The organism is Neoluteolibacter marinus (assembly GCF_014904755.1).
In the GTDB taxonomy this organism is placed as follows: Bacteria; Verrucomicrobiota; Verrucomicrobiia; order Verrucomicrobiales; family Akkermansiaceae; genus Haloferula; species Haloferula marina.
The window spans coordinates 1-57,671 of record NZ_JACZFQ010000101.1 but is presented as its reverse complement, the minus strand read 5'-3'; the positions used below and the strand labels follow the sequence as shown (position 1 = coordinate 57,671).

Annotated in this window: 47 protein-coding genes and 1 riboswitch (1 of these 48 running past the window's edge); of the genes, 15 read left to right on the top strand and 32 right to left on the bottom strand. The window is 65.7% G+C overall.

The window, feature by feature from the left end; all coding sequences use genetic code 11:
• The 3 genes from IG178_RS20010 to IG178_RS20000 form a co-directional block, all read right to left on the bottom strand.
• Positions 1-1,091, bottom strand: partial view of a UDP-glucose dehydrogenase family protein gene (locus tag IG178_RS20010; RefSeq protein ID WP_193214360.1) — the 5' portion only. 217 nt of this gene lie to the left of the window's left edge; the window shows 1,091 of its 1,308 coding nt (coding positions 1-1,091); the start codon lies at positions 1,089-1,091; the stop codon falls past the left edge of the window.
• A gap of 82 nt (positions 1,092-1,173) precedes the next feature.
• A complete protein-coding gene (locus tag IG178_RS20005; protein WP_193214359.1) occupies positions 1,174-1,950 on the bottom strand; it encodes a TSUP family transporter in 777 nt (258 codons plus the stop codon).
• 171 nt (positions 1,951-2,121) lie between these two features.
• A complete protein-coding gene (locus tag IG178_RS20000; RefSeq protein ID WP_193214358.1) occupies positions 2,122-4,932 on the bottom strand; it encodes a hypothetical protein in 2,811 nt (936 codons plus the stop codon).
• Positions 4,933-5,066: 134 nt separating this feature from the next.
• Here IG178_RS20000 and thrS point away from each other — a divergent pair, with 134 nt between their 5' ends.
• The 3 genes from thrS (at position 5,067) to IG178_RS19985 (ending at position 8,648) form a co-directional block, all read left to right on the top strand.
• Entirely contained in the window at positions 5,067-6,941 is a 1,875-nt protein-coding gene (gene thrS / locus IG178_RS19995; RefSeq protein ID WP_193214357.1) for a threonine--tRNA ligase, read from the top strand.
• A gap of 371 nt (positions 6,942-7,312) precedes the next feature.
• Positions 7,313-7,969 (top strand): translation initiation factor IF-3, encoded by a 657-nt coding sequence (gene infC / locus IG178_RS19990; protein ID WP_193214356.1) that lies wholly within the window; start codon positions 7,313-7,315, stop codon positions 7,967-7,969.
• Between the two features lie 4 nt (positions 7,970-7,973).
• Positions 7,974-8,648 carry an HAD hydrolase-like protein gene (locus IG178_RS19985; RefSeq protein WP_193214355.1) on the top strand — a complete coding sequence of 225 codons (675 nt, stop codon included), beginning with the start codon at positions 7,974-7,976 and terminating at the stop codon, positions 8,646-8,648.
• Here the strand turns inward: IG178_RS19985 and IG178_RS19980 are convergent.
• From IG178_RS19980 to IG178_RS19965, 4 genes are all read right to left on the bottom strand, one after another.
• Positions 8,605-9,333, bottom strand: coding sequence for a carboxylesterase family protein (locus IG178_RS19980; RefSeq protein WP_193214354.1), 729 nt, complete (start codon positions 9,331-9,333; stop codon positions 8,605-8,607). The genes IG178_RS19985 and IG178_RS19980 overlap by 44 nt on opposite strands.
• A gap of 65 nt (positions 9,334-9,398) precedes the next feature.
• Complete coding sequence (locus IG178_RS19975; protein ID WP_193214353.1) at positions 9,399-10,985, bottom strand: NAD(P)/FAD-dependent oxidoreductase; 1,587 nt, start codon at positions 10,983-10,985, stop codon at positions 9,399-9,401.
• Positions 10,986-11,064: 79 nt separating this feature from the next.
• Positions 11,065-12,366 (bottom strand): DUF1552 domain-containing protein, encoded by a 1,302-nt coding sequence (locus IG178_RS19970; protein ID WP_193214352.1) that lies wholly within the window; start codon positions 12,364-12,366, stop codon positions 11,065-11,067.
• Positions 12,367-12,383: 17 nt separating this feature from the next.
• Positions 12,384-14,684: a DUF1592 domain-containing protein gene (locus IG178_RS19965; protein WP_193214351.1), complete on the bottom strand. Its 2,301-nt coding sequence runs from the start codon at positions 14,682-14,684 to the stop codon at positions 12,384-12,386.
• 245 nt (positions 14,685-14,929) lie between these two features.
• Here IG178_RS19965 and IG178_RS19960 point away from each other — a divergent pair, with 245 nt between their 5' ends.
• Positions 14,930-15,781 (top strand): hypothetical protein, encoded by an 852-nt coding sequence (locus tag IG178_RS19960; protein WP_193214350.1) that lies wholly within the window; start codon positions 14,930-14,932, stop codon positions 15,779-15,781.
• A gap of 1 nt (position 15,782) precedes the next feature.
• On the opposite strand, the gene hflX is transcribed toward IG178_RS19960, so the two are convergent.
• The gene (hflX, locus tag IG178_RS19955; protein ID WP_193214349.1) at positions 15,783-17,069 is read right to left on the bottom strand and encodes a GTPase HflX; all 1,287 of its coding nucleotides are present in this window, start codon (positions 17,067-17,069) and stop codon (positions 15,783-15,785) included.
• Positions 17,070-17,144: 75 nt separating this feature from the next.
• Here hflX and IG178_RS19950 point away from each other — a divergent pair, with 75 nt between their 5' ends.
• Both IG178_RS19950 and IG178_RS19945 read left to right on the top strand, forming a co-directional pair.
• Positions 17,145-18,086 (top strand): hypothetical protein, encoded by a 942-nt coding sequence (locus tag IG178_RS19950; RefSeq protein WP_193214348.1) that lies wholly within the window; start codon positions 17,145-17,147, stop codon positions 18,084-18,086.
• A 15-nt stretch (positions 18,087-18,101) separates the two neighbouring features.
• Positions 18,102-19,040: a hypothetical protein gene (locus tag IG178_RS19945; protein ID WP_193214347.1), complete on the top strand. Its 939-nt coding sequence runs from the start codon at positions 18,102-18,104 to the stop codon at positions 19,038-19,040.
• A gap of 158 nt (positions 19,041-19,198) precedes the next feature.
• Here the strand turns inward: IG178_RS19945 and IG178_RS19940 are convergent, their stop codons facing one another.
• The 6 genes from IG178_RS19940 to IG178_RS19915 form a co-directional block, all read right to left on the bottom strand.
• A complete protein-coding gene (locus tag IG178_RS19940) occupies positions 19,199-19,537 on the bottom strand; it encodes a hypothetical protein (protein WP_193214346.1) in 339 nt (112 codons plus the stop codon).
• On the bottom strand, positions 19,521-19,934 hold the full coding sequence (locus IG178_RS19935) for a hypothetical protein (protein ID WP_193214345.1): 414 nt from the start codon (positions 19,932-19,934) through the stop codon (positions 19,521-19,523). The genes IG178_RS19940 and IG178_RS19935 overlap by 17 nt, the downstream gene beginning before the upstream one ends.
• A 352-nt stretch (positions 19,935-20,286) precedes the next feature.
• Positions 20,287-22,116, bottom strand: coding sequence for a TonB-dependent receptor plug domain-containing protein (locus IG178_RS19930; protein ID WP_193214344.1), 1,830 nt, complete (start codon positions 22,114-22,116; stop codon positions 20,287-20,289).
• Between the two features lie 52 nt (positions 22,117-22,168).
• Positions 22,169-22,270: riboswitch (adenosylcobalamin-variant (AdoCbl-variant) riboswitch) on the bottom strand.
• 118 nt (positions 22,271-22,388) lie between these two features.
• Positions 22,389-22,907, bottom strand: coding sequence for a hypothetical protein (locus tag IG178_RS19925; protein ID WP_193214343.1), 519 nt, complete (start codon positions 22,905-22,907; stop codon positions 22,389-22,391).
• Between the two features lie 13 nt (positions 22,908-22,920).
• On the bottom strand, positions 22,921-24,486 hold the full coding sequence (locus IG178_RS19920) for a DUF1501 domain-containing protein (protein WP_193214342.1): 1,566 nt from the start codon (positions 24,484-24,486) through the stop codon (positions 22,921-22,923).
• A 12-nt stretch (positions 24,487-24,498) separates the two neighbouring features.
• Entirely contained in the window at positions 24,499-27,729 is a 3,231-nt protein-coding gene (locus IG178_RS19915; RefSeq protein ID WP_193214341.1) for a DUF1800 family protein, read from the bottom strand.
• Positions 27,730-28,257: 528 nt separating this feature from the next.
• Between IG178_RS19915 and IG178_RS19910 the strand changes: the two genes are divergently transcribed.
• Positions 28,258-29,019 (top strand): spermidine synthase, encoded by a 762-nt coding sequence (locus IG178_RS19910; protein ID WP_193214340.1) that lies wholly within the window; start codon positions 28,258-28,260, stop codon positions 29,017-29,019.
• A 32-nt stretch (positions 29,020-29,051) separates the two neighbouring features.
• Positions 29,052-29,711, top strand: coding sequence for a hypothetical protein (locus IG178_RS19905; RefSeq protein WP_193214339.1), 660 nt, complete (start codon positions 29,052-29,054; stop codon positions 29,709-29,711).
• A gap of 7 nt (positions 29,712-29,718) precedes the next feature.
• On the opposite strand, the gene IG178_RS19900 is transcribed toward IG178_RS19905, so the two are convergent.
• From IG178_RS19900 to proC, 5 genes are all read right to left on the bottom strand, one after another.
• Positions 29,719-30,645, bottom strand: a complete 927-nt coding sequence (locus IG178_RS19900; protein WP_193214338.1) for a TIM barrel protein — start codon at positions 30,643-30,645, stop codon at positions 29,719-29,721.
• Between the two features lie 546 nt (positions 30,646-31,191).
• Entirely contained in the window at positions 31,192-31,881 is a 690-nt protein-coding gene (rsmI, locus tag IG178_RS19895; RefSeq protein ID WP_193214337.1) for a 16S rRNA (cytidine(1402)-2'-O)-methyltransferase, read from the bottom strand.
• Between the two features lie 4 nt (positions 31,882-31,885).
• Positions 31,886-32,389, bottom strand: coding sequence for an LPS assembly lipoprotein LptE (gene lptE / locus IG178_RS19890; protein ID WP_193214336.1), 504 nt, complete (start codon positions 32,387-32,389; stop codon positions 31,886-31,888).
• A gap of 12 nt (positions 32,390-32,401) precedes the next feature.
• Entirely contained in the window at positions 32,402-33,340 is a 939-nt protein-coding gene (locus IG178_RS19885; RefSeq protein ID WP_193214335.1) for a tetratricopeptide repeat protein, read from the bottom strand.
• A 58-nt stretch (positions 33,341-33,398) separates the two neighbouring features.
• Positions 33,399-34,187: a pyrroline-5-carboxylate reductase gene (gene proC, locus IG178_RS19880; RefSeq protein ID WP_193214334.1), complete on the bottom strand. Its 789-nt coding sequence runs from the start codon at positions 34,185-34,187 to the stop codon at positions 33,399-33,401.
• 84 nt (positions 34,188-34,271) lie between these two features.
• Here proC and IG178_RS19875 point away from each other — a divergent pair, with 84 nt between their 5' ends.
• Entirely contained in the window at positions 34,272-35,930 is a 1,659-nt protein-coding gene (locus IG178_RS19875) for a tetratricopeptide repeat protein (RefSeq protein ID WP_193214333.1), read from the top strand.
• Here IG178_RS19875 and IG178_RS19870 read toward each other — a convergent pair whose 3' ends face one another.
• Both IG178_RS19870 and IG178_RS19865 read right to left on the bottom strand, forming a co-directional pair.
• Positions 35,931-37,160 (bottom strand): 4-hydroxy-3-methylbut-2-enyl diphosphate reductase, encoded by a 1,230-nt coding sequence (locus IG178_RS19870; RefSeq protein WP_193214332.1) that lies wholly within the window; start codon positions 37,158-37,160, stop codon positions 35,931-35,933.
• 38 nt (positions 37,161-37,198) lie between these two features.
• Complete coding sequence (locus IG178_RS19865; protein WP_193214331.1) at positions 37,199-37,885, bottom strand: YwaF family protein; 687 nt, start codon at positions 37,883-37,885, stop codon at positions 37,199-37,201.
• A 150-nt stretch (positions 37,886-38,035) separates the two neighbouring features.
• Here IG178_RS19865 and IG178_RS19860 point away from each other — a divergent pair, with 150 nt between their 5' ends.
• Together IG178_RS19860 and IG178_RS19855 are read left to right on the top strand one after the other, a co-directional pair.
• On the top strand, positions 38,036-41,791 hold the full coding sequence (locus IG178_RS19860; RefSeq protein WP_193214330.1) for a PVC-type heme-binding CxxCH protein: 3,756 nt from the start codon (positions 38,036-38,038) through the stop codon (positions 41,789-41,791).
• An 18-nt stretch (positions 41,792-41,809) separates the two neighbouring features.
• Positions 41,810-42,571 carry a ThuA domain-containing protein gene (locus tag IG178_RS19855; protein WP_193214329.1) on the top strand — a complete coding sequence of 254 codons (762 nt, stop codon included), beginning with the start codon at positions 41,810-41,812 and terminating at the stop codon, positions 42,569-42,571.
• Positions 42,572-42,648: 77 nt separating this feature from the next.
• Here the strand turns inward: IG178_RS19855 and IG178_RS19850 are convergent, their stop codons facing one another.
• The 5 genes from IG178_RS19850 to IG178_RS19830 all read right to left on the bottom strand — a co-directional run bounded on the left by IG178_RS19850 (position 42,649) and on the right by IG178_RS19830 (position 48,887).
• A complete protein-coding gene (locus IG178_RS19850; protein ID WP_193214328.1) occupies positions 42,649-43,458 on the bottom strand; it encodes a ThuA domain-containing protein in 810 nt (269 codons plus the stop codon).
• Between the two features lie 79 nt (positions 43,459-43,537).
• On the bottom strand, positions 43,538-44,467 hold the full coding sequence (locus IG178_RS19845; protein ID WP_193214327.1) for a hypothetical protein: 930 nt from the start codon (positions 44,465-44,467) through the stop codon (positions 43,538-43,540).
• 124 nt (positions 44,468-44,591) lie between these two features.
• The gene (locus tag IG178_RS19840; RefSeq protein WP_226895618.1) at positions 44,592-46,625 is read right to left on the bottom strand and encodes an autotransporter outer membrane beta-barrel domain-containing protein; all 2,034 of its coding nucleotides are present in this window, start codon (positions 46,623-46,625) and stop codon (positions 44,592-44,594) included.
• A gap of 130 nt (positions 46,626-46,755) precedes the next feature.
• Positions 46,756-47,508, bottom strand: coding sequence for a LytR/AlgR family response regulator transcription factor (locus IG178_RS19835; protein ID WP_193214325.1), 753 nt, complete (start codon positions 47,506-47,508; stop codon positions 46,756-46,758).
• Complete coding sequence (locus IG178_RS19830; RefSeq protein ID WP_193214324.1) at positions 47,505-48,887, bottom strand: sensor histidine kinase; 1,383 nt, start codon at positions 48,885-48,887, stop codon at positions 47,505-47,507. The genes IG178_RS19835 and IG178_RS19830 overlap by 4 nt, the downstream gene beginning before the upstream one ends.
• Before the next feature lie 304 nt (positions 48,888-49,191).
• Here IG178_RS19830 and IG178_RS19825 point away from each other — a divergent pair, with 304 nt between their 5' ends.
• Positions 49,192-50,148, top strand: a complete 957-nt coding sequence (locus IG178_RS19825) for a thioredoxin family protein (protein WP_193214323.1) — start codon at positions 49,192-49,194, stop codon at positions 50,146-50,148.
• 5 nt (positions 50,149-50,153) lie between these two features.
• On the opposite strand, the gene IG178_RS19820 is transcribed toward IG178_RS19825, so the two are convergent.
• The 4 genes from IG178_RS19820 to IG178_RS19805 form a co-directional block, all read right to left on the bottom strand.
• Positions 50,154-50,606 (bottom strand): DUF2062 domain-containing protein, encoded by a 453-nt coding sequence (locus IG178_RS19820; protein ID WP_193214322.1) that lies wholly within the window; start codon positions 50,604-50,606, stop codon positions 50,154-50,156.
• Between the two features lie 4 nt (positions 50,607-50,610).
• On the bottom strand, positions 50,611-51,120 hold the full coding sequence (locus tag IG178_RS19815; protein ID WP_193214321.1) for a DUF1003 domain-containing protein: 510 nt from the start codon (positions 51,118-51,120) through the stop codon (positions 50,611-50,613).
• 21 nt (positions 51,121-51,141) lie between these two features.
• Entirely contained in the window at positions 51,142-53,232 is a 2,091-nt protein-coding gene (locus tag IG178_RS19810; protein WP_193214320.1) for a glycoside hydrolase family 15 protein, read from the bottom strand.
• Between the two features lie 67 nt (positions 53,233-53,299).
• Complete coding sequence (locus IG178_RS19805) at positions 53,300-54,028, bottom strand: SGNH/GDSL hydrolase family protein (RefSeq protein WP_193214319.1); 729 nt, start codon at positions 54,026-54,028, stop codon at positions 53,300-53,302.
• A gap of 132 nt (positions 54,029-54,160) precedes the next feature.
• Here IG178_RS19805 and IG178_RS19800 point away from each other — a divergent pair, with 132 nt between their 5' ends.
• From IG178_RS19800 to trxA, 3 genes are all read left to right on the top strand, one after another.
• Positions 54,161-54,715: a TetR family transcriptional regulator gene (locus tag IG178_RS19800; protein ID WP_193214318.1), complete on the top strand. Its 555-nt coding sequence runs from the start codon at positions 54,161-54,163 to the stop codon at positions 54,713-54,715.
• Positions 54,716-54,813: 98 nt separating this feature from the next.
• On the top strand, positions 54,814-55,371 hold the full coding sequence (locus IG178_RS19795) for a carboxymuconolactone decarboxylase family protein (protein WP_193214317.1): 558 nt from the start codon (positions 54,814-54,816) through the stop codon (positions 55,369-55,371).
• Between the two features lie 19 nt (positions 55,372-55,390).
• Positions 55,391-55,708 (top strand): thioredoxin, encoded by a 318-nt coding sequence (gene trxA, locus IG178_RS19790; protein WP_193214316.1) that lies wholly within the window; start codon positions 55,391-55,393, stop codon positions 55,706-55,708.
• Between the two features lie 54 nt (positions 55,709-55,762).
• Here trxA and IG178_RS19785 read toward each other — a convergent pair whose 3' ends face one another.
• Positions 55,763-56,800: a hypothetical protein gene (locus IG178_RS19785; RefSeq protein ID WP_193214315.1), complete on the bottom strand. Its 1,038-nt coding sequence runs from the start codon at positions 56,798-56,800 to the stop codon at positions 55,763-55,765.
• The coding region (locus IG178_RS19780) for a PEP/pyruvate-binding domain-containing protein (RefSeq protein WP_193214314.1) at positions 56,797-57,671 on the bottom strand (875 nt) is incomplete at its 5' end. The genes IG178_RS19780 and IG178_RS19785, both read right to left, overlap by 4 nt.

Below are 57,671 nucleotides of genomic sequence, written 5' to 3'. Positions count from 1 at the left end.
TCTCCGAATTTCTTGGCGGTCTCGATACCTTGCGGATCGGTCGCGGCCACGACGGCACCCTCCTGGAGCATCTTCTGGCAGAGCTTGATCGCGACCGACTCGCGGACGTCGTCGGTGTTTTGTTTGAACGCGAGGCCCCACAGCGCGATCTTCTTCTCGCGGAAGACCCAGAGCTTTTCCCGGACCTTGTTGAGGAATCGTTCCAGCTGGTTCGCGTTGATGGACTCGACTTCCTTCAGGAGGCCGAAGGGCTGGCCGAGGGCTTCGGAAATATGGATGAAGGCCTTGATGTCCTTCGGGAAGCAGGATCCGCCGTAGCCGAGCCCGGCGTTGAGGAAGGCGCGGCCGATGCGCTTGTCCATGCCGATGCCTTCCGCGACCTTCTCGACGTCGGCACCGGATGCCTCGCAGATGTTCGCGACGGCATTGATGTAGGAAATCTTGAGGGCGAGGAAGGAGTTTGCGGCGTGCTTGATCAGCTCGGCCGAATTGATGTCGGTGACCAAGACGGGAGCCACGAAGGGTTCGTAGATCTTCTGCATCATCGCCAGGGCGCGGTCGTCGTTGGAGCCGATGACGATGCGGTCCGGGTTCAGCAAGTCGTCGACGGCGCAACCTTCACGGAGGAACTCGGGATTCGACACCACGCCGAACTCGACCCCTTCCGGGGCGTAGCGGCGGACGGTTTGTTCCACCTTGTCGCCGGTCTTCACCGGGACCGTGGACTTGTCGACGATCACCCGGTAGCCGGTCTCAGGGGTCAGGCACTGGGCGATCTCGCGGGCGACCTTCTCGATGAACGAGAGGTCCACCGAGCCGTCGGGCTGGGGCGGGGTGGGAACCGCGATGAAAATGACATCACCGTCGCGGACGCCTTCCTCGGTGGAAGTTGTGAATTTCAATCGGCCGGCGGCCACGTTGGACTTCACCAGTTCGGCCAATCCGGGCTCATAGATCGGCACCTGGCCGTCCAGGAGGGTTTTCACCTTCTCCGGATTGTTGTCCACGCAGGTGACCTGATGGCCGACTTCGGCAAAGCAAGTGCCGGAGGTTAGACCGACATATCCGGTCCCGATGATGCTGATTTTCATGATTTAGGGGGGGTGAGCGCGAGCGGTCTAGCAGCCCGGGCGTGCCGGGGCAAGCCCCGCGATGACGTAATGGCAGCGGATCTCAGGCCATTTGCTTCCAGAACAAGCTCGCCGCGATGCCGAGTCCGATGGCCGAGACAATGGCCCGGACCGCAATGGCGGGGATCTTCTGGGCGAAGTGGCTGCCGAGGAAATAGCCAGGGATGGAACCCGCCACCAGCCAGCCGGCGAGCCGCCAGTCGACCGCCCCGCAGGCAATGAAGTAGATCACCGAGGCGATGTTGCAGAGCATGCCGAGCAAGGCCTTGATGGCATTCATGCGGTTGACGTCGCGGAGTCCCAGCAGGCCCAGTCCGGCCAACATCATGATGCCGATTCCGGCCCCGAAATAGCCGCCGTAGAGGGCGACGCCGCTTTGGAACAGGAGTCCCCAGGCCTTCGGGCGATCGGGTTCGGTGTCGGGCTCCTTCTCCCGCTTCCGCCGCAGCCAGCGCTGGATCGGGCCGTTGAGCATGAACAGGGCGGTGGCGAAGAGCAGCAGCCACGGGACAACCTTGTCGAAGAATTCCGACGGCAGCGCGAGCAGCAGCATGCCGCCGCCCAGGCCGCCGAGGAGGCTGACGATGCCCATCGGCAGGATCCACGGCTTCACTTCCGCGAGACGCCTGCGGAAGGCCCACAGGCTCCCGGGCATGCCGAGGAACAGCGCCACGGTCGAGGTGGTGTTCGCCATCACACCGGAAAGCCCCGCCGCCAAGAGGGCGGGGAAGGTGAGCATGGTCCCGCCACCGGCGATCGAATTCATCACCGCCGCCAGGAAGCCGGCGGCGAGGACGATCCATTCGGAGGATTCGGGCACGGACGGAACCAAGCGGCAGATCCGTGAGACCCGTCAAGGCCAGGGATGACCGGGGATGAATTCGGCGAGGTTGTCCCGCGAACTCCAGGTATTCTTCCGGACCGCTTGGAGAATTGGGGCAAGGGGATCACCAATGAAAACGAGGCACTTCGCCCGAGTTCGGGACACGGCTCAAGGTTGGATGCGGTCCTCGGCCGCCGGTAGCCACGTGCCGCCGATTTTCGCCATCAGGCGGACTTTCATGCCGTCCTCCGGGATCTCGCCGGCGGGATAGACCTGCAGCCGGAAGATCGCCTCGCCTGCCGTGGACGCGACGTCGCCATCGCCGTCGCTGTTGGCATCGATGAACAGCAGGTCGCCTTTGTCCCGCAGGGATCCGTTGCCTTGGGAATCCACCATCACCAGCCGGTCGGAGGCGTCATAGAGTTCCACCCGGGCGGGGGCGGAAGTTTCGATCCGGAGGTCCAGTTGGGGGGCATCGGTCGCCGGATGGAGATAGTGATGGTGGATCGGGACGCTGTAGAACGCGTTGCGCTTGAACTCCCCGACATCGATGACGGCAGCGGCGACTCCGTTTTCGGCGGCGTCCACGGTCCAGACCGATTGCTGATCCTGCTGGCCCGGCGCGCTCCAGATCACGGTGAGGGTGCCCTCGCCGATATCCCCGGGAGCGGCGGCAAGGTCGATCAATGTGAAGCTGCCCGGATCCACCCGGAATTTCGGAAGGCGGTCCATGCCGTTCGATCCGAGGGTCACCCGGGTGTTGCCGGTTTCAGGGTCGCGGACGGCATCCGCCGGGATCCCGTTGAACGCGAGGGTGCCCTCAACGGCGTGTGCCGCCGGATTGGAAAGGGTCAGCCGGCCCCGCAGCGGTCTTCCTTCGATCGGCAGGATCAAAGCGCGCAAGGGTTGCAGATCCGCAGCCACCGCGGTTTCTCCTGCTTCGGGCGCGGGGGCGTTCTTCTTGATCCCCGCAAGCAGTCGCTCCACCTCGCCGCGGATTCTGGCGGGCAGAAGTTTCTTGTCACCCGCGAGCCGTGTCGCCTCGGCGGCGGCGGCGTCGGAGCCGGGGGAATCCCCGCATTTCGCCAGTAGCACGGCGAGCCGCGCCAGTTCCGGCGGCAGCAAAGCAAACAGGTCGAAGCCGCGCATCAGCCGGATCGCCTCCCGCCGCATCGCCAGCGCTTCCGCATGGCGTCCGGAGATCTCGAGAAAGGCGGCATAGAGCGAGTAGAGTTCACCTTCCCGGAGCTTGCGGCCGGTGGTTCGGTAGGAATCCAGAAGCAAGAGCAGCTCCTCTTCGATGCCTTCCAGCTTCCCGTCGGAGAGCTGCAGGCGGCAGCGCTCGAACCGCGCGTCCTCGCTCCCGTCAGCGATCTGTTCGTCGAGCAAGCGGAGGCCCGCCTCGTGGTCTCCGCTGGCGATCACGGCGCGGGCGTGGACCAGCGCGGCGGCATGCCAGGATCCGCGGGTCATCGTTCTGGTGTCCTTGGCACGTTGCCACAGATCGCGTGAATCGGTCACGAAGGCGGGCTCGAATTCGCCGAGATCGAGGGCGCAGCGGATGACGCCGATGCGGGCGTTGGTCTTGGAGCGGTCCTGATAGGCATCCGGCCATTCCTGTTCCGCGATCCGCAGGAATTCCCCGCGGGCGACCTCCGGCAGTCCGATGGAAACCAGATTGATGGCATTGCCGAGGGCCGACTTGAACCAGATGTTGGTCGTCTCGTCGTCCGGATGCTTCTCCTGCGATTGCGTGGCCCAATCTTGCACCCACAGGCGCCACTCGAGTGCCTCCCGCCAACGCCCGCCGGCTTGGCGATCGTCGGCCATGGCAAGGAACGAGCCGGCATCAAAGCGGGTGAATTCCTTGATCATCTCGAATTCCCCGTTCGCCTTGATTCTGGGCGTCCCGAAGGGTGGAAGCATCGGGATGTTCCTGCGGCGGATCTCCGGCAATGCGACCAAGCCCGGTCCGAGATCGGGGTAGCTGGTGGGATCCAGCGAGTAGCCGGAGCGCCAGATCGCCTGTTCCAGCCATTCGAGCAGCTCTTTCCTGCGGCCGAAGCGGTGGGCGGTGCTCATGCCGTTCATGGCGTTGGTGATGACCTCCCGGGCCCTGACGGTTTCGCCCATCGCGAGGGAGCGGGAAAACATCCAGTCCCAGATCTCCCCCGCCCAGTCGGGATGTTCGCGGCCGCTGTGCAGCTGGGCTTCCCGCCAGATCGCGATGAAGAGCTCGCGGTAGCTGCCTCCCGCATTCACATAAGCGGTGGTTTCCTCGTCGAGCTGGCGCAAGGCGGCCTCGCTGCCGGAACCGCGGAACGTGGCGGCCATGTCGGCGACGATCTTGTTGCGGTCCGGGACCGGGACTCCCGGGACGGGTTTGATCCGCTTCATCGTCGGATCGGGATCACCGGTCGGCAGGCCGCCGAGCTCCGCCATGCCTCGCTCCGATTGAACCGTCAGGGTGGCGGCGATCACCGGGATGCGGGGAGTGGTGAAATTGTACCAGATCAGGTATTCGCGGCCCGGATCGAGCGAATCCAGCGGGAAGTGTTGGATCAGGAACTTGTTGGATTTCGGGAACCGCTCCGTGAGCAGGGGGAAGGGCCGGGTGGAATACTCCGCGAAACTCAGCGAGAACCTTGCCTCGCCTTCCACCGGGGTGATGAACCACTGGATGGCACCGATGCCGGCTCCCGGGGGCTCGGGCTGCAACATGAACCACGCCATTTTTCCATCCAGCCAAGCGGGCGTGGTGAAGCGGAAGCCATGATAGTAGCGATCGCCGATCTTCAATGGAGCCGCCGGGGGATCAATCAGATGGAACTTCGCGAACCCGTCCGCTGCCTTGCCCATCTCGACCTTTGGAAAGCGGTCGATCTCTTGTTGCAGGGTTCTCTCCCGTTCCGCGGCGCCGACGGGTGACGTGGCAAGAAGGCATGGGAGGGAAAGGACGATCGCGAGTTTCCGCATCATGTCGCCATGCTTCCCGCTGGGTCCTGCCGTGGCAAGCCGATGGAACGACCGGAGGTGGGGTTTTTCGAATCGGGAAAGTCGGGATGCCGATTCGCCATTGAAAAACCCGCCGCGGCCTGCAATCTCGCCGCCTCATGTCCGACCGGAAGACCCTCGACGAACGCAACCAGATGACCGACTTGGAGCGCCTGCGGCACTCCACCGCACACGTGATGGCGACCGCCATCCTGCGGATCTGGCCCGACGCCCAGTTCGCTTACGGGCCGCCGATCGAGAATGGCTTCTACTACGACTTCGACATGAAGCACCGGATCACGCCGGACGATTTCGAAAAAATCGAGGCGGAGATGCGCAAGGTCGCGAAGGAGAACCAGCGCTTCGAGCGGAAGGTCATCTCCCGCGACGAGGCCAAGGCCCTCGCGGAGAGCGGACGCCTCGGCGGACTCTCGGAGCGCCCGGGCAACGCCAGCCGCTTCAAGCTCGACCTGATCGACAAGATCCCCGAGGGCGAGGAGATTTCCTGCTTCCAGAACGGCGACTTCATCGACCTCTGCGCCGGCCCGCACGTCGGCTCCACCGCGAAAACAAAGCACGCGAAACTCATGAGCGTTTCCTCCTCGTTTTACATGGGTGACGAGTCGAAGGGCCAGTTGCAGCGGCTCTATGGCACGGCCTTCCCGACCAAGGACGAACTCGACCAGCATCTGGTCCGGTTGGAAGAAGCCAAGAAGCGCGACCACCGCCGCCTCGGCCGGGAGCTGCAGTTGTTCCACATCGACGAATCGGTCGGCCAGGGCCTGATCTTGTGGAAGCCGAAGGGCGCACTGGTTCGCCGCGCGCTGCAGGACTTCATTACCCAGGAGCTCGACAAGCAGGGCTACTCGCAGGTCTTCACCCCGCACATCGGCAAGCTCGACCTCTACCGGACGAGCGGCCATTTCCCGTACTATCAGGAAAGCCAGTACCCGCCGATCGCCGAGCGGGACACCCTGGAGAAGCTGGCCGACGAGGATGCCTCGTGCGCCACGCTGATCAACGGCCTGAACGAGGGCACCTACGAGGGCTACATGCTCAAGCCAATGAACTGCCCTCACCACATCAAGATTTTCGCCAGCGAGCACCGCTCGTACCGCGATCTGCCGGTGCGGCTCGCCGAGTTCGGCACGGTCTATCGCTGGGAGCAATCCGGCGAACTCGGAGGCATGACGCGGGTGCGGGGTTTCACCCAGGACGACGCCCACCTTTTCTGCACCCCGGACCAAGTCGCCGCTGAACTCGTCGGCTGCCTGAGCCTCGTCAAGACGGTGTTGACCACGCTCGGCATGTCGGACTACCGGGTCCGGGTCGGCCTGCGGGATCCGGACGACAGCAAGTTCACCGGGGATCCGGAAAAGTGGGATCTCGCCGAGAACGCTTGCCGCGCGGCGGCCGCTACCCTGGACGTCCCCTTCTCGGAGGAAGCCGGTGAGGCGGCCTTCTATGGTCCGAAGATCGACTTCGTGGTGAAGGATGTGATCGGCCGCGACTGGCAGCTTGGCACGGTCCAGGTCGACTACGTCCTGCCGGAACGCTTCGACCTGAGCTACGTCGGTTCCGACAACACGGCCCATCGTCCGGTGATGATCCACCGTGCGCCGTTCGGGTCGCTGGAGCGATTCACCGGCCTTCTGATCGAGCACTTCGAGGGCAAATTCCCGACCTGGCTCGCGCCGGAACAGGTCAGGGTGCTGCCGATTTCCGACAAGTTCCTCGAGGCCGCCGAAGAAGCGACGGTCCGCCTGGCGGAAGCCGGCGTGAGGGTTTCGCTCGACCGTAGTTCCGACAAGGTGGGGGCGAAGATCCGCCTGGCCCGCCTCGATCGGGTGCCCTACATGCTGGTGCTCGGTGCCAAGGAAGTGGAGGAGGGGACGGTCACCATCCGTCACCGCGAAAAGGAGGATCTGGGAGCCAAGCCGCTGGACCAGTTCATCGAGGAAATCACCGCCGAGATCCGCGAACGCCGTTTGTAACGAATCGGTCACGGGCGGCAGGCGCGTAAAATCTCGCTTGCCGCTCGGTCCGGATGCCCCTATAGAATCGCTCCAGTCGCCCGCGAAGGGGATGGGATCACGTCCCGCTGACGCGCATCAAGCGACCGATGGCATCACGCCAACCAATGCATTTCTTGGAACGATATAAGAGGAATCCCGAACCCGGTCATCGTGACCGGCCTCGTTGTTGCGGCTCCGTATGATCCCTGATCCGGACGCTCGTTCCACTTACCCCTTCGCAGGCGAAGGTGCGGTTTTGCCGTGCCCGCCTGTGTCGCACTGAACCTACGGAGGACAAGACCATCGCCAGACCAAAAAGAGGAAACTTCAGGGGTCGTCAGCAACGCGACATGACGCGTGTGAACGACCGGATTCGCGCGCCCAGGGTGCGCGTCGTGCTGTTCAATGGAGACCAGCTCGGCGTGATGAGCACCCGTGAAGCGCTCGACAAGGCGAAGATGATCGGGATGGACCTGATCGAAATCGCCGCCAACGCGGATCCGCCGGTCTGCCGCATCGTCGACTACGGCAAGTACAAGTACGAGCAGTCGAAGCTGAAGAAGCAGAAGTCGAAGAGCTCGACCCGGATGAAGGAAGTGAAGTTCCGTGTCCGCACGGGCCAGCACGACTACAACATCAAGATGGGCCGGGCCGAGACCTTCCTCGACGGTGGCCACAAGGTGCGGATCGTCCTTCAGTTCCGCGGTCGTGAAAACGCCCACAAGGAACTCGGCTTCGACGTGCTGAAGCGGATCATCGAGGACCTCAAGACCATGGCGCACGTGGACCAGGAGCCCCGGCTCAACGGTCGTGCGGTCGGGATGACCCTTTCCCCGCTGCCCGAGCATCAGCGCAAGCGCCACTTCCACCTCTACCACGGCGAGTTGATCGAGGAAGATGACTTCGACGACGACGACGAGGAGGAGGACGAAGACGAGGATGGCGAGGTGATCGATTCCGGTGACGACCACGACGACGAGGAGGAATCCCCGGAGTCGGAAAAGTAACCGGGTGAGTCCGTCACTCTGGTTGTTCGACATCGACGGCACCCTGGTGGACACCGGGGGTGCCGGGATGCGGGCCTTGCAGGCAGCGGCGGAAGAGTGCTTCGGCCATGCCGGGCCTCCCCTCGATTTGGCCGGCAGCACCGATCTGGGAGTGCTGGCCGGCATTCTCGACCATTTCGGCGAGCCCCACGGCGACGAGGTGGCGGATCGCTATTTCGCGGCCTACCACCGGCACTTGGAGCGGAACCTCCGGCACGGCAATTTTCCCGGCCGGGTGCTTCCGGGTGTGAGCGAGCTCCTGGAGTCGCTGGCTTCCGTGCCCGGTGTGAACGTGGGCTTGCTGACCGGGAACACGGCGGCGGGTGCGGCGATCAAGATGCGCCACTTCGGTCTCGACGGCCATTTTGCCTTCGGGGCCTATGGCTGCGATTTCGCGGACCGCAATCGTCTGGGCCCGGTCGCCATCGAACGCGCATCACGGCATTCCGGGCGTTCCTTTTCCCCGGAAGAGATCCTGGTCATCGGCGACACGCCGAAGGATATCGCCTGTGCCCGGGCCATCGGGGCGAGATGCCTTGCCGTCGCGACGGGTGCGTTCGGCCGCGATGTGCTGCAGCAAGCCGGAGCCGATTGGGTCAGGGAGACGCTGGAAGGATTTTCATCCGCTTGGTTGTCTTGACCGGGCGCTGTTGCAGCATCATCCACGCGAAGAGCGCCGGCGTTGAATACGCCTGGCTCCATGAGTCATGCTTGGCGTCGGGATAGTAGGAGGTGCGAAGCCGGGTGCCGCCGGCGGCGAGGATAGCTTTCTCCATCTCGCGGGTCTTGGTGGCGGGAACGACATCGTCCTGATCACCGTGGAAGGCCCAGATCGGGATGTTCTTCAAGGTTCCGGCGCTTGACGGGTCGCCGCCGCCACAGATCGGGACCCCGCAGGCATAGAGCTCCGGTGCTTTTGCGAGACAGGCCCAGGTTCCGAAGCCACCCATGCTGAGTCCGGTCAAGTGGACCCGTGTTGGATCGACTCGGAGCTTTTTCGTGAGTTCGCGGGTCAAGGCGATGATCTCGTCCGGATTCCACCACCGCTCCGCCGGGCACTGCGGGGCGATCAGGATGAACGGGAACCCATGGCCATCCATGGCGGTCTTGGGAGGGCCGTGCTTCTTGACCATCTCCAAGCTGTCGCCGCGTTCGCCCGCACCATGGAGGAAGATGACGAGCGGATGGGTGCCCTCATCGTATTGTTCGGGGAGATATTGGAGGTAGTGCAGCTCCTGCTCTTTGCCGACAGTGAAGACCTCGGATGTTTCGACGGGGGCGGCGAAGGCGACGGCCGGCGCGAGCAACAGGGCAAGGATTCTCATGACCTGACTCCACCGGGTTTCCTCCTGATGGCAAGCGGGAAGGCAAAAAGATGCAACCGGTCGCGTCAGGAACCCGAGACGGCGGGGGCTTCGCCGAGTTTCATGGCGGGCTCGGCCATTTCTTGGTCGGGAAGCGCCGGGACCGGACGAACGAACAGGGTCTCCAACTCGAGCTTGAACCAAATCCGCATGCCGTGGAGCAGGTGTCTCACGGCCTTGAGATTCGGTTCGAAGGGGACATGCACCAGGAAGCGGTGCTTCAGGTTGTTCTTGCCATAGGTGCCCGCGGCGAGCCGCTTGCGGGCGATCGTTTCCAGGCGCCGGTTGTAGCAGGCCATGAAGCGGGCGAAGATCGCCCCGCCGATGCCGTTGTAGGGCATGGTCGAATATTCTCGGTCGGCGTTCGCATACACCGCACGGACGGGGCCGATGAAGTAGGCGGCGATGTCCATCAGGAAGGCCGCGTGCATCAGGTCGGCATCGCCGACATACTGGTACTTGTTCTTGTAGAGGGCGTAGTACCAGCGGTGATAGGACTGCGGATAGATTTCGTTGTGATGGGCCAGGGCCATCTTCATGCAGTCACCGCCGAGGGCCTTCAGGATGATCTTGTGTGCCGCGTAGGTCGCATGGGCACAGTAGTCGAGACCCTGCGAATAGAGCGGGTCCATGAAGCCGGCCGCATCGCCGGCGAGGATCCAGCCGTCGCCGCAGACCTCGGTCGACTTGTAGGGAAGGTGCTTGTAGATGCGCGCGTCGTTCTCGGCCGGAACCGAGTCCTCGAACATCAACTTGCCGATCGGCTGGTCGACGAGGTGCTGTTTGACCCGCTCGCCCACCGGGCCTTCCGAGGGCGGGGTGAAGAGCCGTTCGTCCCAGGTGACGCCGGCGGAAAAGTCGCCGTTGGAGAGGGGAATGATCCACGACCACCAGCCGCGGCCCATCAGGTGATTGGTGGCGCTGCCGCGCGAGACGGTCGGGCCATCGACCAAGCAGGGGGCCATCTGCCGCGCTTCGTGGGAGTCGAGGCTGCGAACGCCGCTGAAGCGGACCCACATCGAGTGCACCGGATGGCCGGCGAGTTTCCGCCAGGTGCCGCGCTTGCGGGCAATCAAGGCCGCCTTGCCGGAGCAGTCGGCGATCCATCCCGCGGTGATGGTCCGCGTCTCGCCGTCCTGCTTGACCTGGACGACGTTCTTTCCAGCACCGTTCAGCTCGAACGACTTGATCGTGGCGGGCCGGAGGATGTCGCAACCTTCCTTCCCGGCCATTTCGAGCAGGTGAAGGTCGAGCTTGGAGCGGTCCAGCTGGTAGGTGGGGTAGCGGGCCTGGGAGTTGGGCCCGATCTCGGAACAGCAGTTCGGGCAGTCGTTGTCCGGGGTGCTAAACCACATCCGCAGGCCGTGCTTCTGGTAATGCTCGGCCGCCAGGTAGTTGGACAAGCCGAGTACCCGGGTGATGAAGCAGCCGGCGACTTCCGAGGTCGACTCGCCCACCTTGCGGTCGAAAACCTCGGACTTTTCAATGATGAGCACCCGGATCGCCGGCCGCGCGCGCTTGAGCAGCAGGCCGAGGGACGAGCCGGAGAAGGCGCCGCCAAAAATCACGACGTCATAGTCGCAGGTCGGATAGGCAGCGCTTTCGGAGGGCATCATGTCGGGAGACGACAGGGCGTTCCCTGCGCAGCCTCGATGCTAGCGGCGATCGCCCTCCGCGCAAGGGACAACCGGTTCAGACCTTGTCGAAGACGCCGGTCGAGTCGCCGACCCGGCGCGCCTTGGCGCCCATGCGATCGAGCAGCGACAGGTAAAGGTTGGTCATCGGGGTGCCCTTCGGGGCTTCGATCACGCGTCCCGGGGTGAGCGTGCCCCCGCCTTTGCCCGCCAACAGCACCGGCAGGTCGTCATGGTTGTGACGGTTGCCGTCGGCAATGCCGCCGCCGTAGACGATCATCGAGTTGTCGAGCAAGGAGCCCTCGCCTTCGGGGGTGTCGCGCAACCGCTTCAGGAAATACGCCAGCTGCTCGACATAGAAGCGGTCGATCTTGCCGATCGCCTCGAGCGTCTGGGGATTCCCGCGGTGGTGGGACATCTCGTGGTGCGCCGAGTGGACATCGATCTCCGGAAAGGTCCGGTTCGAGCCGTCATGGGCGAGCAGGAACGAGGAGATGCGGGTGGTGTCGGTCTGGAAAGCGAGGTGCATCAGGTCGAACATCATCCGCATGTGCTCCCCGTAGCCTTCCGGAATACCGCTCGGCCGCTTGTCCTCGGGAACCTCGCGGCGGAACTTCTCGGCCCGTTCGATCCGCGACTCCACGTCCCGGACGGCGGTCAAGTATTCCTCCATCTTGCCGCGGTCGGTCGAGCCGAGGCGGGACTGGAGCCGCTTCGCGTCGTCCATGACGAAATCGAGGATGCTCTTGCGGTAGGCCCGGCGGCGTGAGTCCTCCTTTTCGTTGCCGGAGCCGAACATCTTTTCAAAGACCAGCCGCGGGTCCTTTTCCGCCGGGGCGGGGGTGGACTCATTGATCCACGACAAGTTGAACTGGTAGGCGCAGGAGTAGCCGGAGTCGCAGTTGCCGGAGCTGCGGGCGGGGTCGGTGGACAGCTCCAGCGAGGGCAGCCGGGTCAGGTGTCCGATCTGCTTTGCCGCGATCTGGTCGACCGATTCGCCGGCCTGGATGTCGGCACCGGCGGTCTTGCGGGCCTGGCAGCCGGTGAGGAAACTGGCGTTCGCCCGGGCATGATCGCCGGCACCGTCGCCGTTGGCAAAAGCCTTGTCATGGTCGAGCCCGCGCAGCACGGAGAAGTGCTCACGGAGTTCAGCCAGCGGCTCGAGGGTCTTCGAGATCGTGTAGTCGCGGCCACTGCCGGTGGGGCGCCAGAGGTCGAGGTTCACCCCGTTGGGGATGTAGATGAAAGCCATCCGAGTCGGAGCGGCGGCCTTGGCGGCCTGCGCGGCTTGCAGCGAGGAAAGCGACGGCATTGCCAGCGTGGCGGCGATGCTCTTGAGGAAGGTGCGGCGTGGAGTCATGGCAGGTGCAGGTGTTTTCAGGAATCGCCACGGCGATACTGGAAGGGAACGGAATCGACGACGGCGCGCAGCATGGCGCGCGAGCTGCCGCCGGCCTTCTCGGTTTCGGCAACGATGCGATCGAGGGCGGGCTTGTCGTACCAGTCCAGGCCACGTCCGAGGGCGTAGGTGAGCAGGCGGTTGGCCACCGCCCGGTGGAAATCCGAGAGGTGGTTTTCGACGAGTGCCCGCCGTAGGTCATCGACCCCGTGGATCACGGTGCCGTCGGTCAACTCCCCGGACGCATCGATCGGTTCGCCCTGGTCCTGGTCCCGCCAGGCGCCGGAGGCATCGAAGTTCTCCATGCCGAAACCGATCGGGTCCATCATGGCGTGGCAGGACGCGCAGGACGGGTCTTCGCGGTGCTTCTCGAGTTGTTCACGCATGCTGCGCTTTTCGCCGTGAGGGTTCGGCGGGTCGAGCTGGGGCACGTTCGGCGGTGGTGGCGGCGGTGCGGAATCGAGGAGATTCTCCAGCACGAATTTCCCGCGCAGCACGGGTGAAGTACGAAGGGGATAGGAAGTCAGGAGGTGCACCGATCCGTGGCCGAGGATGCCGCGGCGGTGGCTGTCGGTGAGGGTCACCTTGCGGAAGTCCCGGCCGTGGACGCCCTGGATCCCGTAGTGCTCCGCCAGGTCGCCGTTCAGATAGGTGAAGTCCGCGTCGAGCAGGGTCGACATCGGCAGGTCGTCGCGGACGATCGCTTCGAACAGCATTTCCGTCTCCCGGCGCATCGCGTCGCGCAGCTTCGGGTTGAAGCCGGGGAAGGCGCGGCGGGACGGTTGGGAAGCGGCGACATCACGCAGCCGCAGCCATTGCCCGGTGAAGTTCGAGACGAACTGCCGCGCCCGCGGATCGGCGATCAGGCGGTCCAGTTCGCCGGTGAGGTTGGCGCGCAACTCGCCCCGGTCGGCCAGGTCCATCAAGCGCCGGTCCGGCATCGTGCTCCAGAAAAAGTAAGACAGCCGGGTGGCCAGCGAGTGTTCGTCGATCTTGTGGATCTTCGACGCGTCGTCGGGCTCGGGCTGAGGTTCCTCGCGGTAAAGGAAGGCGGGGGAGACGAGCATCGCCTCGAGCGCCAGCCGCACGCCTTGTTCGGTGTTCTCGCCCTGATCCGTGGCGAGCGAGACAAGCTTGAGGTAGCGTTCGATCTCGCCGTCCCGGACCGGGCGGCGGAAGGCCTTGCGGGCGAAGCCGGTCATGACGCGCAGGGCGTAGTCCTGATCGCTTTCGCCGTTCTCCCGGGGCGGAAAAATCCCGAGGTGGCTGGCGGATTTCGGTGGCGGCGGGCCGTCGAGGGGACCCGAGATCATGACTGAGTTCACCATCAGGTTGCGGTCGCGGCGGGCCGGGTCGGCGGCGTCCTTGTCATAGTAGTCGTTGGTGAAGGCGATGCCGACGGTGCGCTCGCGGGCATTGTCGAAGAACAACTCGTGGCTGTATTCCGCCGGGCGGTCCAGCGGTGCCTCGACGTTCCAGCCGTGGCGTTCCTTGCCATCGATCCGCAGCTCCATCCGCGGCGGGCCGTCGCCGCCCAGGGTGCCGCTCGCGGCGACCGTCATGCGGTACTTGCCGGGGCGGGACGGTTTGAAGGAGATCACCGCCTCGCCGGTGGTGGTCAGATAGTGACCGTCGCCGGAGCGCTGGCCGGGTCCGTCGATGTCGCGGCCGGCATACTTGCGGGACGGCCGGGGGACCGGCCCCGTCTGCACCGTCTGGTCCAGCGAGATCCGGGCCGCCTCGAGGTAGCGCTCGAGGTGGGCCGGGGAAAGGGTCAGCACGTCGCCGATGTTGTCGAAGCCGTAGCCGGAATCATCCGGGGGAATCAGGTCCATTACCTGGACCTTGACGCCGAGCAGGTCGCGCAGGGTGTTTTGATACTCCGTGCGGTTCAGGCGGCGCAAGGTCACCCTGCCGGGATCGGGATGCTCGGGATCGACCGGAAACACCGCCGCGTCGATCCATGCCAGCATCTTCTCCACCTCGGCATCGCTCGGCTGGTCCTCGTCGAGCGGCGGCATCAGGCGGTGGCGGAGGTGGTCGCGGATGCTCTTCCAAGCGAAGCGGTCGGCTTGCATCTCGGCGACCGACTCGAAGCGGTCGATCGCCAACCCGCCCTTCTTCAGGCCGTCGCCGTGGCAATCGAAGCAATAGGTTTCCAGCAAGGGGAGGATTTCCTCCATCGCGGGCTGATGCGGAGGCTGTCCGGTTGCCTCCGCCGGGATGCCGGTCATCGCGATTCCCGCTCCTGAAACGAGGATGGTGGAAAGTCTCCGCATTGCTCCGGGATCCTACGGTCGGGCGAATCGGAAGTTTCGCCCAAAATCGGATGAATTGCATTCAATTGGTTACCATCCGCGGGGGAAAAGACCTTGTTCATTTCTGAGGCTCAGTCAGTCTCAGTCAAAGTTGGAACAAGCGACCGATGTTCGACAACGATTCTCCCGGCCGAAAGACGTCCCCCTCGCGAAGCCCCCATTTCATTCCCCGGAACACAAGTTCGGGGACGGCGAGCGGATACCGGATGAGGCAGACCAAGCCCCTCGAACCCTTGCCGCAGCGCCGCCGCCGCCGGCAACCGGAGCCCTTGGTCCCGCGCGGCTGGATCATCGGCGGGACGCTGCTGGGACTCGGGCTGGTCGTGGGTGCCGTGTGGTTGCTGGTGGCCTTGCTCTTCGGCGGACCGAAAGTGGCCGCCCCTGTTCAGCAAAAGGTCGCGGCCGCGCCCGTCCAGTGGCGCGGTCCGGTTCCGGGCGAAGTGGCGGAGCGTTTCGTTTCCGCCGGCAGTCACGAGGAACGCTTGCAATGGGTGCGCCATCCCGACCGCGTGGGAGCGGCGATGGAGGAGTTTTTCAGCAACGGTCCGGGGGCGCGGGAAAAGGTGATCCGCACCGAGGCTCTCATCGAGGTGGCTTCGGGCGGGATGTTGTTCCAGGAATTCAGGGCGGAGCTGGACAACGGGAAGTCGAGGTTGCTCTGCATCTCGATCGATCCGGCCGGCGCCAAGGTGGACTTCGGCTGCTACGCGATGCGCGGAACGGCGGTGTGGGGGGACCTGCTTTCGGGAAAGCTCGAGTCGGCGGAAGACCTGCGGGTGGTGATTCAACCCGGGAGCTACTACCTGCGCGGGTTCTCCGACGAGCATTCGTGGCGCCACTACAGCCTCTCCGACCACAGGGCGACGGCGCTCGGGCTCCCTGAAGGCGTCGATTTCTACGTCGCCCGCAACAGCCCGGCGGCGGATCTCCTGCAATCCGCCTCCAACGGGTCGGCGTTCCGGGCGATGATTTCCGTGCGGTCGGTGGACGGCAGCGGCCAGCACCGGCAGTTCGAGATCACGGCGGTGAAGACGCTCGGCTGGGTCGAGCCCGACTGAGTCAGAGCGAAAACTCCTCCAGCCGGCCGGCAATGGCGGCAGGGACCACCGCGGTCACCAGGATGTCGTTGTCCTCGTAGTCGGTGGACAGCACCTTGGCATCGCGGTGCAGCACGCCGATCAGGTCGGCGCGGCGCTGCGGGATGCGGTAGCGCCGCCGGCACACCCGGTCGGCCAGCACGCTGGAGCATTGCTGCAGCAGGCCCTCCATGCCCTTGCCGGTGAATGCCGAGATCATCAGCGCGTCGGGGAAAAGGTGGCGCAGCTCGGCGAGCCGGTCCGGGTCGGTGACCTGGTCGATCTTGTTGAGGACCGTGATCGTCCGCTTGTCCACCGCGCCGAGTTCGCCGAGGACCGACAGGGTGGTTTCGTGAAAGCGCTCGATCTCCGGCGAAGTGGCGTCCAGCACGTGGATCAGGAAGTCCGCCAGCACCGCTTCCTCCAAGGTCGCCTTGAACGCCTCGACCAGCCGGTGGGGGAGGTTGCGCACGAAGCCCACCGTGTCGGTGATCAGCAGCGGCTGCCCGTCCGGCAGTTCGATCTTGCGGGTGGTGGTGTCCAGCGTGGCGAACAGCATGTCCTTCGCCATCACCTCGGCCCCGCTGAGCTGGTTGAGCAGGGTCGACTTGCCCGCGTTGGTGTAGCCGACGATGGCGGCGTGGGCGGTGTCAAATTTCTCCCGCTCCTTGCGCTGGGTGGCGCGTTGCTTGCGCACGTCCTCGAGCTCGCGGCGGGCGCGGTCGATGCGGACATGGGCCATCCGGCGGTCCACTTCGATTTGCTTTTCCCCCATCCCGCGGGCCGCGGCCGAGCCGCCGGAACCACCGCCGCCCTCGCGGTCGAGGTGCCCCCACATCCGCGCCATCCGCGGCAGGGCGTACTGCATGCGCGCCAGCTCCACCTGGAGGCGGGCCTCGCGGGTCTGGGCACGCTGGGCAAAAATATCCAGGATCACCTCCTCGCGGTCGATCACGCAGATGTCCGCGGCGCGTTCCCATTCGCGCTGCTGGGACGGCGCCAGGGCATTGTCGAAGACGATGCAGTCGCATTCATGGGCCTTGGCCAGATCGACGATCTCGGCCGCCTTGCCGGTGCCGCAGAGGAACTTCTTGTGCATCTCCCGGCTGCGCGCGAGCACCTTCTCGACCACCCCGATCCCCAGCGTCGTGACCAGCTCGCCCAGCTCCTCCAGCAGCGCCTCCGACTCGTCTTCCTCCCGCGGATCGAAATAAAGGCGCACCAACAGGGCGCGCTCGACCATCTGGGGTTTCTCGCGAACTTCGAACATCCGGGCGGGAATCTGGCACCGCCACCGCGACCCGGCGAGGAGGAAAAAGCCCCTCGTCCCGCCCTCCATCCTTCCTTGACGCCCGTCCCCGGCTTTCCTCCAACTCCTCCCATGGCAAAAGCTCGATCCGCCCTCGTCCACCTCGCCCTCGGACTCGCGGGGTGGGGGATCGCCACCCTGCTGTCGCCGCTTGTTCCCGTCGGGAAAAAGGATCACGCGGAGGAGTCCGCCACCCTTCCCTCCAAGACGCCCCGCCCCCGCCTCGATGTCCCCGGCGGCCGCCAGATCCTCGCCCGGCTCATGACCCGGCGCGATTCCGGGGAAGCATTGCAGCGCCCCGAATGGGAGACGGCGTCTCTGGACGCCCGGATCGAGGAAGAGTTCGAGGATCGCGACGTCCATGAAACCGCCACCCTCAAGCGGATCACGGATCCGGAGAAGGCGTACCTCGCCAAGGCTGACATCCTGGTCTCAAGGGACCTCGATTCTCTCATCAACGGAAAGAATGGTCCGGACCTCGCCTACGCCTTTCGCCACGGTCGCATGGACGCCCTTGAGATCCGCGACCTCCTCGCGGCCCGGCTTCCGGATCACGCCACTCACCCGGCCTTCCTCAGGACAATCTACAGGGAGCTCGTCGATCACGACCCCCTCCGCGCGGAGGTCCTCCTCGAAGACGTACCTCAGCCAAAGGCCATCCAGATGAAATACGACGCCTTGGACCATATCGCCGAGGATTTTGGGCCAGAACAGTACTTTCGCTTCCTTGCGTCCATTCCTTACTCCGAGGATCCGACTGAGAGCAGGCAGCGTCGTCGGCTCCATAGGAAAAAGGCGGTGATTTACCTGAGCCTATATGAAAGCGATTTCACCCGCTTCGTCGAGCAGCAGGCCCCAGGGCCGGACCGGGACTTCAACCTGGAGATCATCGCCAAAGCCCACGAGACATCCAGTCCCGCCGAAGCTGTCCGCGTTCGTCGGCTGACCAAAGTCCTTCAAGGTCTTGATGGAGACTAGCCGCCCCGCCCCTCCATGACCGCTTTTTTCCAATCCTGGCGCACAAAGCTCGCCGTCCTGTTGCTCGGCGCGGCCCTTGGAGTGGCAGGATCCAGGGCCAAGCCCGTCGACGAGGCTGGCAACCTGCCGGTCTTGGATACCTCCGGGCGGTCGCCATTGCAGTCTCGGCCGCCCTCGTCCCTTGATCACGGAGCCTCGAAAGTCCTCCGCAATCCCTCCAGTTTGCCCACCGAGGCATATTCCGCCGCTTGGGAGTCCTTGAAGGACGGCAAGCTTCCCCGCGACACCCGGATTGGAATCCAATCCACCCTCCTCGCCGAATGGGCGGAGATCGACCTGGAGTCGGCCCTTCGCGCTGCGATGGCGGATCCGGGTTGGCTCAGGGACGATCCCTTTTTGACCAACCCATGGATCGATTGGTCTCCGGCCATCTCCCGGCAGCTGGATCTCGTATGGGACCTGATCCAGCGCCACGCTTTCGGTCCCCGGACCGGCGAGCTCCGCCGCTTGTGGATTGAAGCCAAGGCGAAGGAGGATCCCGTCGGCCTCCTTTCCCACTTTGGTGAACTCCCTCCCCGGATCGACCCCGGAGTGTTCACCGTCAATTCCCGCGATGAAGCTGTCGCCTCCGCCCTGATGTCGGCGCATGATCCCGGCGCGGATCCGAATCTCGGTTTCGAGGCCCTCTCCCGCATCCTCGAGATCCCGGAAGACCAGGGAGGCGGCCACGCGGTACAGGCCGCCGAGAACTCCCTGCCCTCCCTGTCCCCCGGGACGCTCGCCGATCGCATCACGGTTGCGTCGGATCCGGCGATCCGTGCCCTGTACTTCGATGCCTTGATCTTCAGGCTCCGTATGCACGAGGACTCCCTGGAGACCAAGCTCGACCAATGGGTCCCCGCGGAAATCCGGGCCGAGGTCGAGGCCGGGCTTCACGCCAGGGGAGATCGCTGACAGGTCAACACGGGAAACATTTCAAGTGTCCCGGTTCGCTAAATCGGAGCTCTCATTTTCGCTCCTTAGGTGCGTTCCCCTTAAAAGAAAACGGGCGGCACCCGCTCGTTGAGCAAGTGCCGCCGCTGTCCGGGGGAAAAGTCGTTGGTGAAAGTCTTCTATCGTTCCTCGCGGAGCCATTGTTCGTGGCCCCACAGCCCCCAAACGATGCCGGCGAGGCCCATGGTCATCAGCGCGGTGGGCGCGAGCAGGAGGACATCGCTCATCGAGCGGCCGAGCGCATCTTGAAGGCCCGGGGTGAAAATCTGCGGGCGAAGGAGCGCCATCAGCCGGCCCAGCAGCAAAAGCAGGGCCCCCGAGGACAGGAGCGAGCCGCCCCATGATTGATAGCGCTGCGAGAGCCGCACGGCGGCGAGGCCCAGCAGGCCGAGCCCGATCACGCCGAAGGCGTCGAAGAGGAAGGTCTTGGTCAGGAGGATCTCAAGCAGCAGGTCCATGGAACGGGGAGGTGGATGGGGATTCAACCGGAGCGGGCGACTTCTCGGTTTCGAAAATGCCGGCGTGCATGGCGAGACCCAGCCCGAACAGCATCCAGCCGCCGTTCATCGCCACGAGTTTCACGATGTGCCATCCCATCGCGACGTCGGAGTTCGGGGAGAAGAAGCCGACCTGGGAAAGCTTGGGCAGGACGTCGGCATGGTAGAGCGGCAGCACCACCGAATAGCCGAAGGCGAGCAGGATTGCCCCGGCCATCAAGACCTTTGGCGTCCAGCCGTGGGTGCCGCGGGTCATGCGCCAGATCGTCAGCAGCAGGAACGCCCCCATCACGATCATGAAGACCGGACGCATGGCGTTGATCGTGGCGAGCAGCGGGACGCAGGGGGTGAACGTCATGTTGTTAGGTATGACGATCCGTAAGTCCTTGAGCAAGAGGTTATTATATTGTGTTGCGTGACTTCAAATGATCTCGGACTGCTTGGTTTTTAGGATCAAATGGAGTTATTGATACTTCCATTTGATTAGATAGATGACCGCTATGCCCGGTAGGGAGGGGATTCTGCGAGGACGCAGAGCGGCGCTTCTGGGGCGGTTCAAGGCAGAAAGTCGCCCAAATTCGTGCGCAAGGAGGCGCTGATAGTCAGGGACGACGATGTGAATAAAATTTTCCAGCGGGCGCATTTCAGCCCACAAAAACGAAAAAAGGGCACGCTCCGGGTGGAGCGTGCCCCCGATCGGGCGGGTGGCCTTAGAAGTCCAGGGTCATCCCTCCGAAGAAGCCGAGGCCCGCGCCCTCAATGGGCGGAGAGCCGGCGAAATTCGCCAGTTGGTAGGAACTGTCGAAGAGGTTCTCCACCCGGGCGTGGAGGCGCAATTGCTCGGTGGCCTGATAGCTGCCATGGAGCCGGACGAGGAAGTAATCTTCCATGGGAAGACCTCCCCAGGAGCGGTCGTCCACGTAGCTGGCGCCGATCCCGAGCAACCATTTCTCCGCCGGCTTCCAGGTGAGCGAGGCGTTCGCGGTGTGGTCGGGTTGATCGGCCAGCGAGGCGTCGAGGTAGGTCCAGGCGATCCGGTAGCGCCAGGCGCCGTCGCACCACGATCCGGCGATCGCGGTTTCGAGGCCGCGTGCCGGGGTTTCTCCCGGCAGGTTCACCGGTGGGGTGGGGAAGGAGCGGATGCGGTTCTCGATCGAGTTCTCGAACCAGGTCAGGGAGAGGCGGTGATCGCCCGCGATCTCCTGTTCGATCCCGAAGTCCCAGCCAATGCTGTCCTCCGCCTCCAGGTTCGGATTGCCCGCACCGAAGGCGGTGCCGTAGAGGTCGAGGTAGGTGGGGGCACGGAAGGCCCGGCCGATACCACCGCGGAAGATGGTGCCGATCCGCGGGGCCTGCCACGCCGCGCCGGTGCGCCAGGTGATCTCGTCACCGTAGGCGGCGTAGTCTTCCCAGCGGATCACGGCATCGGCGGAGAGCGAGTCGAGGGGCTTCCAGGCCAAGCCGGTGTAGCCGCCGTAGCGGTTCCTGCCGAGGTCGGTGCCGATCGAGTTCCGGAAGTCGGTGTGTTCGAAGAAGGCTCCCCACAGCAGCGTGTAGCAGTCTCCCAGCGCGACGGAGTGATCGGTCGAGACGCTGGTGCGATCGAGGTCCGTGCCGTAGTTCGAGGCCCCGAAGAACCCGAAGTTCTCGTTGTCGTAGTTCTCGCGGTAGTGGCCGACGGTGAAGCGGGCATCCCAACCGGGCGCGAGCGAGGCTTTCGCGTAGACCGTGCCGAGCTGGCTGTCGAGGTGGTCGGTGTTGGCGCCGAAAGCCGGGTAGTCGAAGCGGGAGTCGTTGGCGCGGAAGGTCACGCCGAGGGTCAGCGCGTCGCTCTGGCGCCACTCCGCCCGCAGGGCACCGCGCGATTGGTCGTAGCGCTGGAGTTGGGCGTCGTTGGCGGTGGTGTCGTGGCCGAGGGCCGCGAACCAGGAGAAGGCGCCGGCTCTGCCCTGGGTCGAAGCATGGGTGCCGAGGGTGTCGAAGGATCCGGCTTCGGCGCGCAGGCGGGTCGAAGGAGCGACCTCGCCGTGATCGGTCTCGAGCCAGATCACGCCGCCGACGGCTTCCCCGCCGTGAATGGCGGAGTGCGGGCCGCGCAGGACCTCGATGCGGTCGAAGTCATCGACCCGGGCGCCCGAGAGGAAGTTTCCGAGCGGTGCGGTCGAGTCGCTGACCCGGATGCCATCGACCAGGACCTGCGAGTAGGCCGTGGTGGTGCCGCGGATGAAGAGGGATCCGACGCCACCGGTCTGGGCGGCGGTCGAGGTCGAGATGACGCCCGGCACCTCGTTGAGCGCCGATTTCAAATCGAGGATGCCGCGGTCCTCCAGGTCGCCGGGGTCCAGGGACGTGACCGACGAGGTGATGCGGGTCGCGTCCGCCGGCATGCGCCAGGCCGAGACGATCAGGTCGTCCAGCGTGTCTTCGATTTCGGCACCGGCGTGAAGTGCCGTGGCCAAGGTGATTCCCGTCGCCAACCAAGGGCCCGGGACCGACGCGAGCGGCCGGAAACGACCGTCCGCCTTCTGATGTCTTTGCATGTATGGTGGGTATCCGTGAACCCGAGTTCCGCGGGTTCCTTCAGACAAAACCTGTCAGGCTGGCGATCTGGCTGCCATGGGCCTGTCAGGCCCGTGGATCACAGTGGCGGTACCGCTCCGGAATTTCACCGGATTCCCCATCGATTTCCTGCCCGTGCCACGGGCTTCCCGAAAGGTGCCGCGGCTTTCCCGCGGCGCGGCGGAGGGTGTCGATTTCCGGATCGATGCCAAGCGGGAACTTCCGCTGCGCCGTACAGCCGCGAGGACGCCGGTCACATTCCCGGCTGGTGGACGATGTCGTCGCTGGTCCACATCGTCCGGTCGGGTCCCGCGGAACGCACGTCCATGCGGTGGGCGGAGATCGCGTGGAAGAAATAGGGGACTCCCCAGCGGTCGATCAGCCGCAGCTCGCGGTCGAGGAAAGGACCGCGGCCGGGCAGGTAGGCAAGCCGCCGCGGGTTGGCTCCCAGCAGGGCGGCGGTGATCTCGCGGTTGTCCCCGACCGGGTTGCCCTGATGATGGCGGGCGTACTGCGAGAGCAGGAACTCGATGAACGCGATGTCATCGTGCACCGTGTAGCCGGGAGCATTGAGCACGGTCGCCTGGTCGGCGACATCGAGGCGGGTGATTCCGCGAGGTGCCGGACGCAAGGGGGCACGGGGCGTTGCTCTTTTCATGACGATGGCAGCGTCCCGGGTCGGGGGCGCGGGAGGGGCGTCCGGCCACAAGAGCCACATGGCAACCGACGCCACGGCGACGATCATCCTCCGGTTGTTTCGGATCCAGTTCATGGAGCTTGCGGGTCTAGAGGAAATTCATGTTGGCGCTGGCGACGGTGAACGGATCGTCGAAGCGATGGAGGTTGGGGAAGATCGCCTCCAGTTCGTTGGACCCCGCACCCATCCACGAGGCGAGGACCGCCGAATACTGGTCGACGGAAATGTCGGGGATCCACTGGCCGCGCTGGCTGCCGGTGTCGACCGAGCCCTCGGCGCTGCCGGTTTTCAAACTGGGGAAGTGACCGTAGATCCGTCCTCCCCGCACCGCTCCCCCCATCACCATCGCGTGGCCTCCCCAGGCGTGGTCCGAGCCGGCCGTGGCGGGGTCGGTGCTGTTGGGGTTGAAGGTCCGGTTGAAATCCGATGCCGTGAAGGTGGTCACGTCGTTCCAGACCCCCAGCGCTTGCAACGCGTCGCGGAACGCTTTCATGGATCCGGCGAGTTCCTGAAGAAGGTCGGCATGGGTACCCAGCAGGGTCTGGTGGGTATCGTAGCCGGACATCTGGCAGAAGAAAATCTGCCGGTTGTTGCCGAGGATCGAGCGACTGGCGATGAGTTTGGCGACTGTCTTCAGTTGCCTGCCGAGGCGCGTGTCGGCGTTGGAGAAGATGCCGTCGAAGTCGACTCCGGAGGATGCCGATCCCGTGAGCGCGGCACCGATGACTCCTTCGGTGGCGCGGGCGCGTGTGATGATCTCGCAATAGGCTTCCTCATGGAGGTTCGAGTGCGCCTGGTGCATGATGTCGTCGAAGCACTTCAGACGCTTGCCGGGGTCCGTGTTCTTGTAACTACCGTCCGGATTGATCGCTGCGTCGTAGGGGATGCCGTCATTGGCGAACTGATCAAAGCCGCTGAGCGATAGGCTGCCGTCCGGTCTTACGATGTACTGGATCAAGTCGCCCGCGGTGCCCGTTTGGAACGAACTCATCCCATCCAGCGAAATGGACATCGAGACCTTGGAGGACGCAGGGTCATTGTAGGAAGCATGGAGAAGTTCCGCGGCGCGGCCTCCCCATCCCGAAGTGGTGGGTTTGTCCGCGACAGACGACTGCCATTGTGAGATCTGGTCGAGATGGGAGAAGAGCTGGATTGGCAGTGGAACCGCCCGGTCGAGGTAATCCTGGCGACTTGGAACCGGATAGGCGAGGGTGCCGACATTGCAGATAAAGGCTAGATCACCGGCGTCGAAAAGGCCGGCTAGTTCTGGAGCCAACGGGTGAATGCCCATCGCGGGAAGCAAGTTGCCGTGGTGCCGCTTGAAGGCCTCGGTGTTCTCCGGAACGGCGATCGAGTGGAGGCTCTCGTGGGGGATGGCGAGGATGCTCCGCCCTCGCTCGTAGTCGGCCCGCAGCGGGTCGCTGGCCGGGTCGCCGGCAGGTATCAGGAGATTGTTCGAGTCGTTGCCTCCATTGAGGAACAGGCACACCAGCGCCTTGTAACTGGGGGAGGAAAGCCCTTGGGCCATCGCGGCGGTGATCAGTCGCAGTTGAGCCAGCGCGTTGACCAGTCCGGCCAGTCCAAGCGAGGCGCAGGCCCCCTCGCGCAGGAAGGTCCGGCGGGTGGTGCGGTGAGATTTGTATCGATGGTTCATGGCCGTATTGGATTATTTTTGGATAGCCGCCTCGGAGGAAGAAAGGACCAGCCACAGGGCGTTCCTGATCCGGGTGTCCATGCATGCAGCCTGGACTTCAGCGGATTCGATGCCGTTGCTTTGGGAGCGGATTGACGAGACCGTGGCGAGGATCGTTCCGCGGGCCTGGGATGAGTTGCCGATCGCCGTGGCCTTCAAACGGCCCGCACATAGCAGCAGGTCGATGCGATCGATCACCGACCGGCATGCGGCTTCGATCGACGGCGGGTTGTTGAAGCTGGCGTCGAGGTGGTCGAACTTGCCGTCGCCGTTCGTGTCGACGATCTGCATGTAGAGCAGTACGAGGGGCGTGAGGTCCAGCCGCATGAACTGGGAGGTAATCGTGTAGTTCTGTGGAGGGAGTTCCTGTCCGGGAATGGTGGAGGTTCGCAAGAGATCGAATGTTGCCAGATAGTGGTAGTTGAGCTCCTGGTACCCGCTGCTCTCGTCGAGGAGCTGGAACTCCGGGGAGACGATGGAATTCTCGGCCAGGATCCCCGGTGGAATGTAGTCGGGCCCAAACCAATTGAAGACCGACGGGGCAGACTGGGGTGTCTGCCTGAGCCAGGCGTCGGTGCTTCCCATTCTCACCCTGGTGACGCCGCTCGGGAATTTCATCAACTCGTCCTCGGGGTAGCCGTAGGCGGCGAGATCCGACAGCCTGAAGCCGGAGGCCCCGTCAAAAGCACGAAGGAACGCGACAAAGCGGAGGAGAGGTTCGCGCTTCTTGCCCGATGCGCTCCCGGCAAATGGGATGTCGGGCATGCGGGCTTCCGGGTCGAGCAGGATGGCCTTGATCGTGGCTTTCAAGTCGCCGCCGCTGGCCACGAATCTTGACGATACCCGGAACACGTATCCCCGGGTGGGCTTGGCCGTGACGAACCTCTGGATGAGGCGGCGACAGATGAAGGGTGCGGTGTTGGGGTGGTTTGCCAGGAAATCGAGCAGCCGTTCCAAGTCTTCCTCACCGCCTAGTCCCGGTGGAAGGATCAGGGACATGATGTGCTTTTCCCCGTCATCGTGATGGTCGGGAAACATCGCCATCGGATGTGTCCACTGCGCTTCCAGCCTGGTGATGCCGTCGCCCTGGAAAAAGTTGTTGTTGGTTGCCGTGGTGCTGCTGGTCGGCGGGCTATTGATGGTTCCGAAGGACCATCCGGTGAACACCCGGGCGAGTTCGGAAATGTCCCTTTGGAAATAGGTGGAAATGGGAAGCCCGTCGGCGCCGACTTTCAGGGAACCGTCGGGGTGGAGTTCGGTCAGTCCGATCGAGAAAAGCTGCAGCAACTCCCGGGCGAAGTTTTCGTCCGGTGAAACGATGGCGTTTCCATCTTCGTCAAGGAGGGCCTTGTCGTTGCGAAGGTGGGAAAGATACTGGCCGATCACCGGATGGATGGCCACCATTTCCAGGAGCTTGCGGTAGCTTCCGGATGCACCCGCTGCGAGCATGTCGTGGTAGTTTGCCATGCCATGGGGTCGCCAACGGATGACGGCATCGTGGTCGGACACCACGAAGATCTCGCCCAAGGCGAAGGCTGCCCGTTGTCTCAACTGATCCGGAGCATGGACGGCCAGCAACCACCATCCGCGGATGCGGTTGTGGTAGGCGGGTTCGAAGGCTGGATTGAAATCCGGATGATCCGACGGCAGGCTGGCGCTGAGTTCGATCTCCTGGCGGTCCGCTGCCGTGAGGTAGGCCAGCAGCGACGGGGAGGGCATCGCGAACTGATCGTCGATCCATTGTCCGAAGGCCGCCAAGCGGTCGCCCGAGTGTTCTGCCACGAGCACGCGCAGGTTCTCGATGTCCGCCATGGTGGCGCCGAAGGTTGCCTGGTTCAAGAAGCGCACGATGTCCCGGTCGAGCGCTTCTCCGGCCAAGGGCTGGACCGGGGCCGGATCGGGAGGCGGCTCGAATTCGATCGTTCCGTTCGCCGGATGGAAGGTGCCGCGGACTTCGCCGAGCGGGTGCTGGTCGGATTGGATCGAGAGGGAGAGCGCCGAAGAACAAAGAGCGTCAAGCACCGCCTGATCGGTGGGGCAGTTGCCGCCGGCGCGCAGCGGCCAGTCCTGGCCGTCGTATCCGCCATGGACGAGGGCATGGATCCCGCTGCCGCCGGGGTCTTCGATCCGGATGGCGCTGACCGGGGAATCCAGGGTGGTGAAAGAGAGGCAGATTCTGGCGATGTCATTGTCCGCGGGCAACCAGACGACGGCCGTTCCGCTTCCCCGTGATCCGGAGCCGGGAACCGGGCGAAGATCGGCAAGGAACAGCTGCTGGTTGGCGAGGGTGGGAATCGCATCGCGGAGGAAAACCGTCGCGCCAACGTTCGAGCCGCCGACCACCAGATGAAGCTCCTCCGGGACCTCCCGCTGGTGATCTTTGGTGGCGAGGATCTTCAGTGATACATCGGTCTGGCCCGCGGGGATGACCATGCGATCCGCCACCGGCCCGCCACCTTCATCCTCGAGGTGGTAGTCGCTGGCTTTGGCCGACGACTTCGTGGGATCATCCGCATCCTGTGGTTGGACGAAGACGGTGAAAGGATACCCGATCCCGGTGTCACGGGTGAAGGTGAGTATCGCGGGACTTTGATCCGATTCATAGGCCGTGGTCGTTGTTGCCGTGACGGTCAGATGTCCGTCCTGGAGGCTGCCAAAAATCGTGTCGAAGGCCTCGGCATCGCCGTTTTTGTGTCCCGTGGAGAAGGAATCGTCATCGTCGGGATCGAAGCCGGCCAACTGGCGCTCGTCCCAGTCGGAGATGCCGTCGCGATCGCTGTCGAGGTCGCTGACCTCGAAGATGTAGAAGCCCCTGTCTTCCAGGCGCGCGGTGGTGATCCGCAGGGTCTCCTCGTCGGCGCGGTAGGTCTTTCCGTGCGCTTGCCAGGGCCCGGCCGGAGAGAGCGCGCGCTGCAGCCGGTATCCTTTCCCGGGCTGGGCGGTGATTTCGATGACGACCTGCGATGCGTCCAGCGACAGGATGGTGGCGGCAGGCCTCGAGTTGGGGTCGCGGGGGTCGGTTCCCGCGAGGGCCTCGTCCTCATTCGTGAGGCCGTCGCGATCCGTATCCTGGGTCGGGACCAGATCGTTCGCGTTGAAACGGGCGAGCCATACCTTAGAGCCTGCTCCGGAAATCGGGCCGATGGCCTGGGCATGGGTGAGAATCAAACTGCATGCAATCCACAGGGGAGGGGGGATTTTCATGGCGTTGTGTCGGGCCTGAGATCCGGGTGGGGTGACCAGCGGTTTCCATGGACCCGGGCTGCCCGGCGGGCAGCCTGGTGAGTGACCTGCAGCGCCCCGGGACAGATCCGGAGCCTCCATGTGCAAACGGGGTTGCAGGATGAAGGCACCGGTGATGCCCCGCGCAAAGGATCACGCGGTTCTCTCAGGGCCGGCGGGAGGGCTCCGGCACGCCCGGGACGCTTGGATCTTGTGGCTCTGCGCCGTCATAGTGAAACCGACGCATGGGGTTGGTGGGGCGCAAGTTATGTTAGTTGCCGTTAGGCCGTGGTCTCGTAGCTTGGGCGGATGACATGCCGGGTTCCCAGCCCTTGGTGAAACTCCCGGGGGACGGATCGGCCGGGCTGTTAGGTAAGTGCATTGAGCAGGGCAAGCGATGTGATTGATCAATCAGTGGAAACGAAAGTGCGTATCCAGCGCCGTTCCGGATGACGCCACCAGGCGGGGATTTCGCTTCCGTCGGCCGGGTTTCCGCCCCTTGCTGGACCAATGCCCCTGAGCTGCCACGCCGTTGTCGACACCGCCTTCCAGCAGGTGCAGATCTGGAAATCGGAGCGGCAGTGCGAGTTCCGCGTCGCCGGGGCGATCCATGCCTGGTGGCACCAGAAGCGCTACCTCACCGGCTTGGCGTGGGACAATATCGCCGCGGCTTCCTTGCTCCGGCCGGGCGATCCGCCGGCGTCGATCCTGATGCTGGGATTGGCGGGCGGCACGGCAATGAGGATCCTGCGCCACCTGTTGCCGGAGTGCCGGCTGGTGGCGGTCGACATCGATTCCGAGATCGTCGCGCTGGCGGAATTGAACATGGGCCTCGCGGCTTCGGGGATCGAGATTCACTTCGCCGACGCCTACGCCTGGGTGGAGCGATGTCGCGAGCGCTTCGATGTCGTCATCGATGACGTTTACATGGCGGGTGCCGACGATGTCTTCCGGCCGGGGCGGTCCGACAGCCGGCAGATCGAGTCGCTCCGGCGCCTGGTGGCACCGGGCGGCTTGTTGCTCGCCAACCTGGTCAACGGTGCCGGGCACCGGGCAATGCAGGTCCGGACCCGGGCCTCGTTCCGGGAGGCATTCCAGGTTGTCCGTTCGGTGACCACGCCGGCGAGCATGAACGAAACCCTGGTGGGCGGGGCCGATGTATTGTCGCTCTCGGCCCTGCGGTCCTGGGAAAAGTCCTTTGCCGACGCCACCGACCGGAAGTACTGGCGGCGGCTCAAGGTCCGCCGTCTAACCCCGGTGCCATCGCGTTGACAAGCTGCGGGTGGCCGCACAGGCTCCGCGCCATGGACACGCTGAAGATTCTGCTTGGAGCCACGGTGGCATTGCTGCTGGGGGCCTTGGCTGTTTCGTACAAGAACGCCCCGGTCGCTGCGAACGGCGCCGGCGGAACCGAGTTGATCGACATGCAGCGCCAGCTTCAGGAGCTTCAGATCGAACAGGATCGCCTTGAGACCGAACGGCAGCGGCGGATTCTCCAGGAATCGGTCCAGGCGCCCGCACCGGCCGCCAACTCGGCGGAGATCGCCGCGATGCAGGAGCAGATTGCCCTGCTCCAGGCGGAGAAAGAGAAGGCCGAGCGCGATGCGGAGACCGCCGACCAGGAAGCGGCCTTCGTCGGCGGCAAGATGCTCGAAAGCCGCGACCAGGAATTGCGCCGCGCCCGCATGATCAAGGATTCCCTGGTCATTGCCCGGATCAAGGAATGGGTCGAAGACCCCCAGTTCGGCGGCTTCGCGACGCTCGACATCATCATGCAGGAGAATGTCCAGCCGGGCACGGTCCTCTGCATCCGCCGCAACACCGGCATCCTCGGCAAGCTGCGGGTCGGCGACGTGAGCATCGAGGGTGCGATTGCCAATCCGCTCGGCAGCTTCTCCGAAGCACAGCCGCAACCGGGCGACGAGCTTATCCTCGAGCCGCCCTTCGACGGTCCGGGCAACTGAGGTCCGGCTAGCTCCGGTCCGGGAACTGGTGTTTCCAGACGACCAGGGCGTCGCGGATTTCCGCGGAGCGGCGCGTGGGGCTGAGTTCCCAGACCAGCGGGCAACCCGCCGGGAAGTGAGGCAGCAGCTTCTCGTATTCCAGGGTGCCGGTGAACGGCACCTGGTGGTCCCGCTCCGGCCACTTCACGTCGTGGACATGGCCGCCGATGAGGTGGGGGGAGATCCGCCGCAGCCACTCCTGGTGATCGAGCAGGCCGAGGTTGTGCTTCAGTTGTACGTGGCCGAAGTCGTGCCAGTAGCCGACCCACGGGTGGTCCTGGAAATGTTCCTGCAGGCGGATCATCTCGCGTTCAGTCGGCATGTCCTCGAAGCGTGAACGTGATTCCACCGCGAGTTTCACGCCGAACTCCTGAGCTTTCTCCGCGATCTCTTCCAGCGCCTCGATGGCCCGCCGGTAGTAGAGCGGCGCGATCTTTTCGCGCTTCTTCACGAAGGCGATTTTCCCGGCGGCGTAGTCGGCGCCGTTGCGGCCGTTTTCGGCGACGATGGCGGTCAGGCGCTTGGTCCACTTGCGGTGGTTCATCGGCACCGATCCCATGTGGAGCACCAGGTACTGCGCCTTGAACTGGGCGGCGAGCTCGAGGGTCTTGAGGGTCATCTCCATCGCCCGCTGGCGGTCGAAGGGCCGGTGTGACGTGTACTCGTAGGCATCCGGGGCATCGATCATCACCTCGACCGGCGAAGGGAAGTAGTTGTGCACCCCGGAGCAGGTGAACTTCCCGGCCTCGTAGGCCTTCTTGATCCCCGGCAACTTCGCGATGGTCATGCCGTGGGACAGCTCGATGTTAGAAAAACCGAGTTCGAGGATCTCGTCGATCATCGCCTCGCCGTCGTGATGACGCGAGTTGTTCCAGCAGGTGGAGAAGGCGAGCACGGGGTGGTTTTGAAGTGCCAGGAGGAAAGTTCCAAGTGCCAAGGGGAAAGAAGACGGAATCGTGGACTTCCGGTTTGCTGCCCCGCGGAAGTAATCTGCCGGCGGATTTCAAAACGATCCTGTCGTGCCGTGAAAAACTTGCCCTCATTGTTCCTCGCCGCTGGCCTATCTGGGACCCGCCCGATTCGATCCGGACGGAGTGGCCGCGGCGCGCATCATGGGAACACGCCGGCCGGATTTCGAATGCCGGGAAGAATTGGAGCTTCATGCATGTCCGGGCTGCGGGGTCGTCCAGCTGCGGCTCGACGAGTCGGACTTCCACCGTTTGAAGAACCGGGAGAGCTCCGTGAAACACCTGGCGAATCTACGCAAGGAATTCCCGGTCGTGGGACGGCATCCCCTGTGGGCTGAATTCCTCCGCGGCGATCCGGCTCACGCTCACCTTGAGCCCACCGACCGAGAGGTGTTGTTTGCCGACTGGCTGGCGGCACGCGGGTGCCAATCCTGACATCAACGGGGCACAGATCGGGCTGCCCCCCCCCACGGTCAGCTGCTGCGGACGAGAAACACGATCTCCCCCTTCGGGGAATGCGCCTGGAAGTGCGCAAGGAGCTCCGCCGCGCTGCCGCGGTGGTAGGTCTCGAATTTCTTGGTCAGCTCGCGGGCCACGCAGCACGGGGCATGGGGGTGCTTGCCGGCGAGCAGCTCGAGGGTCGACAGCAGGCGGTGCGGGGATTCGAAGAAGATGCTGGTGCCCTCGGTTTCCAGCGAGTCCTCGAGGATGGCGAGCCGCTTGCCCTTTTTGATCGGCAGGAAGCCGAGGAAGCGGAAGGCGTGGACCGGAAAGCCGGAGCCGACCAGGGCGACGAGGACGGCGGAGGGGCCGGGCAGGACCTCGAAGGGCAACTCCTGTTCGATGCAGGCCTGGACGACGCGGTAGCCGGGGTCGGACACGGCGGGCATTCCGGCGTCGGTGATCACGGCCACGGTTTCGCCACCGCGCACGGCGTCGAGCAGCTCCGGCAGGCGGCGCGCTTCGTTGTGGTCGTGGAGCGAAACCAGCGGCTTGCCGGAAATGCCGAGCCGGGCGAGCAGCGGCGAGGAATGGCGGGTGTCCTCGCAGGCGATCCGGCTGGCCTCCTTCAGCACCTCGATCGCCCGCAGGGTGATGTCACCCATGTTGCCGATGGGCGTGGGGACGAGCACGAAGCGGCCGCCGGCGGGGTCTTCTACCATGGGGTCAGAAACCGTTGGCGATGCGCGACACCATCGACGCACTGGCGCGCTGGAGGGCGTCGGGCAGGGCGTTGTTGCGGGAGGTCTGGAGATTGGAGTCGACGAAGAAGCGGCTGGAGCCGGTCGAGCTGCCGGAGGCCAGGACCTTCATGGGATCGCGGGCGTCCTTGAGGGTCCAGTTGATGGTCACCTGGTTCTGGAGTTCCTCCGGGCGCAGGGTGTCGAGCCGGGTGGAGCGCAGCGGGGTGTAGGTGATGGTGTGGACGGTGCCGCTGAGGATGGCATCGGCCTTGTCGATGTCGGTGATGCGGTAGGTGCCGTCGAGCACGATGGCATCGGCCGCGGCGCTGGTAGCGAGGGCCTCTGCGCGCGGGTGGAGGGTGTCGTTCTGGAACATCGGGACGTTGATGTTCCGCACGTCGCGGAGAACGGCCGGCTTGGCACCGCCGAGCTGGTAGCCGGTGCAGGAGGTGGCGGCGAGGGCGATCAGGAAAAGGGCGGTGCGCATGGCGGGGAGCGGTTAGTTGCCGCCGAGGGCGGCGAGACGGGCTTTGGCCTTGTCGTGGAGTTCGCCCGACTTGGTCTTGCGGACGACTTCTTCGTAGTAAAAGCGGGCGGAGCCGGTGTCGCCCTTGCGCTCGTAGAACTCGGCGATGTCGTAGGAGCGCTGGAGGTCCTGGCTGCCGAGGGTCGAGAGCAACTGGCGGGCTTCGCCGTTCTTCGAATGGCCGGGGTACTGGCGGAGATAGTCCTGGAGGGCCTCGCGGGAGCGGTCGAGGTTCGCCTGGTCCTGGTTGCCGCGGCGGGCTTCCTCGAGCAGCACCTTGCCGATGCGGAACTGGCCTTCGGGCGCCTCCTTGCTGTCCGGGTAATCGATGACGAGCTGGCGGTAGGCGTTGATCGCCTTGCCGGCGCCGCTGGAGTTGCCCTGGCTCTGCCAGACTTCACCGATGGTGAACTGGGCCTTCGAGGCGGTCGGGGAGCTCGGGGCGTTGTCCCGGACCTTGGCGAGCATGTCGGTGATCTTGTCGTTCGAGATGCTCGATTTGAGGCCGAGGAAGCTGGTCTTCACCTGGCCGTCCGCCGCGGACTGGGCCATCCGCGCCTGGCGGGTGAGCGCCTTCTCGTAGAGGCCGCTGCCATTGTAGCGGGTCAGGAATTCCTGATAGGCGTCGAAGGAATCGCGGATCTTCCCTTGCTGTTCGAGCAGTTCGCCCTGGCGGAAGCGGGCCTCGGGGGCGCGCTTGGAGATCGGCAGCTCATCGGCGATTTCCTCGTAGGTCTTGATCGCCTTGGACGTCTTGCCGGCGCTTTCCGCGGACTGGGCCTGGGCAAAGAGGGCTTCGGCGCGTTCGTGGCCGGGGTCGGTGTTGCCGGCCAGCGGCGGAATGTCGGAATCGTTCCCGCAGGACGCGAAAACCAGGGCGAGGGCGGGAAGAACGAAGCGCGGGGATCGCATGGCGGGGACGTTAGGAAAGGCGGGGACGGGGCGTGAAGTGAAATCCACGCGGCACGGGTCACGAGGCACCCAGCTCGGCGGCGCGGCGGGCGGCGGCGTGGACGGCCTCGATGAAGTGCGAGCGCACCGCGCCCTTCTCGAGGGCGGCCAATCCGGCGATGGTGGTGCCGCCAGGCGAGGTGACCATGTCCTTGAGCAGGCCGGGGTGATGGCCGGTTTCGAGCACCATGGTCGCGGAGCCGAGCACGGTCTGGGCGGCGAGCTGGAGCGCCTCGGCTCGCGGCAATCCGGCGCGCACGCCGCCGTCGGCCATGGCCTCGATCATGACATACACGAAGGCCGGGCCGCTGCCAGAGAGGCCGGTGACGGCGTCCATCAAAGATTCCGGGAGTTCGACGGCGATTCCCACCGATCCCAGCAGCAGGCGGGCGGAGTCGGCATCGGCGGCGGTGGCGGCGAGGCCGCGGCAAAAGGCGGCGGCACCCTTGCCGACGAGTGCGGGGGTGTTGGGCATGCAGCGGATCACCCGCACGCCGGCTGGCACCCGGGCTTCGAGCCATTTGGAGGTGAGGCCGGCGGCGATCGAGATCAGCAGGGCGTCCCCGGCCGGCAGGGCTTCCAGCGCGGCGGCGGCATGCTGGGGTTTGGTGCAGAGCAGGTAGGTATCGGCGCCGAGGTCGGCGATGGCGGGCACGACCGATGCTCCCGATGTCTCGGCGAATGCCTGTGCCGTCGCCGGATGGCTGTCGCAACCGGTCACGTCGGCCGCGGCGATCGCGCCGGCCCGAATGGCTCCTTCCACCAGGGCGCTGCCCATTTTCCCGCAACCGATGACGCCGAGTTTCATGTCGCGGGAGCCTAGGGCGGCCGGGTTGTGGCGGGCGAGCGTCATTTTACTTGAGGCGAGGGAATCGGGGGACATCGTCCGGGCATGCGATTCCTCCTAGCCGCCTTGCTTTCCGTCACACTCGCCGCCGCGGCGGAGGATCCTCTGCCCGGGGTCGCAGCGGTGGTTTCGGAGCGGATCAAGGACCTCCCGGAGCCGACCTCGCCGGCGATTCCCGAAGGTCTCAAGATGGCCATCACGACCGAGGAGCCGAAGGCCCAGCAACACGTCCTGGATGGCCTCAACAACCTGCACGGCGGCTGGGACCTCGAGGCCTACCGTCATTTCTGCGCGGCGCTGGAGCTCGATCCCGACTGCCTGATGGCGCACTGGGGCGTGGTGATGAGTCTGCTCGACCCCGAGCCCGACATGGTCGAGCACCGCACGGCGGCGCTGCGGCGAATGCTCAAGCTCGTCGAGGACGAGGCCGGCACCGAATTGGAGCGTTCTTATGCCTATGCGGTCGCGGTTTTCCTGGAAAAGGGAGCGGTGGCCGCGGCGGATGCCTTTCGCAAGATCGCGGAGAAGTTTCCCAATGATCCGCAGTTGAAGCTGTTGCACGCGGCCTTCGGGCGCTCGGGCTACAACGCGGACGGCACGGCCAACGTGGATCAGGAGAAGGCCGAGGCCGCGATCAACGAACTATTGGTCCGCAGCCCCGACCAGCCGCTGTATCTATCCGCCTACCTGACGATCCGGGCGGAAGCACCGGATCTTCGCGGCGACCTGGCCCGCGCCCGCCACCTGTGCGAGTTGGCACCCGGCTACGCGCCGTTCCTGCACCTGCTCGGGCACTACGAGCTGCGCAACGGCAACATCGCCCAGGCGGTCGGTGCCTTTGCGCGGGCCGGCGAGATCTATCGCAAGTGGATGAACGATACCGGCCTGGATCACACCGACTGCCCCGGCTGGGTGAAGTCGGAGTGCTACCGCGCGGTGTCGCTGGCGATCAAGGGCGACTATGCCAACGCCCTGGCCGTGGCCGATTCGGTCGCGGCGATCGACGTGCCGGTCGAGCGCACCCGCAGTGAAGGTGGACAGCTCCTGCTGTGGGAAGGCCGCACGCTGGCGACGCGGATCCTGATGCGGCGCGCGGGCAAGGGGGATGCCGCCCGGGCGATCGCGAAGCTGCCCGATCCGGCGAGTCAGAAGAAGTTCGCCAAGCGCACGATGTCGATCTGGCTCTACCAGGGTCTGGCCTTCGTGCTGGAGGCCCGCAAGGCGCTGGAAGCCGGCAACCTCGAGGAAGCCCGCAAGATCGGCGACGCCCTGACCCTCCACGGCGAGGAGATGGTGAAGACCCGCGAAACGGCGAATGCCGGTGGCGAGCGTTCGGCGTGGTTGCGCGCATTCACCACGCTGGAAATTTCCGCGAGCGAGCTGCGCGGCCTGATGGCGCTGGCCGGTCCGAAGGCGGACATCGGTTCGGCCTTCAACTGGTTCAGGGCGGCGCTCGACCGCCAGAAGCCGGCTTCGCTGCTGATGCCCCCGGGGACCTTGCTGCCGATGGAAGCCCGGCTGTCCGAATACTACCTGGCCAAGGGCGACGCGAAGGCGGCGGTGGACACCCTTTACGAAGCGCAGGGGTGGCACACCAATGACCTCGAGATCCTCAGCCGCCTCGAGACCGCCCTGAAGAAGAACAATTTGCCCGAGCAGGCCGCAGAGATCGCGGCCCAGATCGAGCAGGTGAAATCGGACTGATCAGATCGCCTTCACCTGGTCCCGGGGCACGCCGCGCATCTCGAAGATGCGGAAGATCGTGTCCTCGATCAGGTTGTTCGGGCAGGACGCGCCGGCGGTGATCCCGATCACCGCGGGCTGGTCGCCGAGCAGCACATCCGGATAGCCGCTGGAAATCTCGGACTTCTCGTGCAGGTCGAAGTGGACGATCTGGTCGAGCGACTCGAGGCACTCGGCATTGCGGATGAAAAAGGTGGGGAGTTCCTGTTCCCCGATCTCGACGAGGTGGGTGGTGTTCGAGCTGTTGTAGCCGCCGACCACGAACAGCATGTCCATCGGCCGTCGCAGCATCTCGAAAAGCGCGTCCTGCCGCTCCTGGGTGGCGCCGCAGATTGTGTCGAAGACCAGGTAATTGTCCGGGGATCCGTCGCGGGCAACCACGGCATCGCGAACCCGGCGCTGGATTTCCTCGGTCTCGCTCTTGAGCATGGTGGTCTGGTTCGCCACCCCGACCTTGGTCAGGTGAAGGTCGGGGTCGAAGCCGTCGGACACGGCGTGGGCGAAGCGTTCGAGGAAGGCCACCTTGTCGCCGCCCTCGCGGATGTAGCGGCAGACCGAGTCGGTTTCGTCGAGGGTCAGCACGATGAGATAGTGGCCTTTCCCATTCTCGCCCATTGCCCGCGACGCGGTGGCGCGGGTTTCCTCGTGGCCGGCCTTGCCGTGGATGATCGAGGTGATGCCATCCTTGGCGTAGGTCCGGACGCGGCGCCAGACCTTCATCACGTCGCCGCAGGTGGTGTCGACGACGTAGCAGCCGCGCTGCTCGATCTTGTCCATGAAGTTGGTCGGCGCGCCGAAGGCCGGGACGATCACCACGTCCTCCTCGCCGAGCTGGTCGTAGTCGCCGGTCAGTTGCTCCCAAGGCAGCGAGACGATGCCCATGTCGACCAACTGGCGGTTGACCTCGCCGTTGTGGATGATTTCCCCGATCAGGAAGATGCGGTTGTCGGGGAAGACCCGGCGCGAGGCGTAGGCGAGGTCGATGGCGCGCTCGACGCCGTAGCAGAAGCCGAATTGCTGGGCGAGGCGCACGGTGGTGTTGCCGAGGGTGATCTCACCGCCGGCGGCGCGGATCTTTTCCACCAGCGACGAGCGGAAGTGGCGTTCGACCTCGGCGTTGACCTGAGTCATCACGTCCGGCCGGCGGACATTCACGCGGGGGCGCTTTGGCTTCTTGGCGGCTTCGCTCATGTGCGGGCGATATAGCGCCGGGGGGCCGGGGGACCAACTTATTTCCTTTTCACGACCGGCATCGCCAGCAGCGAGAACAGGAGTGCGGCAATCACCTCCATCCACAGCAGGTAGAGCGGCCAGGGGCCCAGGTGGTCGAGCAGGCTGGGGTTGTCGGGCTTGCGGGCGGTGAAGCCGAAGTTCGAACCGAGCCAGGCGTTCACCGCCATGGAACCCAGCAGGTAAATGTTGATCCACAGCATTGCCGTCAGCGGGTCCCGCCACCACGGGCGGGCGGAGCGCCAGCCGAGGACGACGGGCAGGTAGAACGCTGCACCGACGATGGCGAAGTGGTGGACGAAGAACGCCACGAAGGCGGGGTGGGGGAATCCGATCGAGATCGCGGGCGTCGCCAGCGCCTGGACGGTCGCCGCGAGGCCCCAGTAGTAGGTGAGGACGGCCAGCAAGCGCTTGCCCGTCAGCAGGGCGAAGCCGGCGATGAAGGCCGCCAGGTCGCAAAGCTGCAGCGGCAACCAGCTGTCGAAGTCGGGCGTGGACTCGACCATCGACCAGGCGGCCTGAGTGTAGCCGAAGGCCGCGAGGCAGAGGAAGGCGAGGAGGGCGCGGGCGATGCGCTCGTTGCGCGGGCTGGATCTCCCCAGCAGGAGCAGGGCGCCGATCGCCGCGAAGCCGGCCACCACGGCCCATCCGTGCATCGCGGAAAAGGTCGTGAAGGTCGGCGGCATGACCGGAGGGAATCCTGCCGCGCGCGCGTGGGCAAGGACGCTTCGAGAACTTCGGGTACAGGTGCACCTCTCATGAAATAGCTTGGGGTCGACAAGCCGTAGTGACGCGATCCAATCTGGAACACGTTTGGCACATCAACCAGCGACTGAATGACCCTGAATCCAAGCTTTGCCTCCCTGCTCGCCCTGGCGGCCACGGGATCGACCCTTCTCGCCGCGCCCTTGCGCGTGCTGGTTTCCAGCGATGACAACGATTTCCGCGACCGTTACGCCGCCGCCCTGAAGAAGGCCGGTGCCCAGGTCGTGGCCAGCACTTCGCCCGACGAAGCGGCCCTCGCGAAGGCCGACGTGCTGCTGCTCCACCGCTCGGAATACACGGCTCTCCCGGCCGCCAGCCAGCAGGCGCTGACCGAGTTCACCGGCCGCGGCGGCGGGATCGTCGCCGTCAATGCGGCCATCGCCGCCGGCACCCCGGAGTGGGGGCTGGCGACGCTCGGTGGCGCGTGGGATGAGAAGGACAGCCGCAAGTTCATGAGCACCATGATGCTCTACGTGGTCACCGATTCGCACCCGGTGGTGAAGGACGCGTCGCCTTTCGATATTGAGGACGACACCCTCTACGACCTGACTTTCTCCGACGATATCCAGGTGCTGGCCTCGGCCTACACCCCGAAGGGCCGGGACGCGAAACGCGGCGACGGGCCCAAGGTCCCCGGCCGCGACGTCCGGGCGTCGATTTACGACATTCAGCCACAGATGTGGGCCTACGAGGCGTCCAAGCACCGCGCGGCCGTCTATCTGCCCGGGGCCGCGGAGACGCTGGCTCACGCCAGCTCGCGCGCCTTCATCCTGCGCAGCGTCGCGTGGACCGGGAAGCGGGAGAACGTCGATGAGTTCTGCGGCCCCGCCGAGCTTGCCGACCTGCGCTACCCGGCGGGCGGGCCGAAGCGCGCCGCGGACGCGATCCGCGAGTTCAAGATGCAGCCCGGCTTCCAAGCCTCCGTCGTGGCCGCCGAGCCGCTGATCAGCAAGCCGATCGCCGTGCAGTGGGATGCCGCCGGCCGCCTGTGGGTCGCGGAAACGCCGGAGTACCCGAACGGCCGCCGGCCGCTCAATGCCCCGGCTTGGAAGGAGACCGGGGTGCTGGAGCCCGGCAACTACGACCGCCCGGCCCGCGACAGCATCAGCATGCTGGTCGACAGCGACGGCGACGGGCAGGCCGACAAGAAGCACGTCTTCTACGAGGGCCTCGAGCTCGTCACCGGCTTCTGTTTCCACGAGGACGGCGTGATCGCGGTCGCCCAGCCGAGCATCGTGTGGCTGCGCGATACCGACGGAGACGGCAAGGCGGAGACCGTGACGCCGCTCTTCGACGGCTTCGCGCCCGGCGACACCCACTTCGTCGCCAACCACTTCATCACCGCGCCCGACGGCTGGATCTACGTCAACACCGGCAGCGGCGCCGACGCCAAGGATCCGAAGACCGGCAAGGTGGTGGCCAAGATCTCGCCGGGGGTCTTCCGCTTCAAACCGGACGGCTCGGCCATCGAGCAGATCGCCTCGCAGGGCGGCAATTCCTTCGGCGGCGAGGTCACCAGCGATATGGAAATTTTCCACGGCAAGGCGACCAGCGGCAATCCGATCCAGCACGTGGTGTTGCCGGAGACCGTCTTGTCTCGCGCCGCGAACACCCGCGCCCAGAGTTTTTCTTCCGTGAATCCCGGCCGGACCATCGCCCGCAGCGACCTGCCGACCCGCGCGCCGCTGATGCAGATCGACCAGGTCGGCCGCTACAGCGCCGCCTGCTCGACCATGGTGTACGAGGGCGGGGCTTGGCCGAAGGAATACGACGGCAAGGTCTTCGTCACCGAGGGCATCCTCGACACCATCCACCACGAGGAGCTGGTGCCGGACGGCGCGACCTTCAAGGGCGAGCTCGTCTTGAAGGATCAGGAGTGGCTGCGCTCGATGGACTACTGGTTCTGCCCCATCGACATCACCTTCGGGCCCGACGGCGCGGCCTATGTGCTGGATTTTTACACCCCGGTCGTCGCCCACAACGACACCCGCGGTCCGCAGCACAGCAAGTCCGGCGCGTCGGTGCGTCCCGACCGCGACCACCACTTCGGCCGGATCTACCGGATCCAGCACCAGGCCGCCGCGAAGTTGTCGAATCCGGACCTCTACCACGCCGATGCCGCCAGTCTGGTGGCCGCCTTCAAGCACCCGAACCGCGTGGTGCGCTTCAATGCCATCCGCCTGCTGGTCGAAAAGCAGGAGGCGCTCGGCAAGCAAGCCGTGCCCGCGCTGACGGCCATGGCGAAGGGCGAGGCTTTCATCCCGGCCCGCATCCAGGCGCTTTGGGCGCTGCAGCGGCTCGGCGCTCTCGATGACGCCACGCTGGCTGCCGCGTTCAGCGCTCCCGACTCGAAGGTCCGCAAGAACGCCATGCTCATCGCCGAGGCCGGCGGCCTGCCGCTCGATGGCAAGCAGGTGACCGCCGGGATCGATGACCCCGACGCCCGCGTCCGCCTCGCCACCCTCCGCGCACTCGGTGCCTCGGCCATGAGCCAGGAGGCCAGCGCCGCCCTGCTGGCCGCCTCATCGAAACTCCGTGACCCGTGGTCGAAAGCCGCCGCCGCCGCGGCCGGATCGCGCAACCCGTCGTCCCAGCTTGAATCGATCCTCGCCGCCGAGGGGGACACCGGGCAGAGCGGGGACACCGTGCGCTCTCTGGCCGCCGCCTTGGCGGAAAGCGGGGACGCGAAGCAACTGCTGGGCGTCATTCGCGCTGCGGGGACCTCGCCCCATGCCGACCTGGCGGTGATTGCCCTCGATGAGATCGGCAAGCGCCCGCTCAAGCGTCCCGGCAATGCCAAGGCCATGCTCGACGCCCTCCGGCCGCTGCTGGTTTCCAAGAACCAGCAGCTCGCCGCCGCCGCGTTGCCGCTGGCCGTCCGCTGGGATCGCCGCCGCTACCTTCACAACGATGCCTTCAACGTGGTCCAGATCCTCTTTCAGTGGCTGCGCGACCCGCAGCGCTCCGATGCCGACCGCGCCCATGCCGCCCGCAAGTTGATCGCCGCGCGCGCCTTCGATCCGAAGATCCTCGGCAACGTCATCGGCGCCCTCGACGGGGAGATCTCCTACGCCTTCGCCTCGGAGCTAATCGCCGCGCTTTCCGCCAGCGGCGAGCCTGCCGTCGGCAGCGCCCTGGTCGCCCGTTACCCCGCGCTCCCCGCCCTGCAGAAGGAGCTCGCCTTCGGCGCGCTGGTGAGCCGACCGGAATGGACGAAGCTGCTTCTCGACGCGGTCGAGGCGAAGACAATCGCGGCGGACACGCTGCAACCCGCCCAGGTGTCGCGGCTGACATCTCATCCGGACGCCGACACCGCCAAGCGGGCGACCGCATTGTTCGGGGGTGCCGGCATGTCGAAGGACAAGATCATCGCCGATCTCCTGCCCGAGGTTTCGAAGCCGGGTGACATCGCCAACGGCAAGACCATGTTCGCGGCGGTCTGTTCGTCGTGTCACCGGCTCGAGGGCGCGGGCCACAAGTTCGGCCCCGACCTCGACGGCATCGGCTCCCATCCGGTGCTGGAACTCCTGACCCACATCGTCAATCCCAACCTGGTGGTCGACGATGAGCATCGTACGTGGAACATCACCATGAAGGATGGCCGCCAGTTCTCGGCGCTGATCGCCAGCGAAAACGAGGCGCGGGTCCAGATCCGCCAGCCCGGCGGGGTCACCACCGACCTGAAGGCCGCGGACATCGCCAGCCGCGCCAAGGGCGACAATTCGTTGATGCCGGAGGGACTTGATGCGATGGGTGCCGCCACCTTGCGGGACATCATCGGTTACATGCGCAGTGTTGCCCCGCAAGCCACCCCGGAAAGCAAATAACCCTACCCTGAAGAAACGATGAAAACCAACCGACTGACCCGCCGCGCGCTGCTCTGCGCGATCGCCCTCGTTCCCGCCCTGGCCCAGGCGCTGCCGCCGGACACCACCGAGCCGATGGGCCAGAGCTTCGCCGAACCGAAACCCGCCAAGAGCCTCCGTGTCGCCATCGTCGGCTCGGGATCGTCCCACGACTTCCCGAAGTACTTCCTCGGGACCGACTCGGAGACCCTGAAGGCTGCCGGCGACATCGACGTTGCCGCGACCCCGAACCTGGCGGAAGCGCTCAAGCTGATGGAACAAGCCGACGTCCTCGTTTTCAGCGGCAACCACAACCAGTACGGAAGCGACGAATTCCAGAAGGCCCTCAACAAGTTTGCGGACGACGGCAAGGGCCTGGTGTTCGTCCATGCCGCCACCTGGGCGCATCCGTGGAAGGGCTACAATGACCGCTTCATCGGCGGCCGCACCCCCAGCCACGGCTACGGGGAGTTCAAGGTCACCGTCACCGACAAAAAGGCGGCGATCACCAAGGACGTTCCGGAGTTCTTCGACATCACCGATGAAAACTACCGCTTTCAGCTCAACAAGCGGGCCAAGGTCGATGTCTGTTGCGAGAACGCCGCGGACCAGACGGACGGTCCGATCCCCAGTGTTTGGGTGGTGAAGGACCGCAAGGCGAAGATCGTCTGCATCACCCTCGGCCACGCGGAAGAAGCCCACAACAACCCGGCCTACAAGCAGCTCCTCACCAACGCGGTGAAGTGGGTGGGCGGAAAGTGAAGCCTGCTTGACTCCGCCTGGAGCGCATTTTCCAAGCCGTCGCGACACTGATCGCGGCGGCTTTTTTCATGCCGGGGCTACTTGTCCGACTTCTTGGGGCGGCTTGGCAGTGCGACCGCCTGACGCAGTGAAGCAATATCCGCCGCGGTGCAGAATTCGTCGACGTTGTCCCGGCGTGCGGCCCAGGCCACCGCGCGGCGGAGGATGGTCCGGATGCCGGCCTTGCCGTAGTTGGCCGTGGTGCCTTGGAGCATCACCACCGCCCGGTGCGGTTTGCCACCGGCGAGGGTGCTTTCGTAAGCCCAAATTTGCGGTGGGTCCCCGGATTCGGCGCCTTGGCCCGCCGGGGCGGGACGGGTCGTTTTGTCAGGATCCCCGGTGGATTCCTTCTGGCTGGAGGTGGCGAGAATCTCGATCCCGGTGGCGAGATCGAGGCCACAGATCGCCTCCTCGTTGCTTTCGATGGCGGCGGCGCCGTCGACAAGCGGGTGCCGGTCGGTGGCGACATCGATCACCGTGTGGCTGGAGAGACGCCGGCTCTCGGGGGTCCAGGCGGCGCCGAAGACCGGCTTCGCCCAGGCGGCGTCGCCCGCCGCGATCGCCCCGTGGAGGCCGATGACCCCTCCGCCGCGCCGGGCAAATGCCTCGATCGCGGCGCGATCACCTTCGGGAAGGGGCTCGAATTTCTGCTGATGCAGCACCAGCACGTCGGCGTCGGCCATCGAGCCTTCGTTCAATTCTCCGGCGTAGGGCTTGAGACCATCGCCATCCAACGCTTTGACCAAGGCCTGGGCGGTTCCGGGGGAATCCGCCCACACCATCACCCCCGGGGGAACCGCGAGGACGATCGGGCAGCAGAGGGCGAGGCAAAGGGGGATTGTATGCATCCAGCGGCGCATGATCGCGATACCTCGCTGCCGCAACGATTCTTGCAAACTGGTTTGGTCGAATTCGCAGGAAAATCGACTATTCGTCGCCTTCCTGCATCATTTTTTCGGCCATTTTGATCCCCATCAGCTGCATTTCCTTCATTTGGTCGCGATACTCCCGGAAGGCGGCAAGCTGCGGTTCGTCGAGGATGGTGGCGGCTTCTTTCATCAGGTTGGCTTCCTGAGTGGCCCAGCTTTCCTCGAATTTTTCGACCATCCCTTCATTTCCCATGTTCCCGAAGGCATCGGGACCGAGGAAGTCGGGGGTATCCGCCTCGGTCCGGCTGCGGAACATGGCCTCGACGAGGCGGGTCTCGGTCGCCTCGTCGAGGGTGGCTCCCTGGGTGGCGAAGGTGGCGCGGATACCGTCGAGCTGTTGCCGCTCCGGGAGCCGGTCCTGGTAGTCGGTGTAGCGTTGGAAGTCCTCGTCGCTGTTGAGGAACTTGCGGATTTCCTCCTTGTTCGCGGCCTTGCGGGCCTCGAGTTCCGCGGTGAGTTCCTCGCGTTCGGCGGCCGAGGCGCTCATCAACTTCATCCCGATTTCCTGCTGGTCGGCCATGTCCTTGCCGAGAAGCGTCTTGAAGTAGTCCTTCTCCTCCTTGGTCAGTCCCAGGCCTTCGATGAAGTCCTCGTACATCATCGCCACCGCGATCTTCACGCCCTGGTTCATCATCGCCTTGCCGGCGGGATTGTCCCACATCTTGCGGACCGTCTTGCCGAGCGAGCCGTCGTCGGCTTCGGGCGAATCACCGGCGGTTTCCGGCCGGCGGGCGGCCTTGGTCGCGGAGCCCGCTCCTCCGGACGGCGCGGAGGTCACCCCAGAGGGGGTGCCGCCGGGCATGCTGCGGGCGCTTGCGGGGGCCGCCGGATCCACCGCCTGGCGCAGGGCCGCGATGCGGCTCTCCTCGATGGCGATCGTGACCACGACGGCGACAGCCGCCAGTCCGACGGCGTGGAGGGTTTTCATGGCAGCAAGCTGCCTGACAGGCCGTCGGAAAGCGATGGAAACCTGAGCCGGTGCGAACGGAAGCCCGGGACCCCCGCATGGAGCAGCGGTCCCGGGCACCGAGCCACGAAGAAAGCAGGGGAAGTCAGGGGACGGTGACCTTCAGCCGGGCGAAGATCCGGCCCGTTGGGGCGGTCGGGATGTCAACGGTCCACAGTTCGCCGCCGGTGACAGGGCCATGGGTCATGGTGACCCCGTCCACGCCGTCCGCCGCGGTTTCCCAGTCGGCGAGGTTGTCGCCATATTCGACCTCCGGCGGGAGGGTCGCGGCGGCGGTGGCTTGTTTGAAGGTGAAGCGGAAGAAGTTCGAACCGCCGTCCTCCATCAGGCTCCCGACCGGGAGAGCGCTGCCAGCCGCCAGGGGATTACTTCCGGTGTAAAACTCGAGGAAGTTGGCCACGCCGTCGTGATCGGGGTCGCCGTCTGGCAAGGCATCGCCGGGATCCGCCCAGGCGATCCCAGCGGCCCAGTCGTCATAGACCCCGCTCGCGGCGGTGCTCACCAGGGCGATCTTGTTGCCCTCGTAGGCGTAGTCGATTTCGTAGCCGTCGGGCACCAGCGGGGAGTCGAGGAACTCGCCGACCAGGGTTCCGTAGGTCGCCAGCACGTAGACCGGCTGGTCGAGTTGCTCGTCCTGGATGAAGAGGTAATGGGTGGCCGCGGAGATGTCGAGTTGGCCGCCGGTGGCCAGGACCGCGGCCTCGCCGCCGATGATGTCGGTCGTGAGGTAGCCCGTGATCGTGGTGTCGCCGCCGACCCCGAGGGTGCCGAGATTCACGCCCGGCCAGACGGTCCCGGAGGCCTGGAGAGACCCGGCGATGGTGCCGGTGCCGCGGATTTCCCCGAAATCGCCGACCGTGACGTCGCTGGAGCCCAGCGTCCCGGTCACCACCAGGCCGCCGGACTCGACCAGGGTCCCGCCGCTGTAGCTGCAGGTGCCGGCGAGGACGACGAGACCAGGGCCCCGAATCGTGAGCCCGCCGCCGCCGTCCAGGAGGTCCTGCGGGATGGTGATCTCGTGCGAAGCCGCCTCGCTGCCAGCGGTCGGGGTGGTGTCGATGATCGCGCCGCCGGGCAGGACATTCACTTCGGTCAGCCCGCTGATGAAGTCGCTGTTGTCCGAGGCGGGGAGCAGGACGCCCCCGTTGAGATTGAGGATCGAGGTGCCGGACGAGCCGCTGTGGATCGAATTCGCCCGGACCACGCCGCCGTCCAGGTTGAAAGTAGCAGAGGCGCTGTCCTGGTAGCCGAGGTAGAGGTCCTTGAAGACGTTTTCGGTGCCTTCGCCGGAGATGGTCCAGGTGGCGGTGGCATTGCCGCTGGTGCCGATGCGGGTGTCGGTGGACGGATTGATGAAGCGCCCGCCGCTCACCGTGACGGTGGCGGTGGACCCGTCGCCGCTGCCGAACGCGGCAAAGGTCGAGGGATCGGAACCCGGGTCCTTGGTGAGGCCCGCGCTGCCGGAAATGGCAAGGGTGCCGTCACCGCCTTCGGCTCCGATGACCAGGGTCTGGCCGATGACCATCGCGGAAGTACCACCCATGTCGTAGATGCCCGACGCGTCGTCGCCGCTGGCGACCACGAGGCCTCCCTGGCATTGCAGGAAGCCGGAGATCTGGGTCAGCGAGCCGTTGCTGCCGGCGCCCTTGGCGATGACGATCGAGCTCCCGGGGGTCTTCATCATGAAGCCGTTGTTGAACGTGAGCATCCCGGTGCTGCCCGCCTCGCCGATGCTGACTTCCGCGGTCGCCATGGTGAATGGCCCGTTGTAGTCGAGGGTGGCACTCTGCTGGGTGGAGCCCGTGCCGATCCGCAGCGGTCCGTTGAGGAAGAACTGGCCCGCCAGGTAGCTGACGGTTCCCTCGCTGGCTTCCAGGCCGGCGAGGGTCTGGTCGCTGGTGACCTGGATGGTCCCGCCGTTGCCGAGGACGGCGGTGTCGCCGCCGGTGGGGATGACCCCGCCGGACCAGTTGCCGGCGGTGCTGAAGTCGCCGGTGCCGGCGGACCATTCGATCGGCGCGGCCTGAGCGACGCCCGACGGGAGCAGGGGGATCAGCGATGCGGCGAGAACGGCCGCGGGGGCGCTGGCGTGGAATGAGGGAAGTGGACCTTTCATCATGGCAGGGGGCTTGCAAGAGTTCCGGTTTTTCACCCTGCCCGCATAGGCGCACACCGGATGCTTCCCCACTGCTTTGGGACCAAGACGGGAAATCCCGTGACGAAGGTGCCGATCCAGCGGCCGGAGGACCTCAGCCGGTCATCCGTTCCTGCAAGTCGCGGAGCGGGATCGTCATGTCCAGCCGTGTTCCCGACTTGAGGATCACGCAATAACTGCCGGGCCCCATCGGTTGCAGCTCGCGGATGCGCGAGAGGTTGATGATGGACGAGCGGCTGATCCGCATGAAGCCGGCGCTTTCCAGGCGCGAGATCATTGCGACCATGGTCTCGCGGACGATGTGGCGCTCCTTGCCGCAGTGGAGGACCAGATAGTTGCCCGCGGATTCGACGTGATCGATCTCCTCGGCGCGCACGAAGAGGATGCGCTCCGGGGATTTGACCAACACGCGGGGGCCGACGTCTGAACTCTTCAGGTGGGCCAGCAGTTCGGAAAGGCCGCTGCCAGTGCCCGGCGGCGAAGCCAGCCGCGCCCTGGCCCGCTCCAGCGCCTCACGGAAGCGTGCCGGCTTGAAGGGTTTGAGCAAATAGTCGACGGCGCTCACCTCGAAGGCCTGCAGGGCGTGCTTGTCGTAGGCGGTGGTGAAAATGATGGCCGGCATTTCGCCATCGTGAATGGCCTCGATGACATCGAAACCGCCGAGTCCGGGCATGCGGATGTCGAGGAAGACGAGATCGGGACGCAGGGCCGAAATGGCGGCAAGTGCTTCCTCGCCGTCCGCGGCCTCGCCGACCACCTCCACCGCAGTTTCTTCGGCCAGGAGTCCCCGGACCCGGTTGCGGGCGAGTTCCTCGTCGTCGACGATCAGGCAGCGCAGGGTTTTCATGTCGGGTCGCTTGCAAGAATCGCGGGCATCCGGATCACCGCCCGCGCGCCGCGCTCGCCGGGCGAGTTCATGATGAAGTGGTGCCGGCCCGGGTGGAGCGCCTCGAGGCGTTCGCGGATGCTTTTGAGGCCGATCCCGCTGCCGGATCCGCCGCTTGATTTGAGCAGGCCGTCGCCGTCGTCCTCGATGCCGATTTCCAACATGCCGTCCGCCACCGAGGTGCGGATCTGCACGGTGCCGCCGCGGTTGCTGGGTTCGATGCCGTGCTGGATGGCGTTCTCCACCAGCGGCTGGATCAGCAGCGCCGGGACCTTGAAGTCGAGGGTCGCCGGGTCGATCCGGCGGACGACCTGCAGGCGGTCGCCGAAACGCATCCGCTGGATCTCCAGGTAGCGGTCGACGAAGTGAAGCTCTTCGCGGAGCGGGATCTCCGGCTTGCGGTCGCCGTCGAGGGCGATGCGCATCAGGTCGCTCAGCGACACGATCATTTCTTCCGCGGCCTCCGGGTCGCGGCGGGTCAGGGTGGCGATGCCGTTGAGGGTGTTGAACAGGAAGTGCGGTTGGAGCTGGGCCTGCAGCGCGCGGGCGCGGGCCTGTACGTGCTGGGAATCGAGCAGCGCGGCCCGGCGGTTTTCCTCGCGGGCGGTGCGGAGGAAGATCCATGCGTGCGAAAAGCCGGTCAGGGCGAGGTAGGCGAATCCGTCCAGCACCAGGACGGCGGTTGGCAACTGGGCGGGGAGCCCGCCGAGAACGGCTTCCGAGCGGCTGGAAATGTCGCGCCACTTCTGGGAGATCCGCTGCTTCATCTCCTCGCGGGTCATGATGCGCCCGGGCAGCTTGCGGGGATCGAGCCCCGGCGGCAGGCCATACGAATAGGGGATGTCGACCTGGGGATCGAGGCCGATCTTGCGGCTGAGCGGGATGCCGAAGTCGCCGCCCGGCGTGAGGTCCATGCCGGGAGGAAACCACGCCTCGACCGCGGGCATCGGCACGACGATCGGCTGCCTGCGGGCGGCGCTGGTCTGGAACAGCAGGCACAGGCCGGTGAACGCGATGCCGGCGACCAGCAGGATCCCGGTGTTGCCGCCTTTCCTCAGGCCGGAGAATGGATGGCGCCAGACGACCAGCAGCACGTAGGGCGCGAGCAGCAGCCACGGGATCCACGGCAGCACCTGTTGCCATAGCAGGATCCGGCCTGCGGCATTGTCGACCGGGCTGCCGTCGTCGGGGCTCATTTCGACGAAAACCAGGCGGTTGCCGGTTTCCCGCCACGCCAGCCAGAAGAAGACCATCAGGGTCAGGAGCGTCCACGGCAGGAAGAACGCCCACAGCCGGCGCCTGCCCGGCGGTCGGATGGGCGATTTCGGTGTGGAGGACATCGGCGGTGGCATCATGGAGCGTGGCGGCCTGCGGGATGCTCCGGATGGGATGGGCGGCGGATCATCGGGGATGAAGGGAAGCATTCCGGGGACCAATGGCAATCCGGCGCCGGGCGAATCGGCCCGGTGCGGGCGGTCGCCCCAGGAGATGGCCGCCCGCCGTCAGCCGTCGGCCGGTTCACAATTCGCCGGCTTGTTCCCGCCGGGCCGGGTCTTTGTCCCAGATCGGTTGGCAGTCCGGGCGGGCGGACCCAGCTTCGCCCACGTCCGCCGGCTGGCGCGACCGCTCATTCCAGTTCATCCCATGCACGCGATCCTGCTTTCCGCCGCCGTTCTCCTTTTGTCCATGCTGCCCGCCCGGTCCGCGACCGGGCCGTGGCTCACCGATTTCTCCCGGGCGCGCCTCTTGGCGAAAGAGGAGGGGAAGGTGCTGCTCCTCGATTTCACCGGTTCCGACTGGTGTGCATGGTGCATCCGCTTGCGCAAGGAGGTGTTCGACCAGCCGGCGTTCGAGAAGGACGCCCCGGGGAAGTTCGTGCTGGTCGAGCTGGATTACCCCAAGGACACCGCGAAGCTCCCGGAAGCGACCGTCACCCAGAACAAGGAACTGCTGGAGCGCTACCCGGTCACCGGCTACCCGACCGTTCTCCTTTGCGATCCCGAGGGCTGTCCCTTTGCGGCCACCGGCTACCGGGAAGGTGGTGCGGCGGCCTATCTCCCGCATCTCGACGCACTGATCGCCCGCCGGAAACATCGGGACGATGGACTGGCGGAGGCCGCGGGGCTCGACGGCGTGGCGAAGGCGAGGGCGCTGATCGCGGTGCTCGACGGGTTGGAGCTGCCCGGGGCGATGGTCCGGATCCACTACCGCGAGGTGCTGGCGCAAATCCAGGCTGCCGATCCCTCGGATGAGACCGGTTTCGCGAGGAAGCAGGCGGACGAGGTCCGGCTTGCACGGTTCCTGGAGCAACTCGGGCGTTTCCGCTCGGAGGGTGACCTCGACGGGGCCTTGGAGATGATCGAACGGACACTCGCCGATCCGGAAGTGACGGGCGGGTTCCGCCAGCAGGTGCAGGGGCATCGCGCCGGATCGCTGGCCTATGCCGACCGGGACGATGAGGCGATCGCGGTGTTGCAAGCCGCGGTCGCGGAGGCCCCCGACGGCGAGCACACCAAGGAACTCGCGGACTTCATCAAGGTGCTCGAACGGAAGAAGGCGGGCCTGCCCTTGAAAGAACCCGCGAAGACCGGAGCGGAGTAGCCGTGTCAGCGGGGCCGGCCGGTCGTCCGGAGGAAACGACGGGCAACGTAGTAGGCGGCGATGCCGGCGGGTGCCCCGACAACCGCGCCGCCGAGCAGCAGCGGTGTTTCGAGCCGGACCAAGGATGCGGCGTGCAGCCAGCCGGCGAGATCGCCGTGATGAAATCCTCCGGGGATTCCGGCTGCCGGCGGTCTGCCGAGCAGGTGGCTGCCGGCCTTGAATTCCCAAGCCAGCAGGAACGGCGCGATCGGCAGGAGCAGGTCGTGCAGGGTCACGGCGATGGCCGCTGCCACCACGTTGCCCTTGCAAAGCCGGGCGGCGCCCATGGCCAGCAGGGTCTTGATGCCGAGCGGCGGGAAGAAGCCGACGAAGGTGCCGATGCCGATCCCGAGCGCGATTTTCCGGGGATCGTCGTTCAGGTCGCGGATCCGGGCGAGCTGCTGTTGGAGCCACTGCATGGGATCAGGCCCGGTGGGACTGGATGTGGCTGTGGATTTCGGAGGTCAGCGACTCGATCCGCCGGCTCATTTGATGGGTCAGGTCGGTGAGCTCGGTGTTGCGGCGCATGAGTTCGAGCAGCAGATCCAGCTGCCGGGCGGACTCGAGCTGGCGCTCCGAACTGATCCTGGCGATCTCCTCGCGGTGCATCGCGTCGTTTTCGGCGCCCGCCTTGTCGCGGTCCGCCTGGCGGGTCTGGGCGAGCAGGATCAGCGGCGCGGCGTAGGCGGCCTGCAGGCTGAACGCGAGGTTGAGCAGGATGAAGGGATAGAGGTCGAAACGGACCACCCCGATCGCATTGAGCAGGATCCAGGTGCCCACCAGCACGGTTTGCCCGATGAGGAACGCCGGGGTGCCGAAAAACCGGGCGAAAGCCTCGGCCCTGAGTCCGAAGGCATCGCTGCCGAAGGCGGGGGCGAGGTGGCCGCTATGCGAGTGGAAGCGCAGGTGGTGCTTGGATGGCGCGGGGTTCATGATGCCGGGGTTCGGTTGGGGTCACTGCTTCAGGTATCGCGCCGCGACCTGCGGCGGAAGGTCGAAGATGGAGCCGTCTTTCAGGGAGCGGAGCAGCTTGAGATACTCGGCGTGGGCCCAGACCAAGGGCATCGCCGAGCCCGCCGGCTTGCCCGGGAGGAGGCCGCGGTCCGGGATCGGCTCCCCGTCCCAGACCTGCTCCGGGATCAATCCGCTGCCATTGGCAAAGCCGCGGACGGTGGCGGCCAGGCGTTTCGCTTCGCCGACCCGGCCCGCGGCCAGTTCGTAGTGGGCGCGCTCGCCGGTGAGCAAGGGCCACTGGCGGCCGCGGCCGGTGCCGTCGAAGGGACTGCCGTCCTCGTGCTCGCCGTAGCCGTCGCCGTTGTAGCGGTACCACGAGGGGCCGCCGGGAAAATCGCGTTTCAACAGCGCGTCGATCACCTTGACCGTGCCGACGATGCGCGGGTCGCCGGCGGCCCGCAGTCCGAAGCGGACCAGCGCGAGCGCGTCGGGACTGACGATCTCGACGGTCTCCCCGCAGGCATCGGCCGGCGGGCGGTTCTTGATCGGCACGAAGCCCCCCAGCGGCGATCCCGATTCGGCCACTTCGGGCGGTGAAATCCGGACGTAGTAGCCGTCGACGCCGTGTTCCGTCGCCAGCCGGGTGCCCTTGGCGTAGGTCCAGTCGTCGATCTTGCCGAACCAACGGTCCGCGGTTTCGAGGGCCCTCTCCGCCAATCCGCCGCCGCAGAGATCCGCCGCCACCACCAGCGCCGCGATTTCCGCCGACAGGGTGAACGGCGAGCATCCGGAGTCCTCTTCCCAGCGGTCCTGCATGCTGACCGGACCGCGGGTGATGATGTAATCGGCGGCCTTGCCGACCATCGGCAACAAGCCGGCCAGCTGCTCGCCGCTGAGGGCACCGTGGCGGCGCGCGAGATCGACCAGCAGCACCGGCAGCGCGACCTCGTCCATCTGGATGCCGGGCCAATAGGGCGTGCCGTCGAGCCACTGGTTCTGCGGCCAGTGGCCGTCTGCTTCCTGGGTTGCCTGGAGGTAGTGGAGAATGCGGCGTGCCTCGTCCCCGGCGCCGATCGCGAGGAAGCCTCCGGCGGTTTCCGCCAGGTCGCGCGGCCACACCAGGTGGTAGCCACCGAGGTCACCGTCGCCCTTCGAGGCGCCCCAGGGGATCGAGAGGCTGGCGATGGTGCCCCCTTGGAAGACCTTGTCTTCATGGACCCGGAGTACCGTGGCGCTGATCCGGTCGAGCGCCGAGCGGCAGCTGTCACCGAGGCCGGCATGCCATTGTTTCCAAGGTTCCGCGAAGCGCTGCCTGAGGTCGTTCAGCGGCTCCGTCAAGGTCATGCAGGCCAGGTGGCCGGCCTCCGCGGGGCTTCGCCCGAAGCCCAGCACGACCGGGACCGGCTCGCCGGTGACGGCGATTTCCCCGACCAAGGCGACATTGCCGTCGGCCGCCCGCTGGTGGGACCAGGTCAGGCGCTTCGAGCGGTTGAGGTCCTGCCAGCCGTCGGAGCTGCCGACGAAGCCGGCCGAGCGGCCGCGCCACGCCGCGCCGGTGGCGAGGGCCATGGCGATGTTCCCGCGGGAGGCGAACAGCAGCGGGGTTCCCTTGTGTTCGCCGGTCCACGCGGTGTTTCCCATTCCCTGGTTGCCGATGTGGGGCGACAGCAGGACGTGGAGTTTCAGCTCCGGGCTCCACTGCTCGAAATGGAGGACCTGCACCAGGCAGTCGCGGCCGGGGTCGGAAAAGACCTCTTTCACCAGGACGTAGCGCCCTTGCCGGCAGCGGTTGGTGATCCGGAACATCGGCACGCCGGCGACCGGGACCTCGATGGTCGAATCCGTGTCGCGCTTTTCCTCGGAGAAGAACTGGTCGCCGTCGGTGACGATGAACTCGAGGTCCCGCGTGCAGGCATTGTCGATCCGGGGATAGTAGACCTCGTTGAGGATCCCGTGGCTGACCGCATACCAGACCCGGCTGTGGCCTCCCAGGGCGGTGCCGACGCCGTCCTTGGCGCTCGATGTCCAGCGGGCCTCGATCCCAGGCCATCCCGGGGCGTCACCCGACGGTTGCAAATGCTCTTCTCCCATTCCCGCAAGCTAGCATGCCGGATGGATTCTGATAGGGAGATGAGTGGAAGCCGCCCGTTCCGGTTTCTCACCGCAATCTCGAGGAGATCTCGGACGCCACCTGTTCGGCGAGGAAGGAGTAGCCGGCGGGAGTGAAGTGGACATCGCCCGGTTTCGCGGCGATGCCGGGCAGCTTCCGCATGGCGCGGGCGTGGAGGTCGTCGATGGCGACCCCGTGCTTTTCCATCACCTCGCGGGCGATGCGGTTGTAGACGAGTTCGTCGCCCTTGATGCGACCGGCTTCGTTCTCGGGGACCGGCGTGGTCGAGGCCCAGACCAAGGTCGCGCCGGTGGCCTTGAGGCGCACGACGGCGACCTCGAGATGGGCCCGGTATTGCTCCGGAGTGGCGCTGACCTTGCCGTGGACCTTGTCGCGGTGACCCTGGTTCTTTGACTTCGGACTGCGGTAGCAAAGGTCCCAGAGCCCCCAGTTGAAATGGATGAGGTCCCACTTCTCCTTGCCGAGCCAGGTGTCGAGCTGGCTCGCCCCGTATTTCGCGGTCTGGCCGTTCGTCGGGATCCGGTGAACGTTCGCTTTGCCTGCCAGCAGTTTTCTCACGGGAACGGTGTAGCCGATCGAAATCGAGTCGCCGATCAGCAGCACCCTCGGCAGTTTCGGGTCGTCGGTCGGATTGGCGAATGCCTGCTGGTACTCCTTGCCGGTGTAGAGCTCCCCGCGATCCGCCAGCGACTCCCCGGCGAGGGGGCGCGCTGAACAAAGCAGGAGCAGGGCGAGCACGGTTTTGGCGGGGATCATGACACGACCGTCCCGGACGATCCGTGACGCGGCAAGGCCAAAGGCGAGCGGGCGGGGAGACGCGGTGTCCTTCCGGAAAAGGGCGTCCCGATTCGGTCCTTGAAAACAGACAGAGCTGTCCGATGGTCGGGCGTGAGCCAAGCCCGGGAACGTTTGCTGGAGACTGCGGGTCGCCTGTTTCATGAGCGCGGCTACGAGTGCGTGGGGATCAACGAGATCATCGCCACCGCGGAAATTGCCAAGGCGACCTTCTATCAGCATTTCCCCGGCAAGGAGGCGCTGTGCGCCGCGTGGTTGCGGCGTGAAGCCGAGGAGTCGGAGAAGGGTCAACGCGAGCTGCTGGCGGAGGATCGTCCGGTGGCCGGCAAGGTGGCGGCGAAGTTCGACGGCATGGCGGCCATGCTGGCGGACGAGGGCTTCCATGGCTGCCCCTTCTGTGTGACCGCCACGATGGTATCCGCCGATTCGGAGGTGACGGCCGTGATCCGCGCCTTCCGCGAGGCGACGCGGGCGTTCTGGCAAAAGCTGGCGGCGGCCAGCGGGCGCAAACCGGCCGCAGCCCGCGACCTGGGGGATGCCTGGATGCTGCTCTACACCGGTGCCATCACCGAGGCGCGGAACCTCGGTTCGGTCTGGCCGGTGGAGCAGGCCAGGAAAGCCGCGTTGAGGCTGCTGGCTGCCGCCTGAACCGCTCCCCGCGATCCGGGAAAAACCGCGAAACAAAAATTTTCGGAATAGACAGACCGGTCTACCTGTCTCATGGGCGTCACAACGACCAAGCAAACATGAACCTGAAACTGCAGACCATTGAATCCGCCCCGGAAGCTTCCCGTCCCTTGTTGGAGGGTGCCAGGAAGTCGCTGGGCTTCGTGCCGAACCTCTTCGCCGTGTTCGCGAACTCGCCCGCGGTGCTGGAGGCTTACCAGGGACTGGGCGCCGCCTACGGGAAGAGCTCGCTGTCGCCGGCCGAGCAAGAGATCGTGACGATCGCCGTGAGCATCGAGAACGGCTGCGACTACTGCGTCGCCGCCCACACCACCATTGGCCAGATGCGCAAGGTCGACGCCGCGGTGCTCGGGTCGCTGCGCGACGGCGCCGCACTGGAAGATCCGCGTCACGAGGCCTTGCGGCGCTTCGCGCTCGAGGTGGTCCGCCACCGCGGCTGGGTGCCCGGCGAAGAGCAGCAGGCGTTCCTTGACGCGGGCTTCACCCCCGCCCAGGCGCTCGAGGTCGTGCTCGGGGTCACTCTCAAGACACTCAGCAACTTCACCAACCATCTCGCCACGACCCCGCTCGACGCCGCGTTCAGCAAGAACGCCTGGAGCGCCGGCGTGGCCGCCTGAATCCTGAAACCACACCATCATGAAATCCACTGAACTCAATTCCTCCTCCTTCGATGCGGCGCTCGCGGCGTCCACGGGCCCGGTCCTCGTCGACTTCTGGGCACCGTGGTGCGGCCCCTGCCAGCAGCTCGGACCGGTGATCGACCAGATCGCCGCCGAGCAGCAGGGCAAGGCGCTCGTCGCCAAGGTCAATGTCGACGATGCCCGCGACCTCGCCGGTCGATACGGGATCCGTAGTATCCCGACCCTGATCGTCTTCCGTGACGGTCAACCGGTGCAGCGCCTGCAGGGCGTCCAGGCGAAAGAGCGGATCACCGCGGCGCTGGCGGCGGCTTGAGGTGTCGGGCGGGTCGCGTCGCGAGGCGCGGCCCGGCCCGCAAGGCCGCGGGGTTCAGTCGCCGGCAAGGGCGTCGAGCACCAGGCGCTGGTTTTGCCGGAGCACGTCCATCCAGTGGTTCATCCACTCGGCATGGCCGAGGTCCCGCCAATGTCCGAACAGGTGTCCGGCATCGTCGAGGGCACGGCGTCCGGAGGGCTGGTGGATCTCCAGCGTGAAGGAACAGTTGTACCGGCCCAGGTCGCCGGTGGCGGCGGCGAGGAGCTTCGCGAGGCCTCCCGGGCCGAACAGCGGCGTGAGGGCGCGGCGTCCTTCGTATTCGAAAGGAATCGGGATCTCGGTGAGGAAGCTGAGATGATCGGAAACGCCGTAGGGGCTGAAGGTCGACGAGGGGTGGCCGTCGTGGAGGTGGAAATGGACCGGCTTGCCGATCTCTCCCAGGCGCTGGATCAGCGAGCAGACCACCGGCAGGGCGGTGGCGACGGAGGCCTGGAGGTCGGCGGCGACCGCGGGAAGTTCGGGATGGCCGGGCTTGAATTCACAGGCATCGCGGCCGGGGTGAAGTCGACCGAAGTGCGCGCGGGCCTGGCGGATGCCCACGTGGCTGACATCGACGCACACGCTGGTCTTGCGGCAGGCTGAGATGTTTCCGGCGAAGGCCGCGAAGTCCTCCGGTTCCAATCCGACGGCGTATTCGATGAACAGCAAGGGGGCGCCGGGCAGTTCCTGCAGGCGGGTATCGAGCTCCCGGACGCCGTGGAGATAGTCATCGGCGCGGTCCGTCATCTCGTGCTGGTCGTGGACGACCATGCCCATGATCCGGCCGGCGAAGCGGCGGGCGAATTCCCGGACCTTGCCGCGGCTCGCCGGATCGAGCAGGTCGATGTCGCGGGACAGGTGGACGACCACCGGCTGGTCGTTGGCCGGCTTGAAGGTGAGCAGGTGTTCGAGCTCGTCGGGATGCCCGCCGTAGATTTCGGCACCGAGGCCGGCTTGCTCGAAGCGCAGCTTGGCCAGGGCCAGCAGGGCGTCGTCGCCTTCGATGCGCTTCTGGAACAGGCCGAGGACCGGCGGCTGGGGGGCGGGATTCATGGTTGCGACGGGACGCCTTGCTGGGCGCGGGCCTGCACGAGGGTGATCTCATCGCCGCAAACGACGCCCTCGACGTCGAGGGGGAAGCCGAAGGATTCCTCGAGGGCGCCGGCGATCCGTGCGAGGCGGGCCGCGGTGCTGGTCCTCATGGCGGCATCAGTGGAAAAGGGAACGTGGGAATAGTCGAGGCGGCGTTGCGCCGGGGAACCGTCTTGCCCGGTCTCCAGGGCGTGGCTGAAGTTCGCGAAGGCGAGCATGGTGCAGGCACCGGATGCCTTGTCACAGGCAAGCCGGTACGGGGTGCCACGGGTGGCAGCGCTGGCGAGCGTTTCGCCCAGCCCGACGGCAAGCTCGACGTAGCACTCGCGCGGATCGTGGCGTTGCGGATGAACGGTGTGGAGGATGAAGGAAAGGTCCGGTTCGACCAGCGGTTGGATCAGCACCGCCATGTGGGCGGCGCTGTGGGGGATGCCGGCCTGGCGGCGGCTGATGGCGGCCCGCTCGGTCCAGAGGGAAGCCCAGACGCCGGGGATTGCCGTGGCCAGATCCGCCGCGGTGACGCCGGTGACCGACTCGTGCAGTCCCGCGCCTGCCATCTCCGCCAGGTCTTCCGAGTTGGCACTGGAGCGGACGGCCAGCCGGCAGGTTGGACCAAAAGCCTCCGCGATGGCGGGAACGATCTCCGCGGGGAGCGGGAGGGCGGCGATCAGCTCGCGGAGCCGGGCGCAGGTGGCGGGAAGTTGTTCCAGCGGCAGCTCCTCCGCGTCCTTCATCAAGCGGGCGCGGTCCGCCGCGAGATCGGGAGAGGCCTGCAGGGCTGTCTCTAACACGCCGAAGGGAATCACCCGACCGGGTGGCGCCGCGAAACCGG

Bases quoted from the DNA above. Each gene is read 5' to 3' on its own strand.
- IG178_RS19930 (WP_193214344.1), bottom strand. From the start codon at position 22,116: ATGCAAAGACATCAGAAGGCGGACGGTCGTTTCCGGCCGCTCGCGTCG.
- IG178_RS19935 (WP_193214345.1), bottom strand. From the start codon at position 19,934: ATGACGTTCACCCCCTGCGTCCCGCTGCTCGCCACGATCAACGCCATG.
- IG178_RS19860 (WP_193214330.1), top strand. From the start codon at position 38,036: ATGACCCTGAATCCAAGCTTTGCCTCCCTGCTCGCCCTGGCGGCCACG.
- IG178_RS19965 (WP_193214351.1), bottom strand. From the start codon at position 14,684: ATGCGGAGACTTTCCACCATCCTCGTTTCAGGAGCGGGAATCGCGATG.
- thrS (WP_193214357.1), top strand. From the start codon at position 5,067: ATGTCCGACCGGAAGACCCTCGACGAACGCAACCAGATGACCGACTTG.
- IG178_RS19885 (WP_193214335.1), bottom strand. From the start codon at position 33,340: ATGCGATCCCCGCGCTTCGTTCTTCCCGCCCTCGCCCTGGTTTTCGCG.
- IG178_RS19980 (WP_193214354.1), bottom strand. From the start codon at position 9,333: ATGAGAATCCTTGCCCTGTTGCTCGCGCCGGCCGTCGCCTTCGCCGCC.
- IG178_RS19920 (WP_193214342.1), bottom strand. From the start codon at position 24,486: ATGAACCATCGATACAAATCTCACCGCACCACCCGCCGGACCTTCCTG.
- IG178_RS19830 (WP_193214324.1), bottom strand. From the start codon at position 48,887: ATGTCCTCCACACCGAAATCGCCCATCCGACCGCCGGGCAGGCGCCGG.
- IG178_RS19805 (WP_193214319.1), bottom strand. From the start codon at position 54,028: ATGATCCCCGCCAAAACCGTGCTCGCCCTGCTCCTGCTTTGTTCAGCG.
- IG178_RS19815 (WP_193214321.1), bottom strand. From the start codon at position 51,120: ATGAACCCCGCGCCATCCAAGCACCACCTGCGCTTCCACTCGCATAGC.
- IG178_RS19975 (WP_193214353.1), bottom strand. From the start codon at position 10,985: ATGCCCTCCGAAAGCGCTGCCTATCCGACCTGCGACTATGACGTCGTG.
- IG178_RS19910 (WP_193214340.1), top strand. From the start codon at position 28,258: ATGCCCCTGAGCTGCCACGCCGTTGTCGACACCGCCTTCCAGCAGGTG.
- IG178_RS19865 (WP_193214331.1), bottom strand. From the start codon at position 37,885: ATGCCGCCGACCTTCACGACCTTTTCCGCGATGCACGGATGGGCCGTG.
- IG178_RS19970 (WP_193214352.1), bottom strand. From the start codon at position 12,366: ATGACTCCACGCCGCACCTTCCTCAAGAGCATCGCCGCCACGCTGGCA.
- IG178_RS19785 (WP_193214315.1), bottom strand. From the start codon at position 56,800: ATGAATCCCGCCCCCCAGCCGCCGGTCCTCGGCCTGTTCCAGAAGCGC.
- IG178_RS19870 (WP_193214332.1), bottom strand. From the start codon at position 37,160: ATGAGCGAAGCCGCCAAGAAGCCAAAGCGCCCCCGCGTGAATGTCCGC.
- IG178_RS19940 (WP_193214346.1), bottom strand. From the start codon at position 19,537: ATGGACCTGCTGCTTGAGATCCTCCTGACCAAGACCTTCCTCTTCGAC.
- lptE (WP_193214336.1), bottom strand. From the start codon at position 32,389: ATGCGCACCGCCCTTTTCCTGATCGCCCTCGCCGCCACCTCCTGCACC.
- rsmI (WP_193214337.1), bottom strand. From the start codon at position 31,881: ATGGTAGAAGACCCCGCCGGCGGCCGCTTCGTGCTCGTCCCCACGCCC.
- IG178_RS19855 (WP_193214329.1), top strand. From the start codon at position 41,810: ATGAAAACCAACCGACTGACCCGCCGCGCGCTGCTCTGCGCGATCGCC.
- IG178_RS19820 (WP_193214322.1), bottom strand. From the start codon at position 50,606: ATGCAGTGGCTCCAACAGCAGCTCGCCCGGATCCGCGACCTGAACGAC.
- IG178_RS19840 (WP_226895618.1), bottom strand. From the start codon at position 46,625: ATGATGAAAGGTCCACTTCCCTCATTCCACGCCAGCGCCCCCGCGGCC.
- IG178_RS19845 (WP_193214327.1), bottom strand. From the start codon at position 44,467: ATGAAAACCCTCCACGCCGTCGGACTGGCGGCTGTCGCCGTCGTGGTC.
- IG178_RS19925 (WP_193214343.1), bottom strand. From the start codon at position 22,907: ATGAACTGGATCCGAAACAACCGGAGGATGATCGTCGCCGTGGCGTCG.
- IG178_RS19945 (WP_193214347.1), top strand. From the start codon at position 18,102: ATGACCGCTTTTTTCCAATCCTGGCGCACAAAGCTCGCCGTCCTGTTG.
- IG178_RS20000 (WP_193214358.1), bottom strand. From the start codon at position 4,932: ATGATGCGGAAACTCGCGATCGTCCTTTCCCTCCCATGCCTTCTTGCC.
- infC (WP_193214356.1), top strand. From the start codon at position 7,313: ATGACGCGTGTGAACGACCGGATTCGCGCGCCCAGGGTGCGCGTCGTG.
- IG178_RS19850 (WP_193214328.1), bottom strand. From the start codon at position 43,458: ATGCATACAATCCCCCTTTGCCTCGCCCTCTGCTGCCCGATCGTCCTC.
- IG178_RS19835 (WP_193214325.1), bottom strand. From the start codon at position 47,508: ATGAAAACCCTGCGCTGCCTGATCGTCGACGACGAGGAACTCGCCCGC.
- IG178_RS19825 (WP_193214323.1), top strand. From the start codon at position 49,192: ATGCACGCGATCCTGCTTTCCGCCGCCGTTCTCCTTTTGTCCATGCTG.
- IG178_RS19795 (WP_193214317.1), top strand. From the start codon at position 54,814: ATGAACCTGAAACTGCAGACCATTGAATCCGCCCCGGAAGCTTCCCGT.
- proC (WP_193214334.1), bottom strand. From the start codon at position 34,187: ATGAAACTCGGCGTCATCGGTTGCGGGAAAATGGGCAGCGCCCTGGTG.
- IG178_RS19960 (WP_193214350.1), top strand. From the start codon at position 14,930: ATGAGGCAGACCAAGCCCCTCGAACCCTTGCCGCAGCGCCGCCGCCGC.
- IG178_RS19905 (WP_193214339.1), top strand. From the start codon at position 29,052: ATGGACACGCTGAAGATTCTGCTTGGAGCCACGGTGGCATTGCTGCTG.
- hflX (WP_193214349.1), bottom strand. From the start codon at position 17,069: ATGTTCGAAGTTCGCGAGAAACCCCAGATGGTCGAGCGCGCCCTGTTG.
- IG178_RS19875 (WP_193214333.1), top strand. From the start codon at position 34,272: ATGCGATTCCTCCTAGCCGCCTTGCTTTCCGTCACACTCGCCGCCGCG.
- IG178_RS19810 (WP_193214320.1), bottom strand. From the start codon at position 53,232: ATGGGAGAAGAGCATTTGCAACCGTCGGGTGACGCCCCGGGATGGCCT.
- IG178_RS19915 (WP_193214341.1), bottom strand. From the start codon at position 27,729: ATGAAAATCCCCCCTCCCCTGTGGATTGCATGCAGTTTGATTCTCACC.
- trxA (WP_193214316.1), top strand. From the start codon at position 55,391: ATGAAATCCACTGAACTCAATTCCTCCTCCTTCGATGCGGCGCTCGCG.